This window comes from Bacillus sp. MMSF_3328, from assembly GCF_030733525.1.
Classification (GTDB): domain Bacteria; phylum Bacillota; class Bacilli; order Bacillales; family Cytobacillaceae; genus Bacillus_AB; species Bacillus_AB infantis.
Window position 1 is genome coordinate 1 of the sequence record NZ_JASHIV010000029.1, and the last position, 49,864, is coordinate 49,864.

Annotated in this window: 57 protein-coding genes; 35 read left to right on the forward strand and 22 right to left on the reverse strand. The window is 44.6% G+C overall.

The genetic code is table 11. The features are described from left to right. Nucleotides 1-282: 282 nt before the first annotated feature. From sucA to RBB45_RS24420, 3 genes are all read left to right on the forward strand, one after another. Nucleotides 283-3,123 (forward strand): 2-oxoglutarate dehydrogenase E1 component, encoded by a 2,841-nt coding sequence (gene sucA, locus RBB45_RS24410; RefSeq protein ID WP_009793777.1) that lies wholly within the window; start codon nt 283-285, stop codon nt 3,121-3,123. A gap of 1 nt (nt 3,124) precedes the next feature. Then, the gene (odhB, locus tag RBB45_RS24415) at nt 3,125-4,393 is read left to right on the forward strand and encodes a 2-oxoglutarate dehydrogenase complex dihydrolipoyllysine-residue succinyltransferase (protein ID WP_306010542.1); all 1,269 of its coding nucleotides are present in this window, start codon (nt 3,125-3,127) and stop codon (nt 4,391-4,393) included. A gap of 115 nt (nt 4,394-4,508) precedes the next feature. Next, the gene (locus tag RBB45_RS24420; RefSeq protein ID WP_022543869.1) at nt 4,509-4,634 is read left to right on the forward strand and encodes a hypothetical protein; all 126 of its coding nucleotides are present in this window, start codon (nt 4,509-4,511) and stop codon (nt 4,632-4,634) included. Nucleotides 4,635-4,721: 87 nt separating this feature from the next. Here RBB45_RS24420 and sda read toward each other — a convergent pair whose 3' ends face one another. Then, the gene (gene sda, locus RBB45_RS24425) at nt 4,722-4,853 is read right to left on the reverse strand and encodes a sporulation histidine kinase inhibitor Sda (RefSeq protein ID WP_022543868.1); all 132 of its coding nucleotides are present in this window, start codon (nt 4,851-4,853) and stop codon (nt 4,722-4,724) included. 267 nt (nt 4,854-5,120) lie between these two features. Between sda and RBB45_RS24430 the strand changes: the two genes are divergently transcribed. The 9 genes from RBB45_RS24430 (at nt 5,121) to RBB45_RS24470 (ending at nt 12,300) form a co-directional block, all read left to right on the forward strand. After that, nucleotides 5,121-5,951, forward strand: coding sequence for an AAC(3) family N-acetyltransferase (locus RBB45_RS24430; protein WP_129612181.1), 831 nt, complete (start codon nt 5,121-5,123; stop codon nt 5,949-5,951). Beyond that, nucleotides 5,935-6,714 (forward strand): VOC family protein, encoded by a 780-nt coding sequence (locus RBB45_RS24435; RefSeq protein ID WP_129612182.1) that lies wholly within the window; start codon nt 5,935-5,937, stop codon nt 6,712-6,714. Before RBB45_RS24430 ends, RBB45_RS24435 begins: the two co-directional genes overlap by 17 nt. Nucleotides 6,715-6,732: 18 nt before the next feature. After that, on the forward strand, nt 6,733-7,146 hold the full coding sequence (locus RBB45_RS24440; protein ID WP_165352533.1) for a secondary thiamine-phosphate synthase enzyme YjbQ: 414 nt from the start codon (nt 6,733-6,735) through the stop codon (nt 7,144-7,146). A gap of 83 nt (nt 7,147-7,229) precedes the next feature. Further along, entirely contained in the window at nt 7,230-7,964 is a 735-nt protein-coding gene (locus RBB45_RS24445) for a class I SAM-dependent methyltransferase (RefSeq protein WP_306010554.1), read from the forward strand. A 127-nt stretch (nt 7,965-8,091) separates the two neighbouring features. Further along, the gene (locus tag RBB45_RS24450; protein WP_035402570.1) at nt 8,092-9,747 is read left to right on the forward strand and encodes an AMP-binding protein; all 1,656 of its coding nucleotides are present in this window, start codon (nt 8,092-8,094) and stop codon (nt 9,745-9,747) included. 392 nt (nt 9,748-10,139) lie between these two features. Further along, nucleotides 10,140-11,018, forward strand: a complete 879-nt coding sequence (locus tag RBB45_RS24455) for a gamma-glutamylcyclotransferase (RefSeq protein ID WP_094768999.1) — start codon at nt 10,140-10,142, stop codon at nt 11,016-11,018. Between the two features lie 90 nt (nt 11,019-11,108). Further along, on the forward strand, nt 11,109-11,336 hold the full coding sequence (locus tag RBB45_RS24460; RefSeq protein WP_009793788.1) for a hypothetical protein: 228 nt from the start codon (nt 11,109-11,111) through the stop codon (nt 11,334-11,336). Nucleotides 11,337-11,387: 51 nt separating this feature from the next. After that, nucleotides 11,388-11,591, forward strand: coding sequence for a DUF6501 family protein (locus RBB45_RS24465; protein WP_009793789.1), 204 nt, complete (start codon nt 11,388-11,390; stop codon nt 11,589-11,591). A gap of 106 nt (nt 11,592-11,697) precedes the next feature. Next, on the forward strand, nt 11,698-12,300 hold the full coding sequence (locus RBB45_RS24470) for a GNAT family N-acetyltransferase (protein ID WP_306010543.1): 603 nt from the start codon (nt 11,698-11,700) through the stop codon (nt 12,298-12,300). On the opposite strand, the gene RBB45_RS24475 is transcribed toward RBB45_RS24470, so the two are convergent. The 3 genes from RBB45_RS24475 to RBB45_RS24485 all read right to left on the reverse strand — a co-directional run bounded on the left by RBB45_RS24475 (nt 12,293) and on the right by RBB45_RS24485 (nt 14,046). After that, on the reverse strand, nt 12,293-12,835 hold the full coding sequence (locus tag RBB45_RS24475) for a YhcN/YlaJ family sporulation lipoprotein (protein WP_306010544.1): 543 nt from the start codon (nt 12,833-12,835) through the stop codon (nt 12,293-12,295). The genes RBB45_RS24470 and RBB45_RS24475 overlap by 8 nt on opposite strands. A 94-nt stretch (nt 12,836-12,929) precedes the next feature. Then, nucleotides 12,930-13,718 carry a membrane protein insertase YidC gene (yidC, locus tag RBB45_RS24480; RefSeq protein ID WP_009793792.1) on the reverse strand — a complete coding sequence of 263 codons (789 nt, stop codon included), beginning with the start codon at nt 13,716-13,718 and terminating at the stop codon, nt 12,930-12,932. 25 nt (nt 13,719-13,743) lie between these two features. Further along, complete coding sequence (locus RBB45_RS24485) at nt 13,744-14,046, reverse strand: hypothetical protein (protein ID WP_148949459.1); 303 nt, start codon at nt 14,044-14,046, stop codon at nt 13,744-13,746. A gap of 168 nt (nt 14,047-14,214) precedes the next feature. On the opposite strand from RBB45_RS24485, the gene RBB45_RS24490 reads away from it, so the two are divergent. Further along, nucleotides 14,215-15,111, forward strand: a complete 897-nt coding sequence (locus tag RBB45_RS24490; RefSeq protein ID WP_022543862.1) for a lysylphosphatidylglycerol synthase domain-containing protein — start codon at nt 14,215-14,217, stop codon at nt 15,109-15,111. A 42-nt stretch (nt 15,112-15,153) separates the two neighbouring features. Here RBB45_RS24490 and RBB45_RS24495 read toward each other — a convergent pair whose 3' ends face one another. Further along, nucleotides 15,154-15,732: a biotin transporter BioY gene (locus tag RBB45_RS24495; RefSeq protein WP_306010545.1), complete on the reverse strand. Its 579-nt coding sequence runs from the start codon at nt 15,730-15,732 to the stop codon at nt 15,154-15,156. A gap of 141 nt (nt 15,733-15,873) precedes the next feature. Continuing rightward, complete coding sequence (locus RBB45_RS24500; RefSeq protein WP_009793796.1) at nt 15,874-16,650, reverse strand: glycoside hydrolase domain-containing protein; 777 nt, start codon at nt 16,648-16,650, stop codon at nt 15,874-15,876. 221 nt (nt 16,651-16,871) lie between these two features. Here RBB45_RS24500 and RBB45_RS24505 point away from each other — a divergent pair, with 221 nt between their 5' ends. Genes RBB45_RS24505 through nadE form a run of 3 tightly spaced genes read left to right on the forward strand, consistent with a single transcriptional unit; the run spans nt 16,872 to nt 19,737 of the window. Next, nucleotides 16,872-17,417 carry a cysteine hydrolase family protein gene (locus RBB45_RS24505; RefSeq protein WP_009793798.1) on the forward strand — a complete coding sequence of 182 codons (546 nt, stop codon included), beginning with the start codon at nt 16,872-16,874 and terminating at the stop codon, nt 17,415-17,417. Nucleotides 17,418-17,433: 16 nt separating this feature from the next. Beyond that, complete coding sequence (locus RBB45_RS24510) at nt 17,434-18,897, forward strand: nicotinate phosphoribosyltransferase (RefSeq protein ID WP_009793799.1); 1,464 nt, start codon at nt 17,434-17,436, stop codon at nt 18,895-18,897. Nucleotides 18,898-18,912: 15 nt separating this feature from the next. Next, nucleotides 18,913-19,737 carry an ammonia-dependent NAD(+) synthetase gene (nadE, locus tag RBB45_RS24515; protein WP_009793800.1) on the forward strand — a complete coding sequence of 275 codons (825 nt, stop codon included), beginning with the start codon at nt 18,913-18,915 and terminating at the stop codon, nt 19,735-19,737. A 78-nt stretch (nt 19,738-19,815) separates the two neighbouring features. On the opposite strand, the gene RBB45_RS24520 is transcribed toward nadE, so the two are convergent. After that, nucleotides 19,816-20,865, reverse strand: coding sequence for a hypothetical protein (locus tag RBB45_RS24520; protein WP_306010546.1), 1,050 nt, complete (start codon nt 20,863-20,865; stop codon nt 19,816-19,818). 184 nt (nt 20,866-21,049) lie between these two features. Here RBB45_RS24520 and safA point away from each other — a divergent pair, with 184 nt between their 5' ends. Continuing rightward, on the forward strand, nt 21,050-21,673 hold the full coding sequence (gene safA / locus RBB45_RS24525; protein WP_101547766.1) for a SafA/ExsA family spore coat assembly protein: 624 nt from the start codon (nt 21,050-21,052) through the stop codon (nt 21,671-21,673). A gap of 763 nt (nt 21,674-22,436) precedes the next feature. On the opposite strand, the gene RBB45_RS24530 is transcribed toward safA, so the two are convergent. Then, on the reverse strand, nt 22,437-22,892 hold the full coding sequence (locus RBB45_RS24530) for a cupredoxin domain-containing protein (RefSeq protein WP_094769005.1): 456 nt from the start codon (nt 22,890-22,892) through the stop codon (nt 22,437-22,439). A 167-nt stretch (nt 22,893-23,059) separates the two neighbouring features. Here RBB45_RS24530 and RBB45_RS24535 point away from each other — a divergent pair, with 167 nt between their 5' ends. The 3 genes from RBB45_RS24535 to RBB45_RS24545 all read left to right on the forward strand — a co-directional run bounded on the left by RBB45_RS24535 (nt 23,060) and on the right by RBB45_RS24545 (nt 26,757). Next, entirely contained in the window at nt 23,060-24,277 is a 1,218-nt protein-coding gene (locus RBB45_RS24535) for a DHH family phosphoesterase (protein ID WP_094769006.1), read from the forward strand. Between the two features lie 76 nt (nt 24,278-24,353). After that, complete coding sequence (locus tag RBB45_RS24540; protein ID WP_306010547.1) at nt 24,354-25,340, forward strand: glycine-rich domain-containing protein; 987 nt, start codon at nt 24,354-24,356, stop codon at nt 25,338-25,340. Between the two features lie 253 nt (nt 25,341-25,593). Beyond that, on the forward strand, nt 25,594-26,757 hold the full coding sequence (locus RBB45_RS24545) for a D-alanyl-D-alanine carboxypeptidase family protein (protein WP_148949465.1): 1,164 nt from the start codon (nt 25,594-25,596) through the stop codon (nt 26,755-26,757). 67 nt (nt 26,758-26,824) lie between these two features. Here the strand turns inward: RBB45_RS24545 and RBB45_RS24550 are convergent, their stop codons facing one another. Beyond that, a complete protein-coding gene (locus RBB45_RS24550) occupies nt 26,825-27,070 on the reverse strand; it encodes a YkuS family protein (RefSeq protein ID WP_009793808.1) in 246 nt (81 codons plus the stop codon). Between the two features lie 105 nt (nt 27,071-27,175). On the opposite strand from RBB45_RS24550, the gene RBB45_RS24555 reads away from it, so the two are divergent. Then, nucleotides 27,176-27,313, forward strand: a complete 138-nt coding sequence (locus tag RBB45_RS24555) for a YuzL family protein (RefSeq protein ID WP_009793809.1) — start codon at nt 27,176-27,178, stop codon at nt 27,311-27,313. A gap of 85 nt (nt 27,314-27,398) precedes the next feature. On the opposite strand, the gene RBB45_RS24560 is transcribed toward RBB45_RS24555, so the two are convergent. Then, entirely contained in the window at nt 27,399-29,018 is a 1,620-nt protein-coding gene (locus RBB45_RS24560) for an ABC-F family ATP-binding cassette domain-containing protein (RefSeq protein WP_094769009.1), read from the reverse strand. 309 nt (nt 29,019-29,327) lie between these two features. On the opposite strand from RBB45_RS24560, the gene RBB45_RS24565 reads away from it, so the two are divergent. Beyond that, on the forward strand, nt 29,328-29,462 hold the full coding sequence (locus tag RBB45_RS24565; RefSeq protein WP_009793811.1) for a hypothetical protein: 135 nt from the start codon (nt 29,328-29,330) through the stop codon (nt 29,460-29,462). 168 nt (nt 29,463-29,630) lie between these two features. Here RBB45_RS24565 and RBB45_RS24570 read toward each other — a convergent pair whose 3' ends face one another. Both RBB45_RS24570 and RBB45_RS24575 read right to left on the reverse strand, forming a co-directional pair. After that, nucleotides 29,631-30,230: an SCO family protein gene (locus RBB45_RS24570; protein WP_009793812.1), complete on the reverse strand. Its 600-nt coding sequence runs from the start codon at nt 30,228-30,230 to the stop codon at nt 29,631-29,633. A 200-nt stretch (nt 30,231-30,430) separates the two neighbouring features. After that, a complete protein-coding gene (locus RBB45_RS24575) occupies nt 30,431-31,915 on the reverse strand; it encodes an aldehyde dehydrogenase family protein (RefSeq protein WP_009793813.1) in 1,485 nt (494 codons plus the stop codon). Between the two features lie 534 nt (nt 31,916-32,449). Between RBB45_RS24575 and RBB45_RS24580 the strand changes: the two genes are divergently transcribed. Further along, nucleotides 32,450-34,378 carry an endonuclease MutS2 gene (locus tag RBB45_RS24580; protein ID WP_306010548.1) on the forward strand — a complete coding sequence of 643 codons (1,929 nt, stop codon included), beginning with the start codon at nt 32,450-32,452 and terminating at the stop codon, nt 34,376-34,378. A 50-nt stretch (nt 34,379-34,428) separates the two neighbouring features. On the opposite strand, the gene RBB45_RS24585 is transcribed toward RBB45_RS24580, so the two are convergent. Then, nucleotides 34,429-35,646, reverse strand: a complete 1,218-nt coding sequence (locus tag RBB45_RS24585) for a NupC/NupG family nucleoside CNT transporter (protein WP_009793816.1) — start codon at nt 35,644-35,646, stop codon at nt 34,429-34,431. 276 nt (nt 35,647-35,922) lie between these two features. Between RBB45_RS24585 and RBB45_RS24590 the strand changes: the two genes are divergently transcribed. The 4 genes from RBB45_RS24590 to RBB45_RS24605 all read left to right on the forward strand — a co-directional run bounded on the left by RBB45_RS24590 (nt 35,923) and on the right by RBB45_RS24605 (nt 37,521). Further along, nucleotides 35,923-36,576: a hypothetical protein gene (locus RBB45_RS24590; protein ID WP_094769012.1), complete on the forward strand. Its 654-nt coding sequence runs from the start codon at nt 35,923-35,925 to the stop codon at nt 36,574-36,576. A gap of 152 nt (nt 36,577-36,728) precedes the next feature. Further along, nucleotides 36,729-37,007 carry a hypothetical protein gene (locus tag RBB45_RS24595; protein ID WP_094769013.1) on the forward strand — a complete coding sequence of 93 codons (279 nt, stop codon included), beginning with the start codon at nt 36,729-36,731 and terminating at the stop codon, nt 37,005-37,007. Nucleotides 37,008-37,101: 94 nt separating this feature from the next. Next, a complete protein-coding gene (locus RBB45_RS24600) occupies nt 37,102-37,209 on the forward strand; it encodes a YjcZ family sporulation protein (protein WP_009793819.1) in 108 nt (35 codons plus the stop codon). Nucleotides 37,210-37,362: 153 nt separating this feature from the next. After that, a complete protein-coding gene (locus RBB45_RS24605; protein WP_009793820.1) occupies nt 37,363-37,521 on the forward strand; it encodes a hypothetical protein in 159 nt (52 codons plus the stop codon). A gap of 39 nt (nt 37,522-37,560) precedes the next feature. On the opposite strand, the gene RBB45_RS24610 is transcribed toward RBB45_RS24605, so the two are convergent. Together RBB45_RS24610 and RBB45_RS24615 are read right to left on the reverse strand one after the other, a co-directional pair. Next, nucleotides 37,561-38,592: a class I SAM-dependent methyltransferase gene (locus RBB45_RS24610; protein WP_306010549.1), complete on the reverse strand. Its 1,032-nt coding sequence runs from the start codon at nt 38,590-38,592 to the stop codon at nt 37,561-37,563. A 256-nt stretch (nt 38,593-38,848) separates the two neighbouring features. Further along, a complete protein-coding gene (locus tag RBB45_RS24615; protein ID WP_224950311.1) occupies nt 38,849-40,075 on the reverse strand; it encodes an MFS transporter in 1,227 nt (408 codons plus the stop codon). Nucleotides 40,076-40,370: 295 nt separating this feature from the next. Here RBB45_RS24615 and RBB45_RS24620 point away from each other — a divergent pair, with 295 nt between their 5' ends. Then, complete coding sequence (locus tag RBB45_RS24620; RefSeq protein ID WP_129612199.1) at nt 40,371-41,204, forward strand: manganese catalase; 834 nt, start codon at nt 40,371-40,373, stop codon at nt 41,202-41,204. Nucleotides 41,205-41,288: 84 nt separating this feature from the next. Further along, a complete protein-coding gene (locus RBB45_RS24625) occupies nt 41,289-42,017 on the forward strand; it encodes a YqjF family protein (protein ID WP_306010550.1) in 729 nt (242 codons plus the stop codon). A gap of 26 nt (nt 42,018-42,043) precedes the next feature. Here RBB45_RS24625 and RBB45_RS24630 read toward each other — a convergent pair whose 3' ends face one another. Continuing rightward, entirely contained in the window at nt 42,044-42,178 is a 135-nt protein-coding gene (locus RBB45_RS24630) for a hypothetical protein (RefSeq protein ID WP_306010551.1), read from the reverse strand. 81 nt (nt 42,179-42,259) lie between these two features. Between RBB45_RS24630 and RBB45_RS24635 the strand changes: the two genes are divergently transcribed. Continuing rightward, nucleotides 42,260-42,445 carry a cold-inducible protein YdjO-related protein gene (locus RBB45_RS24635; protein WP_083783107.1) on the forward strand — a complete coding sequence of 62 codons (186 nt, stop codon included), beginning with the start codon at nt 42,260-42,262 and terminating at the stop codon, nt 42,443-42,445. Between the two features lie 231 nt (nt 42,446-42,676). Here RBB45_RS24635 and RBB45_RS24640 read toward each other — a convergent pair whose 3' ends face one another. Then, complete coding sequence (locus tag RBB45_RS24640; protein WP_009793826.1) at nt 42,677-42,913, reverse strand: transcriptional regulator SplA domain-containing protein; 237 nt, start codon at nt 42,911-42,913, stop codon at nt 42,677-42,679. A 14-nt stretch (nt 42,914-42,927) separates the two neighbouring features. Next, nucleotides 42,928-43,119, reverse strand: a complete 192-nt coding sequence (locus RBB45_RS24645) for a hypothetical protein (protein WP_022543856.1) — start codon at nt 43,117-43,119, stop codon at nt 42,928-42,930. A 145-nt stretch (nt 43,120-43,264) separates the two neighbouring features. On the opposite strand from RBB45_RS24645, the gene RBB45_RS24650 reads away from it, so the two are divergent. Then, nucleotides 43,265-44,515, forward strand: coding sequence for an erythromycin esterase family protein (locus RBB45_RS24650; RefSeq protein ID WP_306010552.1), 1,251 nt, complete (start codon nt 43,265-43,267; stop codon nt 44,513-44,515). Between the two features lie 37 nt (nt 44,516-44,552). Here RBB45_RS24650 and pepF read toward each other — a convergent pair whose 3' ends face one another. Continuing rightward, nucleotides 44,553-46,370: an oligoendopeptidase F gene (gene pepF / locus RBB45_RS24655; protein WP_009793829.1), complete on the reverse strand. Its 1,818-nt coding sequence runs from the start codon at nt 46,368-46,370 to the stop codon at nt 44,553-44,555. Between the two features lie 146 nt (nt 46,371-46,516). Continuing rightward, the gene (yhfH, locus tag RBB45_RS24660; RefSeq protein WP_009793830.1) at nt 46,517-46,651 is read right to left on the reverse strand and encodes a protein YhfH; all 135 of its coding nucleotides are present in this window, start codon (nt 46,649-46,651) and stop codon (nt 46,517-46,519) included. A 272-nt stretch (nt 46,652-46,923) separates the two neighbouring features. Here yhfH and RBB45_RS24665 point away from each other — a divergent pair, with 272 nt between their 5' ends. Beyond that, nucleotides 46,924-47,769 (forward strand): LysM peptidoglycan-binding domain-containing protein, encoded by an 846-nt coding sequence (locus RBB45_RS24665; RefSeq protein WP_009793831.1) that lies wholly within the window; start codon nt 46,924-46,926, stop codon nt 47,767-47,769. 51 nt (nt 47,770-47,820) lie between these two features. Here RBB45_RS24665 and RBB45_RS24670 read toward each other — a convergent pair whose 3' ends face one another. Beyond that, nucleotides 47,821-48,441, reverse strand: coding sequence for a hypothetical protein (locus tag RBB45_RS24670; protein WP_306010553.1), 621 nt, complete (start codon nt 48,439-48,441; stop codon nt 47,821-47,823). 186 nt (nt 48,442-48,627) lie between these two features. On the opposite strand from RBB45_RS24670, the gene RBB45_RS24675 reads away from it, so the two are divergent. After that, nucleotides 48,628-49,047, forward strand: coding sequence for a hypothetical protein (locus tag RBB45_RS24675; RefSeq protein ID WP_009793834.1), 420 nt, complete (start codon nt 48,628-48,630; stop codon nt 49,045-49,047). Nucleotides 49,048-49,076: 29 nt separating this feature from the next. Here RBB45_RS24675 and RBB45_RS24680 read toward each other — a convergent pair whose 3' ends face one another. Next, entirely contained in the window at nt 49,077-49,280 is a 204-nt protein-coding gene (locus RBB45_RS24680) for a DUF2188 domain-containing protein (protein ID WP_022543855.1), read from the reverse strand. 113 nt (nt 49,281-49,393) lie between these two features. On the opposite strand from RBB45_RS24680, the gene RBB45_RS24685 reads away from it, so the two are divergent. Further along, nucleotides 49,394-49,540, forward strand: coding sequence for a hypothetical protein (locus RBB45_RS24685; RefSeq protein WP_022543854.1), 147 nt, complete (start codon nt 49,394-49,396; stop codon nt 49,538-49,540). A 70-nt stretch (nt 49,541-49,610) separates the two neighbouring features. Continuing rightward, nucleotides 49,611-49,757, forward strand: coding sequence for a lmo0937 family membrane protein (locus RBB45_RS24690; RefSeq protein WP_022543853.1), 147 nt, complete (start codon nt 49,611-49,613; stop codon nt 49,755-49,757). Nucleotides 49,758-49,864 lie beyond the last annotated feature (107 nt).

Here is a 49,864-nt window from a genome sequence, read left to right on the forward strand (position 1 = left end):
TACTATATTCATAATGGAGCGAAAAAAAATAGAAAAATCATTTTTTTAATATAGATTTTAAGGTGATGAAAAAAAATTACATTTTTCTTCTAATTTTCAGTTTAAATCCTTTGTACGATAGGGATTTGCGTGGTAAAATGTCATTGAAAACGTTTTATCCTCTGAATAAAATTATTATTCATACAATTTTGCGTTACTATTTCATATATTAGGGTAAAAATTTACGGGATAAAATGCCGGAAACTAAATGTTTTCTTAAAAAAACACTCGGAGGTAATTTTCATGAAAACGCCATCCAACGGCGAGGGACCTTTACAGGGGTTTCATGGACCAAACCTTGGCTATGTTATTGAATTATATGAAAGATTCCTGGAGGACCCTCAATCAGTAGACGCTGAAATGAGAGAGTACTTTGAAAAGTGGGGATCTCCTGAACAAACTCAGATTGACACCTTTGAAAATGATAAGCCTGTCCAGGCTGCTGCTCCCGGACAGCTGGAAAAAACGCTGGCAGCTATCCGCCTTGCGGATAATATCAGGGCGTACGGCCATATCTCGGCTGATATCTACCCATTAAAAAACAATAAGCCGGAGAAAGACATCCTTGCGCTGGAGCAATATGGATTGACCCGGAATGATCTGGAGCAGGTGCCTGCATCGATCATTTGTTCAGATGCCCCTTCACATGTACGCAATGGATTTGAAGCAATAGAGCATCTTAAGAATGTATATACCCAAACAATAGCTTATGAGTTTCATCATGTATACGATGTGAACGAAAAGAATTGGCTTCGGAACAAGGTGGAAACAGGCACACTGCTTGCAGAACCTTCAAATGAAAAGAAGGTGGGAGTCCTGAAAAGGCTGATGGAGGTTGAGGAGTTTGAAAAATTCCTTCATCGCACATTTGTTGGGCAAAAACGCTTTTCAATCGAAGGGCTTGATACGCTTGTGCCGCTATTGGACGAGCTGGTTGCAGAATCTGTTGTCGACGGAGCGAAGACGATCAATATCGGAATGGCTCACCGGGGCCGCCTGAACGTGCTTGCCCATGTGCTTGGTAAGCCGTATGAAATGATCTTCGCTGAATTCCAGCATGCGCCGAATAAAGAGCTTGTGCCTTCTGAAGGTTCTATCGGCATTAACTACGGCTGGACAGGCGACGTAAAATATCACCTGGGATTGGACAGGCAGATCAAGAAGGAAAACACGACTAAAGCAAGGCTGACGCTTGCTAATAACCCGAGCCACCTTGAATTCGTCGGCGCGGTAGTTGAAGGCTTCACACGGGCAGCCCAGGATGACAGAAGCGCTTCCGGCTATCCGAAGGAAGATCCAAGCTCGGCTATGGCAATCCTTATTCATGGTGACGCAGCTTTCCCGGGACAGGGAACTGTGGCAGAAACATTGAATCTCAGCCAGCTTACTGGTTACCGTACTGGCGGAACCATTCATATCATTGCAAATAATACGATCGGATTTACAACAGAATCCCAGGATTCCAGATCTACCCGGTATGCAAGCGATCTTGCCAAGGGCTATGAAATTCCGATCCTGCATGTAAATGCTGATGATCCTGAAGCTGTGGTAGCTGCCGCCCAGCTCGCCTGTGAATACAGGGCGAAATTCAATAAAGATTTTCTGATTGATCTGATCGGCTACCGACGTTTCGGACACAACGAAATGGATGAGCCGATGACGACAAATCCGCTTATGTACAATGTTATACATAAGCGCCCAACCATTAAATCACTATACAGTGAACAGCTGGTTGCAAACGGCACTCTTTCCAGGGAAAGCCTGGAAGGAATGGATGCTGAGGTTCTTGATAAGCTGAAAGAGGCCTATAATAAAGTTCCAGATAAGAAAAAGGAAGTTGAGGAAACCAATCCGCCTGAAACGGTTGAAAAAGGTATTCCTGAATTAGCCACAGCTGTTGAACTGAAGACATTAAAGCAAATCAATGAAGAGCTTCTGACATGGCCTGAAGATTTCAAGGTCTTCAATAAACTGGACAAAATCCTGAAGCGCAGGACTGAAGCGCTCGAAGGCAACGGAAAAATTGACTGGGGCCTTGCAGAAACATTGGCATTCGCCTCCATCCTGAAGGATGGTACGCCAATCCGCCTGTCCGGGCAGGATTCAGAACGCGGAACCTTTGCCCAGAGAAATGTTGTCCTTCATGACAGCAGTTCAGGAAAAGCTTATTCACCATTGCATATGCTTTCTTCTTCTAAAGCTTCATTTGCAGTCCATAACAGCCCGCTGTCAGAAATGGCTGTTGTCGGCTTTGAATACGGCTACAATGTATTCGCACCTGAAACTTTAGTGCTGTGGGAAGCACAATACGGTGACTTCTCCAATGCTGCACAAGTCATGTTCGACCAATTCATATCCGCTGGAAGAGCGAAATGGGGACAGAAATCCGGTCTTGTCATGCTTCTGCCTCATGGTTATGAAGGCCAGGGGCCAGAGCACTCGAGCGGCAGGGTTGAAAGATTCCTGACTTTAGCAGCTGAAAACAACTGGACAGTTGCCAACCTGACTTCATCTGCACAGTACTTCCATATTCTGAGGAGACAGGCTGCCATCCTGAACAGGGAAGAAGTAAGGCCTCTTGTCCTCATGTCGCCAAAGAGCCTGCTGCGCAACCCGAATGTTGCTTCCAACGGGCTGGAGCTCAGCGAAGGAGCCTTCCAGCCGATCATTGAACAGCCTGGATTGGGACAGGCAAAAGATCAGGTGAAAAGGATTGTATTTGGTACAGGAAAGATCATGATCGACCTTCATGAGAATATTGAGGATGCAGCTAACCTTGACTGGCTTCATATTTTAAGGGTCGAAGAAATTTACCCGTTCCCGATGAAGAAAATCAGAAGCATCCTTGAACAGTATCCAAACGTTGAGGAAATCGTATGGGTTCAGGAAGAGCCGAAGAATATGGGAGCATGGAATTTTGTAGAACCGCGCCTTTCCGAATTGGCTCCAGCCGGTGCAAAAGTTTCCTATACCGGAAGACGCCGCCGTTCAAGCCCGGCAGAGGGTGACCCGAACGTCCACAAAAAAGAACAAGCGCGCATCATTAATGAAGTCTTAACACGTACGGAAGAGGGAGGATTTTAAAGTGGCAGAAATTAAAGTTCCAGAATTGGCGGAATCAATTACAGAAGGTACGGTGGCTCAATGGCTGAAACAGCCGGGCGACTTTGTCAATAAAGGGGATTATGTCGTAGAGCTGGAAACCGACAAGGTCAATGTTGAAATCATCTCTGAATACAGCGGAGTCATCAAGGATCTCGGCGCACAAGAAGGTGACACTGTCCAGGTTGGCGAAACGATTGCGACAGTTGATACGGAAGCGACAGAAGGCAGTGCTCCTGCTGAAGAAGCACCAGCTGAGAAAGCGCCTCAGGCATCTGAGCAGCCGGCTGCTCCGAAAGAGCCTGTAACAAACGAAGCTAAGCCGCAGACAGAAGAAGAACAGGAAAAGAAGCAGCGTCCGATCGCATCTCCTGCAGCACGCAAGATGGCCCGGGAAAAAGGCATTGATCTCAGCCAGGTGCCGACAGCCGATCCTCTTGGCCGCGTAAGGGCACAGGATGTTTCCGGATACAATCCACAGGCAGCAAAGCAAGAATCAAAGCCAGCAGCTGCATCACCAGGACCTGTTGCACAGCCGGCACAGGACAGCAAGCCTGTCGAACGCGTCCGCATGTCCCGCCGCAGACAGACGATTGCCAATCGCCTTGTTGAGGTTCAGCAGAATGCTGCCATGCTGACAACGTTCAATGAAGTTGATATGACCAATGTAATGAACCTGCGCAAGCGCCGCAAAGACAAGTTCTTTGAAGAAAATGACGTTAAGCTGGGCTTTATGTCATTCTTCACAAAAGCAGTTGTTGCTGCCCTGAAGAAGAATCCTTTGTTGAATGCGGAAATACAGGGTGACGAGCTGGTACTCAAGAAATTCTATGATATCGGCATCGCTGTTTCTGCAAAAGAAGGCCTCGTCGTTCCTGTCGTACGGGACGCGGACCGGAAGAACTTTGCTGAAATAGAAGGCGACATCATGGATCTTGCTGACAAAGCAAGAAACAATAAACTTTCACTGAATGACCTCCAGGGAGGAACATTCACAATCACAAATGGCGGAGTATTCGGTTCACTGCTGTCAACACCGATCCTGAATGGCCCTCAGGTAGGCATCCTGGGAATGCACAGCATCCAGCTGCGCCCGGTTGCCATTGATGCCGAGAAGATGGAAAACCGCCCAATGATGTATATAGCATTATCATACGACCACCGCATCGTTGACGGAAAAGAAGCCGTTACCTTCCTGAAGCGCGTAAAAGAGCTGATCGAAGATCCGGAATCATTGCTTTTTGAAGCTTAATAGATAGGAAGCAGAGCCTTAACAGGCTCTGCTTTTTTGTGCGTCTAAAAAAGTTTCCTGAAGGAAACTTTTTGTCGTTTTTGAATAAGCTATATAAAAAGCAGGAGTGAGAAAAGTGGGACGAATTCAGAAGAAAATATACTGCTATTCAGCTTTAATGAAAAAAGCGGGGATCATCAGTGAAGAAGAATATCAAAAGATAATTGAGGGTTGCTGCGGCGGAAAAAGAAGCAGCAGCTGAACATGAGTCCTTGCACAGTTAAAAAAATTCATTAGGGTTAATACTAAAAAACCCGTTTAGATTATTCTAAACGGGTAAAATGCTTCATTAATTTTTAAATGGCCTTAGTCCTCTTCGCTGAATTTCACCTTTAAGTATGTTGATCCATTCTTTTTCCATACCAGTTTTCAATGCATCACGATACGAGACGACAAGTTGTTCATTACTCATAATTTTCATTTTGCATTCCTCCCAGAAAAAGAATTGAATATTCTTACTATTAATTTATTGTAAATGATTGTGCTCATTTTGAAAAGCAATAAGGTAAAAAAATTTACAATCGGTCCTAAAGTACCTATTTTACGCAACATTCCTCAAATCGATTATTTCTGTCGATTTAGGGTATGAATAGAAATTTACAGCTGGCGGAAGATAGACTCTGGTTATTAAAAAAAAGTAAAATAGACTGTGAGAGACATACAATTACAGGGAAGTAGTGAAATCATAATGAGTGAAGAAAAAGCAGTAAGCAGAAGCACAAGCCTGATAACAGCAGAGACGCTCAGGAAAGATCTTGAAAGTCTCGGTGTGCGTGAAGGAATGACTTTAATTGTACATTCAAGCCTCAGTTCAATCGGCTGGGTATGCGGTGCAGAACAGGCAGTCATTCAGGCATTACTTAGCGCCGTCGGCGAACAAGGCACAATTGTGATGCCGTCTCAGTCACTGGGAAACAGTGATCCAAAATATTGGCAGAATCCTGCTGTACCTGAAGAATGGTGGGATGGTATCAGGAAAGGCATGCCGGCTTATGATCCCACGACTACTCCTACAAGAGGAATGGGCAGGGTCGCTGAGCTGTTCAGGACTTTCCCGTACGCTAGAAGGAGCGGACATCCTACCGTTTCATTTTCAGCCATCGGCCGCCTGGCAGAGGAAATGACACAGACTCATTCCACCGATTTACCATTCGGGGAAGAATCTCCGCTGGCTAAGCTTTATGATTCCGGCAGCATGGTACTCCTGATCGGAGTGGGTTACGACAACAGCACAAGCATGCATTTGGGAGAGTACAGAGCAGGCGGCCTGAAAACCTATAAGCAAAGTTCTGCCATGATGGAGGGCGGGAAAAGGATCTGGAAGACTTATACAGAGGCAGAGGTTGATTCAGACCGCTTCCCTGAAATAGGACGGGCTTTTGAAAAAGAGCATTCTGTCATGAAAGGGAAGCTGGGGCAGGCAGACTGTCTGATGATGAGTCAAAGGGATATTGTTGACTTTACGGTAAAATGGCTGCAAAAAGAAAAAGGAGGCCAAATAAATGAATTTGAAGCTTGATCATATTGTGCACTTTATTGACAGGCACCCCGCTGAAGCGATTGATAAATTGAACCAAGAGGGACTGAAGGGATATATGGGCGGCCGGCATCCGCTCTGGGGAACCTATAACAGTGTCATTTACTTCAATTCTTCATACATAGAATTCCTGGCAGTGGAGGAGGCGGAGATTGCTGCTTCTTCTGATAATCCATTGATTCAGCAGCTCATAAAAGGGGTAAAAAGAGGAGAAAGAATCGGCCAGCTTTGCTTCAGGACCGAACATATCGGCAAGCTGCAGGAGCAAATGGCCAGTAATGGCATCAAAACAGTCATCCATAAAGGAAGAAGAACAAGGAAAGATGGTAAATTGATTAAATGGAAAATGCTTTTTGCTGAAGGGGGAGGCCGCCTTCCATATCCTTTTTTCATCGAGTGGGAACAGAAGGATGAAGAAAGGTTTAATGATTTAAGAAATACGGGCATCTTATTGCCCAGCCAGGAGTCACATGCGGTTAAGACCATTAAGATATTGACTGAGAATAAGAGCGAAACAGCAGAATCCTGGGCGAAGCTTTTGGGAGGCACCTCCCCAGTTAAGCAAAAGACTGCGGGTGAATCGTTAATTGTTCAGGCAGGAGGGTGCCGGATAGATTTTAGTGAACCATACAGCGAAGAAACCGAAATCATCTTCTCAGAGTTTGGGGAAACGATTTGGCAAGTCACTTACAGCCCGTCCCTGAAAGAGAACCGGATCCATATTTATGGCGGTATCTATCAATAAAAACAAAGGAGGATGCTTGTGCTTAAAAAATACTCGATAACTACCTCGATGCGGGATGAATTAGCAGAAATTACTGATACTGTAAGGGAATTTGCCTCAGATCAGGAACTCACTGAAGGAGCAATCCTTATATATTGCCCTCATACAACGGCAGGACTGACAATTAATGAAAATGCAGATCCAGATGTAAAAATTGATATGATCAACCGTCTCGATGAAACCTTTCCATGGAATCATTTAAAGGACCGGCATGAGGAAGGGAATACGGCCGCCCATCTGAAAGCTTCCTGCATGGGAGCTTCACAGCATGTCATCGTTACCGGCGGCAGTCTGCTGCTTGGTGTATGGCAGGGCATCTATTTCTGTGAATTCGATGGTCCCCGGGAAAGAACATTTTACCTTAAGGCCATTCATAATCGTGCAAAAGAGTAGGCAGGCGCTAAGGCGCCTTTTTTGTTTTGGTTTTTTGTGATAAAATTCAAAAGATTTGAATTTATGAAGAAAGAGGTGGAATGATGCCATTTAAGGGACCGGAAGCTTATGATGAGGAAGGGTTTTTCAGCAGCTATCTTTCCAGGAGATATCGGGCAGAGAGTCCGAATCATACAATGGAAGAGCCTGCCTTTTATTCTTTGGCCGGCAGCCCCTCAGGCAAGGAAATACTCGAAATTGGGTGCGGTGATGGCTCATATGCTGCCAGCCTGCTGGAAGCGGGATGTGCTTCTTATACTGGAATCGAAGGGTCGCAAAATATGGCCAGACTTGCACAAAAGCGGATGGGGAACTCCAATGGAACAGTGATTCATAGCAGGATAGAAGATTATGAGTGGGAGCAGGAAAAATATGATTTGGTCTTATCCAGGCTGGTCCTTCATTACATAGAAGACCTTGGCCCGGTTTTATCCCACATCCGCTCAGCCCTGAAGCCTGGGGGCAGGCTAGTCATCAGCCTGCAGCACCCCCTTTTGACTTCTTCTTTCAAAAGCACGGGCAGTGATGGAAAAAGAAAGGAATGGATCGTTGACGACTATTTTCTGACTGGAAAAAGGGAGGAGCCATGGATGGGGAGCTTAGTAGTAAAATACCACAGAACGGTTGAGAACTATTTTGGACTCCTCCAGCAGGCAGGACTGACTGTTGAAAGCTTGAAAGAAGCAGTTCCTCAGGAAGGATTATTTATGGATAAATCGGAGTATGAACGAAGAAGAAGGATACCATTATTCCTGCTGTTTTCCTGCAGCAAGCCATAATTATTGATAAGCCCTGCCGGGGATGCAGGGTTATTTCCCTCTCTAAATAATTGAATATTCTGTAAAATATGATAACATATTTGTAAGCCTTTTCAACACATTAGAAGGAGTGGGGAATATGCAGGGATTGCTTAATACAACAGTCGGAAAATTATTGGAAGAGAAATCACGGCTGCATCCGGGGCATGAAGCTGTCGTTTATCATACAGAAGGGCTGCGGATGACATACCATGAGTTTGACCAATATTGCCGGAAGGCTGCAAAAGGCTTAATGAAACTGGGCATTGAAAAAGGAGAAAACCTTGCTGTTTGGGCGGCAAATACACCAGAATGGCTTGCCTGCCAATTTGCCACAGGCAAGATGGGTGCTGTCCTTGTCACAGTGAACACGAATTACCAGGCTTCAGAGCTGGAGTATCTGCTTAAGCAGTCAGAGTCTTCCACTTTGATCCTTCAGGAGAATTACCGGGGTTCTTCTTACATAGACATGCTTTATGAAATTGTACCTGAGCTGAGGAAATCTGAGCCCGGCAAGCTGAAGAGCAAGAAGCTTCCCTTTTTGAAGAATATTATAGTCATGAGTAAAAACAGATATCCTGGAGCCTACTGCTGGGAAGATATCCTTCAATTATCAGAAGAAGTAAAAGACAGAGATCTCGACCGCCGGATGGAATTACTGGACCCAGATGATGTCATTAACATGCAATATACTTCAGGGACAACCGGTTTCCCTAAAGGCGTAATGCTGACACATGCTAACATCATCAATAACGCCTACCATATCGCAGGCTGCATGGAACTGGGAAAAGAGGACCGTCTATGCATTCCTGTCCCTTTTTTCCACTGCTTTGGATGTGTGCTTGGCACCCTCGCCTGTGTCTCTGTCGGAGCTACTATGCTCCCTGTCCGGGAATTCAGCCCGAAAGAGGTGCTGCTGACTGTCCAAAACGAAAAGTGCACCGGCCTTCATGGTGTACCGACGATGTTCATTGCCGAGCTTAACGACCCATCCTTTGGCGGATATGATCTTTCTTCACTGAGGACAGGGATCATGGCCGGCTCCAACTGCCCGATTGAGGTGATGAAAGCTGTCATTGAGAAAATGGGAGCGGCTGAAATTACGATTGCTTACGGACAGACAGAATCATCCCCAGTCATCACACAGACAAGGACAGACGACCCCATAGAGCTTCGTGTAGAGTCAGTTGGGAAGGCGCTGCCGCATGTCGAAGTCAAGATTGTAACTCCCGGGACTTCACATGAAGTTCCCCGGGGGACCCAAGGGGAACTATGTACAAGGGGCTATCATGTCATGAAAGGCTACTACAACAACCCTGATGCAACAAAAGAGGCCATTGACAGTGAAGGGTGGCTTCATACAGGGGACCTTGCTGTTATGGATGAGAACGGCTATTGCAGCATCACCGGCCGCCTGAAGGATATGGTGATCAGGGGAGGAGAAAATATATATCCCCGTGAAATTGAAGAATTCCTATATACCCATCCCAAGGTACTGGACGTGCAGGTCACCGGGGTTCCTGACCCGGTTTTCGGGGAAGAGCTGATGGCATGGATCATCCTGAAGGAAGGGGAAACCGCCGGGAAAGAGGAACTCAGGTCATTCTGCCGGGGAAAAATATCCAGGCACAAAATTCCCCGGTATTTTGAGTTTGTCAAAGAATATCCGATGACAGCCTCCGGGAAAATCCAAAAGTTTAAATTAAGGGAAAAAGCAAGAGAGATTGCAGAAAAAGAACAAGGAGCCCTGTTACGGCATAAATAAGATACTTCCTTTTTCAATCAAAAGTCTGAATACTGTTCCTCCTTCCCGCCAATGCTGCAGAATGCTCTGCAGATTATAATGAGAATATCAAAAAGCGGGAGGCGCAGCATGATGTATGAAGATACTTATGTAATTGAGAAGCTCAGTCAATACAGGGGAAAGGAATTGGCAAGTATAGTGTTTTTAGAAAAGGAAAAAAAGGAAAAATATCCTTTTTACTGCCACTTTTCACTATTTAAGAATAGGCCGGCATGCCATTGCAGCCAGCTTAATCTGTAGCCAGGTAAAGCAGGGTCTTCATTAGCCCCTGCTTTCTATATTCTGTATAATAGGCGTAAGGCAGGAATGACGGGAATCAACATTTCATTTTATATCAATATGGAGGTTTGACATTGTCTTACGTAAAGCTGTTTGTGTACGGTACATTGAGAAAGCATGAAGAGAATCACTATCTGCTGGAAACCGGCAGGTGCCTGGCAGAGCAGGCATGGGTTTACGGGGAACTGTATGACACAGGGCTGGGCTATCCTTCCATGAAGGCTTCAGCCAATCAGAAAGTATACGGGGAATTATATGAAGTGCACTTGGATCAATTCAAGGACCTTGATGAATTGGAGGATTATATTCCTGGCCGGAAGGATAATCTCTATGACAGGGTGGAGCAGGACATCCATACGGATGCCGGCTCCCTCAGCGGTTTTGTTTATATATCCAACAGAGATGATCTTTTGGCGAAACCTATCCTTCATGGCGATTGGAAACTTTACAGATTTATGGAAGAACGCCCTGCAGACGTATTATATTTTGCTTACGGCTCCTGTATGGACGATGAACGCTTCAGACTGGCAAAGGTGGATCATTTTTTTCAGCAGATTATTGGATCAGGCACCTTAGAAGGCTACTCAATGAAATATCTTCTGGAGAGGCCGGACGGGGGCAGGGGAGATATCATTGAGGATGGCGGATTGACTGAGGGGATCCTTTACCGATTGCCATATGATGCAGTCGAATACCTGTTCATCCGTGAAGGTTTTCATGGAGGACTGTATAGGCCCGTTTTCGTTGATATCAAATCAGAAGGCATTTTGCATAAAAATGTCCTTTCCTTTCATGTTTATAATAAACGGGATGAGCTTGCACCTCCTGACCATTATGCTGCAGAGATCCTTCGGGGTGCAAAGGGGAGGCTAAGCGGGGAATATTTCAAGAAGCTAGAAGGAAAGATCGCTGCGCTCCGTTCCCAAAGCCCTTTAGCTGGCCAAAAGGAATAAAAATTTCTGCTAAAGCCTATCCATAGGTTTAATACTGGCTCCCAAGGTGGTAAATAACCTTTGCCATCATCTCAGAAAGAGGGTCAGCATATGAATATGATTATGGATAATGGCTTGCTGATTGAAGTAATCTATAAGAAAAAGCTTTATCAATACTTAGAATTCATCCGGCTAGATAATATTTGCCAAAAAACATATGTAACATGCAAGAATATAGTGACAGGTGAAATGTACACTTTCGATGAAGAATATATTGATAACATCATTACTAATATCCAGCCAAAACCGGATGAAGAGGAAAATCCAGTTGCTATATAGGCTCCCGATTCTTTATACTAAAAGGTGAAAAAGCTGAAGGAGTGGCAAAAGATGATCCATTTAGACTGGCATGAACGGCCAACATTAAAAACAGTAAAATGCGTCCATACGAATGCAGCCAAGTATATTGTGAACAGGGCGCTTACTGAGGGCAAAGAGTATGAAGTAAAAAATGAGACAGAAGAGTTTTATTTTGTCGTAGACAATTCCGGAAAAGTGAGCGGTTTTTATAAAGATTACTTTCAGGAAGCTTAAGAAGAGAGCTCCGGGCATATGCCTGGGGCTTTTTATTTTTGAAAAAGGATTTTTCTCAACCATTGTCGAATATAGTTTTTCTTAGCAGAACAGGAGGAGAACTTTTATGGCATTATGGATAGAACCGCCCATCCTTGAAGGAAAGACCGTCAGGCTGAGCCCAATGCATGAAGAACAAAGCAGTTTGCTGTGGGAGGCTGCTGATTATAAGGAGATCTGGGAATATACGGCGTCAAAAATCTTTAGCCTTGATGAAATGGAGGCAGATATCCGGAAAGCGGCGGATTTGGAGAAGGAAGGGAAACACCTGGCTTTTTCGGTGGCCCTGAGGGAATCCGGCAGGCTTGTGGGCAGCACCAGGTTTCTGGACATCCTGCCGGAAAATAAAACGCTTGAAATCGGCTCAACATGGTATACGCCAGAGGTCTGGAGGACATCTGTGAATACGGAATGCAAGTTTCTCCTTCTTAGGCACGCTTTTGAACAATGGGATATGAACAGGGTCCAGCTAAAAACGGACAGCAGGAATGTCAGATCCCAGAAGGCAATTGAAAGGCTCGGTGCAGTTAAAGAGGGCATTCTTCGGAAAGACAGGATCATAGCAAATGGATACGCCAGGAATACTGTATTTTACAGCATCTTAAAAGAAGAATGGCCGGAAGTAAAAGAAAGGCTCATACAGAAAATGGAGCATATCTATCCTATTTAGGACTTGGAAATGTTTTTTCTGCAAGCATTATAAACTCCTGGTATAGCTGATCAACCGGTTTTCCGGCAATGATTGCATCCTGATAGGATTTTACGTGCTTATAAAACTCTGCATCCTCTGTTAAATAAACCGTTCTTGCAGAGTTTTCTCCCTGCATTGCCTGTTTGATTTCCTGTCTGGAGTTTTCGGCAAGCTGGTAATCATTACCTGGCTTTACCGCAACAAACGTGCGGTTATTCGTTTTAATCACGACAGCATCATTAACCATGTCCATACTGCTGATCCTATTAGAAGCATTTTCATCCAGGATCAGCCTGGGCGCTTCATTTTTCCCTTCATAAGATGTCCTTGTTGGATCTGTCAGCTTTGTGTTTGTTTCACTGTCTTCCTTCGGGCTGCTGATGAGATTTTCAGTCTGCTTGCTTCCCATATCCCTGATAGCAGTATCATCATATGTATCTTTTTCATTAATTCCGCAGCCGGGGAGAACAGAGAGGGCTGCAAATCCCGTTAGAAATAGTCTTTTGCTGATCAAAATCCCACATCCTTTCTATTCTTCATTATTTCAGAGTTCCATGCCATTTATACAAAAAAGAAGCATGAAGGTTTCCCTCATGCTTCTTTCAATATTACTTAGATATTTCCGCTTCTTTAGCTGCAGGAGCCGTCTGATAAAGCCTGCGTCCGATAAGGGTCTGCACGATAAGGAATGTTCCTCCTACAGTCCAGTATAATGGCAGGGCTGCTGGAGCGCTGAAGGAGAAGACCACAATCATGACCGGCGAGAGCAGTCCCATGAACTTCATCTGGTTTTGCTGCTGGACCGGCATATTGGCCTGAGTCACTTTAAACTGCAGATAGTAGACTATGCCTGCTGCAGCTGTTATGAGCAGATCAGGCTGTCCAAGGTTGAACCATAGAAAAGAATGGGTAGCAATTTCATGAGAACTTCTGATGGCATAGTAAAAGCCCATCAGAATAGGCATTTGAATCAGGATAGGAAGACAGCCCATATTGAGCGGGTTGACTCCATGCTTGCGGTAAAGGGCAAACATTTCCTGCTGCAGCTTTTGCTGTTCTTTTTGATCTTTCGTCTTTTTCAACTGGGCCTGGATCTTGTCCATTTCCGGCTTCAGCACATCCATTTTGCCTTTCATATCCTGCTGCCTTTTGTACTGCTTAAGCATAAGCGGCATAAGGGCCAGGCGGATGATCAGCGTAATAAGGATGATGGATAAACCGAAATTGCCATTAAATAATTCAGCGACCATATGGATGGCACTTGCAAAAGGCTGGACCAGATAGGTGTTGAAAAAGCCATCACTCTGCTGGCCGGGCTGTGATGCCTGGCATGCGGAAAGAAGGATAGCTGTTAAAGATAGAACAAGAAATGCAGCAGGATTTTTTTTCAATTTCAATTTAATTCCTCCATTAGTTTAAATTTTAGATAGCAAATTTAAGCAAAATGGAGGAGTCTGCATCCTCGGAGTCGCTGCCCGATCCTTCCTTGGCGCGTATATATTTGGCAATCCAGCGGAGAAGCGGGCTGAAGGGCCTGCCGCATGCTTCGTAAAGCTTAAGGCTTCCGGAACCGGCGCCCAGCTCGGCTGGCTTGCAGGTAGATTCCATGAAAGAGTATTCAATATTCCATGCCCATAAGAACTTTACTGTAAGGCCAAGCATGAAGCTCGCATACAAAGTATATTCAGCCGGAATATTTGTAAAATCCATTAAAAGATCAAACATTCATTCACCCCATACATTAGTAGGCCAATACGGTCATTATATGCTATTTCAGCACTAAAGGCAATGTTGCTCGGCGGCGGCCCAACTGATTCAGCAGGCTGCAGATTCTTTTTAAACGAAAGAATGAATAGGATAAGTTATAGCAGATTAACAGAGAGGAGGAAAAGGGTGGCAATAAAAAATAAATATATCTTTCTACTAAAACTTGCCCTGCCAGCATTATTTTTCATTGTCTTAGGATATGAGGCTAAAGGCATGCTCTCCAAATTGGACTGGGATGCTTCTGCCGGATTGGCCCGCAGTCTTTCATTCCTTGATTTGCTCTATATATTTGCTCTTGGAATCGCCGCCCTTTCTCCAATGTACTTTTACGATGTTGTACTGCTTCAGATGTTTTCTGTCCATATACCGAAAACAAAATTATTCTTTTATTCACTTTCAGCTAACGCGTATTCCAATATCGTGGGTCTGGGAGGCATAGCGGGTGCCACCCTCAGGACATATTTCTATAAGAAATATCTGCCGAAGGACAGTCCGCTGGTATTGACGGCTGCCAAGCTCTCGTTCTTCTTTTTAACCGGTCTTTCTCTTTTTGCAATTGCTGTCCTAACCAATTCTGCAGGGCCGCTGGATGGCTGGGAGAGTGTGCCCTTATGGGCGATTGCACTTTATAACCCGCTTTTTTTGGCACTTTACTGGCACCGGAAGCCTTTTTGGGATATTCCCGGAAACCGGAAAGGCTTTGTATCTGAGCTGGTTGCCATTTCAATCTTTGAATGGCTGTTCATCGTCCTATGCATATGGGGGATATCCCATACAATCGGGGTGAACATATCCTTTTTTCAGCTGTTCCCAATCGTCATCATCGCGCTGTGTACTGGAATTATCAGCATGATTCCGGGCGGAGCAGGATCTTTTGATCTGATCTTCCTCTTAATGATGCAGAGGGAGGGGGTTGCAGGTGAAGCTGCCATGCTCATCCTGTTTTTGTACAGGCTCAGCTATTATCTATTCCCAGTCCTTCTAGGAACACCGTTTATTGTAAAGAAAATACTGGGAAAATAAAATGGCTGCCCTCATAATGGACAGCCCTCAATTTTTATTATATTATGCAGACTCTTTTACTGCGGGTCCTGACGTGAAGATGAGCCTTGCACTCACAAGCCTTCGCCTTACAATGATCCCGGCCCAGGCTGCCAGGGCCGCTTTTATGACTCCTACAGCAAGGAAAGGCGTAAATCCTCCTGCTATTGCAGCACCCCATCCAAGCCCTGCTGCAATCTTAAGCCAGGCAGTTCCAAAAATGAGGGTAACGAACATCCCGATTATGTTGGCCACTAAAGCATGCTTGAAGGTAAAACCCGTTTTTTCAATATACAGCCCGGTGATAAAAGCGGCAGGAATAAAGCCGACAAGATACCCTCCCGTTGGACCGGCCAGCTTTGAAATGCCTCCTGAAAATTCAGCAAAAACAGGAACACCGGCAGCGCCGATAATCAGATAAAGAATAACCGATAAAGTTCCGTAACGGGAGCCAAGTATGGTAGCTGCCAGTCCGACTGCCAGCGTCTGGCCGGTAATTGGCACGAGAGGCAGCGGGACAGTAATCTGTGCCAGCACCCCGATGATCGCTGCAAATAATGCAGTCACAATCATTGACCTAAGTTTAAGTTGATCTTTCGTCATCATGATTCTCCTTTTCAGTAAACTATAATCTTATGTATGTTAACAATTAAAATGTAAACCTTTCAGAATTTAATGTCAACCAAAAAATATATAAGTTTACTTAAAAGTAAAGTCCGGCTTCATGAAGCCGGACTGACGGTTCTACTTCCATATATATTCAATCATACGCCCCTTAAATAGATTGGTATCAATATTGCAGGCTTCGGCATCTAGTCCATATTGCCAGCCCAACACAGCTGACCCTTCCGGTGCTTCCGGACTGTAGGCAGGTGCCTCGCTTTCAGTGGAAATCCCAGCTTGAGGATAAGCTGTCCAAATAATTACATTCTCCTTCAATCCGGCTGAGTCTGCGGCAGCATTATTATAAGCGGCATACAGAGTGCTGTTGCTGGAAAAAACACCATAAATCCCTGCCTCATATGGAGATTCACTCATAGCGCCGTAATAGCCTCTAATAAAGTCAGAGTCAACCGGATAGTCAGGTTCTATATCAGCAAAAATGGCTGTACCTTCCGGAACCCCCAGCTCACTGGCAAGCTGAATCCCCAGATTCCCTATTTCTGTTCCATTTTCCATGCCTGTAGCATCTGTGAATTGGTTATTGATCAGCAGGATTCCGGCATTATTGGATTGCAGAAAGGCCGCTTCCTCTTTTGTCAGTCCTTGTGAAACTCCTTCTTTAGTTCCCAGATATCGTCCCCAGATCTGAGGGTTCCCAAAGTTATCTCTAACACAGGAAAATAGTTCCTCTGTCGTCAGGCTGGCGGAATCGACTCCCCACACCACCGATTCGGGATCGGTCTCATTTCCGCCGCTGTCATCTCCCTTTGAAGGACCCCAGTGGAAAATAATAAAAGGAATGGCCGCTATCAGAAGGACCGGGATCAATACAGCAAAGAACTGCTTCCAATTAATCATCTGTCACACTCCTTTCATCGTTACATGATATTCTCAGGCCCGGGAGTGTGCTTGGGCTTTCAAAGATTCTGAGCCGGTTGCAGGGCTTTATAAGAGTAAATAGCTTGAAGTTGGGGTATCATCGTAAAAGATGAACCATTTTGGAGAAAGCTCCGGGATGATTCCTTCCATGAATTGGCTTATAATAGATTTATTCTTAAAGAGCAAGGGAGGAATTCTGTATGAAAAAAGCATTAATCAATATTGATTACACTTATGATTTTGTAATCGGAGCCCTGCCGTGCGGCAAGCCTGCCCAGGAAATCGAAGAATACATAACAAACCTTACTGAGACTTTCATAAAGGAAGGGCATTATACCGTTTTTGCCATTGATCTCCACAAAGAAAATGATCCTTTTCATCCTGAAACAGAGCTTTATCCGCCCCATAACATAGAAGGTACTAAAGGGCGGGATTTATATGGCAGCCTGAAAAATGTGTTTATGCAGCACCAGAGTAAGGAAAATGTCCACTGGATGGACAAAACGCGCTATAGTGCCTTTGCAGGAACTGATCTTGAACTTAAGCTGAGGGAGCGGGGGATTGAAGAGCTCCATCTGGCAGGGGTCTGTACCGATATCTGTGTTCTTCATACAGCTGTGGATGCTTATAATAAAGGGTATAAAATCATCGTGCATGAGAAGGCGGTCGCAAGCTTTAACCAGGCAGGACACAGCTGGGCACTGGAGCATTTCAAAGGCAGCCTGAATGCTTTGGTAATAGAGTAATCATTGGAGGTAGGACATGAAAGGAAAGTATCTGGACGACAGTTTGACTCTTCATACTGACTTATATCAAATCAATATGGCCGAAACATACTGGGAGGATGGCGTTCATAACCGTAAAGCGGTGTTTGAGCTATTTTTCCGGAAGCTACCGTTTGGAAACGGCTATGGTATTTTTGCCGGCCTTGAACGGGTAATAGGCTATCTCGAAAATTTCCGTTTTACTGAAACAGATATCGATTATTTAAGGGATGAGCTTCACTATAAAGAAGATTTCCTTGAGTATCTGGCAGAATTGCGATTCACCGGATCTGTCCGTTCAATGGCAGAAGGTGAACTTGTTTTCGGAAACGAGCCGATCATGAGGATTGAAGCTCCGCTTGCCCAGGCGCAATTGGTCGAAACGGCGCTTTTGAATATTATTAATTACCAGACCCTTATTGCAACCAAGGCTTCCCGCATCAAGCAGGTGGTCGGCGAGGAAACTGCGATGGAATTCGGAACGAGAAGAGCACAGGAAATGGATGCTGCCATCTGGGGAACAAGAGCGGCCTATATAGGAGGCTTCAACGCAACCTCCAATGTGCGGGCCGGGAAGCTGTTCGGCATTCCTGTTTCCGGTACACATGCACATGCGCTTGTACAGGCTTACCGGGATGAATATACTGCATTTCACAAATATGCACGCCGGCATAAAGACTGTGTATTCCTGGTAGATACTTATGACACCCTGAAATCCGGGGTTCCAAACGCCATTAAGGTAGCGAAGGAACTTGGCGATAAAATCAACTTTATAGGGATAAGGCTGGACAGCGGCGACCTTGCCTATCTTTCAAAAGAAGCCAGAAGGATGCTGGATGAAGCCGGGTTCCCGAATGCAAAGATAGTAGCATCAAATGACCTTGATGAATACACCATCATGAACCTGAAAGCCCAGGGTGCAAAAATAGACACATGGGGCATCGGGACAAAGCTTATCACGGCTTATGAGCAGCCAGCCCTGGGTGCCGTTTATAAGCTTGTGTCCATTGAGGATGAAGAAGGTAACATGAAAGACACCATCAAAATCAGCGGCAATCCTGAAAAGGTCACAACCCCTGGCCTGAAAAAGGTTTACAGGATCATCAATACGGCTAATCAAAAATCAGAGGGCGACTATATTGCTATGGAGAATGAACGGCCCGAAGAAGAAGAAAGGCTGAAAATGTTCCATCCGGTCCATACCTTTATCAGCAAATTCATCACCAGCTTTAAGGCACAGGAGCTGCATCATGATATTTTCCGTGATGGGAAGCTTGTATATGAAACCCCTGAGCTCAACAAGATACAAGCTTTTGCAAAGAGCAATCTGCATGTGCTCTGGGATGAATACAAGCGCTCCCTCAATCCTGAGGAATATCCGGTTGATTTGAGCACATTATGCTGGGAAAACAAAATGCGCAATATTGAGCAAGTTAGAGAAAAGGTGAAACGGAATCAATAGAGGAGGAGAAACAAAATGAATCTGCAAAAAAGAATTATGGAAGAGTTAAATATAAAGCCAGAAATTAATCCTTCTGAAGAAATCAGAAATAGAGTCCAATTTTTGAAAGATTACCTGGTGGCCTCCCAGGCAAAAGGCTATGTGCTCGGAATCAGCGGCGGACAGGATTCAACCCTTGCCGGCAGGCTGGCCCAGATGGCGGTGGAGGAATTGAGGAGTGAAGGGCATGAAGTGCGCTTCATAGCCGTCCGCCTTCCGTATGGAGTGCAGCAGGATGAGGATGACGCACAGCTTGCTCTTTCATTCATCAAAGCCGACACTGAATACTCTTTTAATGTAAAAAATGCTGTAGATGCCGTTAAAGAAGAATTTGACACCATCACAAAAGGCGAGCCTTTGTCTGATTATCATAAGGGTAATGTAAAAGCCAGGATGCGCATGATTGCCCAGTATGCTATTGGCGGCCAGGAAGGACTTCTTGTCATCGGCACAGACCATGCAGCAGAGGCAGTTACCGGCTTCTTTACGAAATATGGCGACGGCGGAGCAGACATACTTCCTCTAACAGGTCTCACGAAACGCCAGGGTAAGGCGCTCCTGAAGGAAATGGGTGCAGAAGAACGCCTCTATCTCAAGACCCCTACCGCCGACCTTCTAGATAATAAGCCGGGACAGGCGGATGAGACTGAGCTGGGGATCAGCTATGATGAGCTGGATGATTACCTGGAAGGAAAAGAGGTTTCACCTGAATCTGCCGAAAAGATCGAAAAGAGATACCTGATCACCGAACATAAAAGACAGCTGCCTGCTTCCATGTTTGACAGCTGGTGGAAAAAATAAAAAACGGACCTATGGCAGAAATGCCGGACAGAGCCAGTAAATACTAAGAAAAGCCGTCCAATCAGTGGACGGCTTTTCTTACTTTGGAAGTCTGGATTTAAGTTCTTTAGCGAATGCCTGCGGTTCATCAGCGTCCAGAACAATCCGGTCAGCCTGCTGGACTATTCCGAAAGGCATCAGTACTTTTCCCGGCTCTTTAAGCCTGATTTCAATCTGAGGCTTTTCCTGCATAAAGTCGATGGCCCTTGCATCATAGAGAGTTTGCAGTTCTTTTTTTGTAAACTTTTCGGGACCTTCGTAGAAAGATATGCTTTCAATATTGCTGAGCTTCACTTCCATGCTTTTGGAAAGCCCTGTTTGCAGCAAAAGGACTTCTTGTGTCAATAGATAAGGGGTCAGCCGCATTGCATGCAGCTCTCCGATGAAATATAAAACTGCATACACATTCAATATAAGAAGAATATTAGAAATAACCGCATTCCATTGATGCAGAAAGAAGTGCAGTCCAACCGATTCAAGAACTGTTGCATGAATCAGCATGATGTAAACGGCCGTTGAGCTTTTCTTTTTATGATAGGTAAATACAGTGCCAGTGTCTGTCAGAGGCTTTCTTTTCCAAGAAAATAAGGAATAGTGGAAAAGGGCGATTTCAGACATTAAAAGCCTGAGAGCCGCTGAATCAGAAAAATACTTTCCGGCTGCTTTGTCCAAATTGTATTTCAGAAAAGAATCATGGGTGTTCCGCCTATTAAGTTCTTTATAAAATTGCCATATTTTTTGTTTGTTTCCCAGTATTGCAGCCGAGAAGATAAAGATTTCCCCGAGAATAAGCATAAACTGCAGCATATTGGCTGATTGCAGGTGCCCGTCAGGGATAATCACTTGTGAGAGTACATAAGCGGCAAAAAGGACGGGGCTTAAATATAGAATAGAGTGTTTTCTCCTTAAAAGGAGAAAATAAACCAAAGCCGGCAGGACAATATACAAATCCGCCAAAGTGCCCCAATAAACTCCCTTAGGGACAGGAGCTAAATAAGATGTCCGATAAAGCAGGCAATTTGCTGCGATTACCATGCCTGCAAGTACTGCAAAAGTAGCTTTATCATACCTTTTAATGGACAACAACATAGTTCTCACCTCATTTCCATTATATAGGAATTGATGGAGTGCAAGAAGGCCTTTGAGTGCAGCTTTGTGAAACATTTATGAATATTTGACTCCATTTCCAGGTTTCATCAGAGAGGGAAAATCCCGCAAAAATGGCCAGGAATTACCGCTGGCTCTGAGACTATCTATCTGGTTAAATAGCAGTATGAAAACATTACTGAAATATTCTATCATTTTATTGCTTTCCGTCACCTTTGTCTTTGGAACGCGCTTAACAGCGGACGCTTCAACCGTACATACAGTACAAAAAGGGGATACGATGTGGAAAATAGCCCAGCAATATCAGGCGGGCATTACAGAAATCATCAATCTGAATTCCCATATCACAAACCCTCATTTCATTTATCCGGGCCAGAGGATCACCATTCCTTCAGCAGCAGCCGAACAATCTGCCGAAGAACAGGTAGTCCAGCTGGTAAACAAAGAAAGGGCGAAATACGGCCTGAAGCCACTTCAGTCCAACTGGGAGCTCTCAAGGACTGCAAGGTACAAATCCCAGGATATGATCAACAAAAACTATTTTGATCACAACTCTCCAACCTATGGTACACCATTTGATATGATGAAGAGCTTTGGAATTTCCTACAGGACAGCAGGGGAAAATATCGCTGCCGGACAATCCACACCACAGGCTGCAGTCACCGCCTGGATGAACAGTGAAGGCCACCGCAAAAACATCCTCAGCAGCAGCTTCACCGAAATCGGCGTCGGATATGCCAAAGGAGGCAGCTACGGGCATTACTGGACACAGATGTTTATTGGGCGATAGGAAGGCATTGGCTATACTGAACAGCAAATGTATCTTGGAAAAAGAGGGTTCCAGCCTGATGCGCTGGAATCCTCTTTTTATTTAATCGGGGAACAGAACTGAGGTTTATTCATTGAGTTGAAATTTTGCTCGGGCAAACTGGACTGTATAGGTCGAGTGTCTCAGTCGGCTGATCAAAAGCCCTCTGAATTGTGGAGTGTTTGCCAGGGGGTCTTAGTCGGCTGTACTAGTGCCCTCTGATTTGAAAATTGCTAGCCTGAGGGTCTTAGTCGGCTGTACTAGTGCCCTCTGATTTGAGAATTGCTAGCCTGAGGGTCTTAGTCGGCTGAACTAGTAACCTCTGATTTGAGAATTGCTAGCCAGGGGGTCTTAGTCGGGTGAACTAGTACTCTCTGATTTGAAAAATGCTAGCCAGAGGGTCTTAGTCAGCTGAACTAGTACCCTCTGATTTGAGAATTGCTAGCCAGAGGGTCTTAGTCGGCTGTACTGGATCTCGCTAATTTGTATAATACTTGCCAAAGTGTCTCATCTGGATGATATGAGGCACTCTGTTCCGTAAACTGCTTGCCAGAAGGTCTCAGAAAGAATCCGTGAAGCACTCCGGTCTTAGATTCTTAATTCCACACTAGTCTCCTCAAAAAACGCCGTTTGTTTAATCTAATAGGCACTCCGATATTCTTCCTTTCAAGCAGAAAAAACACAATGCCGGCGTATTCTATTCCCGAATCTGTCCACCCGCCATCAAAAGGTGCGGTGGTTCCTTTCAATCCACAACAATATACCCGATCATCGGCCCGTTGCTGTCTCTATCAGGATGGGTAAGGCAGACCAGGCGGTAAATGCCTTCTTTATCAATCTTGACCGGCACTGATGTTTCACCGCCTTTTTTCACGATCCCTTTTATATCAGTTCCTTCAATGATGAACGGATGTTCCATGCCGTTGATGCCGGAAATCTTTAAAACGACTTCTTCGCCTTCCTTGATGAAAATCGTTCCAGGATCCCAGCGGTATGCTTCAAGTTCCTTTCCATCAGGCAGCGTCGCCTTGAATTCGCCTGTGACCATGTGTATTTCTCTTGGAGCCGCCGCTGCTTTATCCTGGCTGAATACACTTATGCTGTCCTTGCCCAGCAAAAACCAGCCTGTTGCCGACACGACAGCTGCCAGCAGAACCAGTGCGAAAATAACGGTACTTCTTTTTAAAACTAAAAATGGCATATACAGATCCCCCTTTGAATTGATCTATATTAAAGATATGCCAGGGGGGCGGGGGAACTTGTCTTATTCCACAAAATATTTTTAATTTTTGTTCCAGCTGGGTAAAAGGCATAAAACAGGAAAGTTTCACCACACTATTCAGGACAACATTTTTGGCGAGGTGTAGTATGTACCGATTATTTACACATAATGATCTTGATGGGATAGGCTGCGGAATATTAGCAAAGCTTGCATATGGTGACAAGGCAGAGGTCCGCTATAATTCGGTCTCCGGATTGGATATACAGATAAGCCGTCATTTGGACCGGCTGAAAAACAAAGAAAAGAAACAGGATATACTGCTGATCACAGATTTATCTGTTAATGAAGAAAATGAACAGCGGCTAAGCCAGCTGCAGAAGGAGGGAGGCTCCGTGCAGCTGATCGATCACCATAAATCCGCTCTGCATCTGAACAGCAGCAGCTGGGCGAGTGTAACCGTGGAATATGATGACGGACGGCTTGCTTCTGCAACGTCCCTGTTTTTCGATTATCTGATCAAGAAAGACCACATAACCCCAACAGAAGCGCTTAAAGAATTTGTAGAGCTCGTCAGGCAATATGATACATGGGAATGGGACCAGAACGGGAACATGAAGGCAAAACAGCTGAATGATCTCTTTTTCCTTCTTTCCATTGAAGAATTTGAAGAGAAGATGCTCGACCGGCTGAGAGATAGCGCGTCATTCGAGTTTGATGAATTTGAGAAAAAACTTCTCGAAATGGAAGAAGACAAGATTGAACGTTATATGAGAAGAAAAAAGCGGGAAATCGTCCAGGCTTTTATAGGGGAGCATTGTGCGGGAATTGTCCACGCAGAGTCTTACCACTCCGAGCTTGGCAATGAGCTTGGAAAGGAATTCCCTCACCTGGACTATATTGCCCTGCTCAGCATAGGCGGAAAAAGGATAAGCTACAGGACCATCCATGATCATATCGATGTTTCAGAAATAGCAGGAAGGTTCGGAGGCGGCGGGCATGCCAAAGCATCAGGCAGCAGCATGACTGAAGAGGCATTTTCCCTTTTTGTGAAAGACGTTTTTTCAGAAGACCCCATTAAGGGTGACGCCTATAAAAATGAACATAATCACAAAGAATCCGGCTCAGGCTCTCTTTATGAGAACAGAAAGGGAGATCATTTCCTCATCTTCAAGGACAACGACTCATGGAAAATTGATGTGAATGGCCGAACAGCAGGGGAAGAATATGACAGCTTTACGGCTGCGGAACATGACCTCAAAAGGAACCATTCCGCCTGGCTGGCCAGAGACGAAAATTTCATCGATTATTTAAAAGATTTCTTCCTTGAAGCAAAACTGAATTCCAGCAAGGGAAACCGCCATTGATAATATGGCGGTTTTTTCCTGTAAAAAACATGCATGACAGAATATAATGGTAGTATCAGTCATAAGGAGGGGGAGAATGGCAGGTTTCATTGTATTTATCATCGTTTTCGTATTCATCTTTGGTATGGCGGTTTCTATCATCAGCGGCAATAAAGGAAAAAGGCGTCCGAGGCTGTATGCGGATAAATTGCCTGAAGGGCTTGGCATCGAAAAAGATGCGGCCAAACCGCTTGCACAGCATTTAGAAAAAGCAATGTCTGACGGATTTCAGTCCAATATAAAAAATAGAATGCTGAAAGAGCATCCTTCCTGGTCGGAAAAGCATTTTGACTGGGTATTCTTTGAGCTTAAAAGATTCTTTGTGCTAAGCAGCATCTTAAAATCGGTGCCGATGTTCAGTGGGAAAGTGGATGCAGTCTGGCATGAGATGCTTATGTTCACAAGAGATTATGAAGATTTCTCGAAAAAGTTCTACAACAGCTTTTTGCACCACACACCCAATATGGAGATAGTTCCCATCCCAGGGGAAAGAGCCTTTTTCGACTGGGTCTACCTTCAGGTCTTTTCTCCGGCAAGAAACAGCCGCTTGATTTGGGGAGAATTTTTGAGAACACCGATTGAGCAGGGCATTTTGCATGATTTCAGAACCAAATCTGAAGGAGAGCTTCTAGCAAAGTATTTCAGGGATGGAGAAGCTGCAAGAGAAATTCAGCTTTATCTGATCCGGCAGCTCAAAAATGATATCAGGGAAGCAGAAATGACTTTCAGCAAAAATGAAAAAAAGCCATTCACGCGGATTTCTTCTTCACATGATATGAGCATGCTTCTTCCGGCAGCCGTATTTTTCTCGATATATGAGCATGATGATTATTCATCACATATTGAAGAGGTGCTTCCTGTAGAAATGATGAAGAGCGGGTATGCGGGTGCGACCTCTTGTTCCGGTTTTGCCTGCAGCACTGATCATGATTCAGATTCCGGCAGCTGTTCAGGGGGGGCGAACTGTTCGGGCGGATCCAGCTGCTCAAGCTGCGGAGGAGGAGGCGGCTGCGGGGGAAGCTAGACCTTTGCAGCCCTGGATAAAAAGTGTTTTTAAACTAAATATGCAGCTTTTAAAAAAGCACACTGTTTGAAGCCATGGTTAATAGATGGCTTTTCAATTTGGCCGGCTATATACCCAGCCTCAACATTCACCAAACCTGTTATTTTTCATTTTTGTAACAATTCATAAACAAGCCCATTTGCCGCAAAATATTTTGGTACAATCAAAATTAGGGAATTTAGCACTATCAAAATCAGCAAATGGAGATTGACAGATGAAGAAATTTTTATCCGCTTTAATGGTTTTCATGCTTACTGTACACGCCGGACAGAGCGCTGTCGCAAAAGAAGAAAAAGAACCTGCCATAGTGAGTGAGGCTGCGGTTTTAATTGATTCGCAATCAAATGCTATTTTATACAGCAAAAATGGATCTGACCGGATGTATCCAGCCAGCCTGACAAAGATTGCCACCGCTATTTATGCTATAAAAAAAGGAAATCTGGATGACATGGTGACTGTCAGCAGGAGTGCTGTTGAAACAGAAGGGACTAAGGTTTATTTAGAAGAAGGCGAGAAGACAACGCTCAGGCATCTGATCGAGGGGATGCTGATAAACTCAGGGAATGATGCTGCTGCAGCTATTGCCGAGCATATTGACGGAAATATAGAAGAGTATGAGAGAAATTTGAACACATTCCTGGAAAAAGAAGTGCATGTCCATAATACCCATTTTACAAATCCGCACGGCTTGTTTGATGAAAGGCATTATACGACAGCTGAAGACATGGCTCTTATTACCAGCTATGCCTTGAAAAACAATACCTTCAGAACGATTTACGGGACAAAAGAGCTCGCATGGGATGGAGAAAGCTGGGATACAACGATATTTACCCACCATCGGATGCTAAAAGGGGAAGTGCCATATACCGGGATAACCGGCGGAAAGACAGGGTTTGTGAACGAAAGCAAGCAGACGCTGGCCACTTCCGCAGAAAACGGAAAAATCCAGCTGACTGCCATCGTCATGAAAGCAGATTTCAAGAGGGATATCTATAATGATACAAAAACCTTATTTGACTACGGCTTCAGCCGTTTCAAGTCTTCTGTGATCAGCAAAGAAACTTCCTTTCAAAAAGGGGACCAGATTTATTTTAGCGGAAAAGACCGCTTTGTCACATTACCGCTGAATCATTTTGAAAAAATCGTCACAGAAGAAGGCCTTTTGAAAATCGTTGATGGAAGCGGAAAACTGATTCAAATCTTCCCCCTCGAGCCGGAGGCCGTAAAAGCTGCAGGTCCTTCTGAAGCGGTCCAGGCACAGGAAATGGAGGAGACACCGGTTAAGTCAGGGGTCTTTTACATGGTATTTGTGCTTTTACTGGCTTCTCTTTACATTATGTCACGGAAACTATACCGCAGAATCAAACAAAGGCATTGAATCAGCTGATTCAATGCCTTTTTATAAAAGAAAAGACTAAAGAGTAACCTTTAGTCTTCTGCGCCATTTATTGAAGCCTTGATTCAACCTGCTGGCAAACTTCATCTGCCGATAACCCGTTTGCCTCGATGACTGAAGATTGTGTGAAAGTATCCTGCATCCCCATAACATTGGAGTCCAGTCCTGTCACTACACAGCAGGAGCAATTCTGGGCATCCTCCTGAGTTTTCATGTCAATTACATCATAACCTTTCGCACGGAGTGCCTCCTGGATATTGGTAAGAGATTGTTCTACCGCAATACGTTTCGCCATAACTTACACCTCCTCTGAATGTTATGATGCCTGAAAGAGCGTGGTCTTATTCCCATGAATGAGATGGGACTTGGGAGTTAAAAGTAATAAACGGAGGTGTTTAAGATGGCCAAACATAAAAAAGATCCTTCCAAAACCGGCTTAAGCTCGCCTGAAGTTGAGGGACAGGGCACGACCAATAATGAAACAGGCAGGTTCAAAGCTGATTCAGCAAGAAAAAAGACAAAAAAACAAGATGTCTGACCCCTGAAAATCTTAGCCTGATACTAAACCGGAACTTGATCAGGAATAAGAAAAACCAGGAAAGCAGTGCTTTCCTGGTTCACTTTTATTTATACATTTCAGCTACCTGTTTTTGCAGGTCTGTGTTTTCCAAGTATTCATCATAAGTCATTTGCTTATCAACAGTGCCGTTCGGAGTGATTTCAATGATCCGGTTTGCAATGGTCTGGATGAACTGATGGTCATGAGAAGCGAAGATCATGGAACCTTTGTAGCTGGTCAATCCGTTATTCAATGCTGTGATAGATTCAAGATCCAAATGGTTTGTCGGCTCATCAAGAAGAAGCACATTCGCACCGCTCAGCATCATCTTTGAAAGCATGCAGCGGACTTTTTCTCCACCAGAAAGCACGCTGGCTTTTTTCAGCACTTCTTCGCCTGAGAACAGCATTCTGCCAAGGAATCCGCGCAGGAAGCTTTCACTCTCATCCTGAGGGGAGAATTGGCGCAGCCAGTCAACAAGGTTAAGTTCGCTGTTTTCAAAATACTGCGAGTTGTCTTTAGGGAAATACGCCTGTGAAGTCGTGATGCCCCATTTAAATGAACCGCTGTCCGGTTCCATTTCTCCGGTAAGGATTTTGAACAATGCCGTTTTTGCAATTTCATCTGTACCGACAAGTGCAATTTTATCGTCTTTATTCATAATGAAGCTGACATTGTCGAGCACCTTGACACCGTCGATCGTCTTGCTGATACTGTCTACCCTTAAAAGATCATTTCCGATCTCGCGCTCCGGCGTGAATCCAACATAAGGATAACGGCGGGAAGAAGGCTTGATATCATCAAGGGAGATCTTATCGAGCAGCTTTTTCCGGGAAGTTGCCTGCTTGGATTTTGATGCATTTGCACTAAAACGGGCAATAAAGCTTTGCAGCTCTTTGATTTTTTCTTCTTTTTTCTTATTTGCATCAGATGCCATCCTGGAAGCCAGCTGGCTTGATTCATACCAGAAATCATAGTTCCCGACATAAACCTGGATTTTTCCGAAATCAAGATCGGCAATATGCGTACAAACTTTATTAAGGAAGTGCCTGTCATGGGAAACGACAATGACTGTGTTTTCGAAGTTGATCAGGAACTCCTCAAGCCAGCGGATTGCTTTGATATCCAAGTGGTTTGTAGGCTCATCTAGCAGAAGGACATCAGGCTTGCCAAATAGAGCCTGTGCAAGCAGGACTTTTACTTTATCTGATCCTGTAAGATCTTCCATCTTTTTATTATGGAGCTCTTCGCCAATTCCAAGGCCTTTAAGCAGGATGGCCGCTTCAGATTCAGCTTCCCAGCCGTTCAGTTCAGCAAATTCACCTTCCAGCTCAGCTGCCTTCATTCCATCTTCATCAGAGAAATCAGCTTTCATATAGATGGCGTCTTTTTCCTGCATAACCTGGTATAGGCGGGCATGGCCCATGATGACCGTCGTAAGTACCTCATGCTCCTCATACTCATAGTGGTTCTGCTTTAATACTGCAAGACGTTCTCCTGGGCCAAGTGATACATTACCCGTCTGGGACTCGATTTCTCCAGAGAGGATTTTCAGGAATGTCGACTTCCCGGCACCATTGGCGCCGATAAGGCCATAGCAGTTACCGGGATTGAATTTAATATTAACATCTTCGAACAGCTTCCTGTCGCCATAACGAAGACCTACGTTGCTGACAGTTATCATATAGGTTTGATTCCTCCAAAAAAAACAATATCGTAAGAATTATAACACTTTCAGCGTCCAAGAGCGAATCTTTCCAACAGGTGCCTATGAAAAGAAAAAGGTAGAATAAGAAGAAAGGCAAGAGAAAAAGTTTCAGCTGAGAAGAAATGGGAAATAGATAGAGTAAATCAGCTGACTCAGAATGCGTGCCAATTTTTTATAAATAAAATTATCAAAAATTATTCACATTTAATTTGCCGAATGTCATAGTTTTTTCATATTTTTCATGTAAAATGAAAACATACAGGCAAAACAAAGGAGTTTTTTGACATGGCTAAAAAGCAGCTCGTCGATTTAGTTAACCGTTTGAAAAAATCCGGCATAAAGATAAGCTTCACTAAGCCAAAATCTGACTACCTGCTGCACATTAACCAGGCCGGAAAGATATCTTCCTCCACGAACTGAGACTAGAGAGGTACAGGAGACAGGCACATATACAGCTGTCTCCTGTTGTGCAGCCTGAAGAACATAAGAAACATACGAATGAATATACATACAAAAGGCTGACCTGCCTCTCCGGCAGTCAGCCTTTTTCGTGCTTAAGAAAAAATCCAGGCCGTGGGAACCCTGGATTTACAGCTCCTTCAAAATCTTCTTATATACTTCTTTTCTATCAAAACTTTCACCCATTGGGAACTTTTTAATATATTTATTGTCTTTATCCAGGAGATAAACATAGGTGCTGTGCACATAGAAGCCATCCCCGGGATCACGGTACTGAAACTGGAAGGCATTGGCGAGCTCCTGTATTTCCTGCTGGTCTTCTTTCATGCTGTCTCGATCTCCAGTCAGGAACACCCAGTTCCCGTCTTTATTAATTTCAAAAGTGTCCATATACTTACTCAGCACTTCAGGTGTGTCGCGATAAGGGTCAATGGTTACTGTCATGAATTTTACTTTATTGCCAAAAACATGATCTTTCTCCAGATCGCTTCTGAGCATATTCATTTTTTGTGTTGTTGTGGGACAGATATCAGGACAATGGGTATAGATAAATTCAACTAATGTTAAGGTCTGTCCACGCTCGCTGAAATCATAGGTTTCACCATTTTCATTAATCAATGATAGATCTTCAGGAATTTCTGCTGAATGATCCCTGATGACAAAAAAAGCAATCCCTGCAGAAATCCCGGCAATAATAAGGATAGAGCTGATCCAATAAAGTTTCTTCATTTCGTTCCCTCCCACTTAAGAATAGGGAAGAGAAGGAAAAAATGACATGGATATTATGTGAAATTTTAAAAGCAGGAGCAAAAAAATATTCATCCGGCTCCGTGGCATATGGACAGCACTATCTGGGTGATTCGATAATTTCTCAAGTAGAGTTATAAAAGAAAAAAAGGAGCCCGCGGGCCCCTCTTTTAATGATTGGATCAGTTCATTCCGATCCAGACGCTCTTCACTTCTGTATAATTATTCAAAGCGTAGGATCCCATTTCCCGGCCCATGCCAGACTGTTTATAGCCGCCGAATGGGGAGGCTGCGTCAAAGGCATTATAGCAGTTGACCCAAACAGTTCCTGCCCTGAGCTGACTGGCGATATAATGGGCTTTGGAGACGTCCTTCGTCCAGACGCCCGCCGCCAGGCCGTATTCGCTGTTATTTGCCCTGGCAATCAGTTCATCAAGATCTTCATACGGCATCGCCGAGATGACAGGACCAAAGATTTCTTCTTTGGCAATCGTCATCTCATCACGTACATCGGCAAAGATAGTAGGGGAGACAAAATAACCTTCTTCATATGGCTTATTTCCGCCGACAAGCAGTTCCGCTCCTTCGCTGACGCCTTTTTCAATATATCCAAGGACCCTGTTCTGCTGTTCTGTTGAAACGAGAGGGCCGATCTGCGTATCAGCATGCAGGCCGGCACCCTGCTTGATCTTCTTGGCATGATCTACCATATCGGACACTACATTATCAAACTGCTTTTTCTGGATGAACACACGCGATCCTGCACAGCATACCTGGCCCTGGTTGAACATGACTCCGTTCAATGCGCCTGGGATGGCCTTTGTCATGTCGGCATCAGGAAGGATGATATTCGGCGACTTCCCGCCAAGTTCCAGCGTGACACGTTTCAGTGTCTTGGAAGCCCTTTGCATGATCATTTTTCCGACCTCTGTAGAACCGGTGAACGCGATCTTATCGACCAGAGGATGATCCACAAGCGGCTGGCCTGCTGTTTCACCAAAGCCGGGGACGATATTCACGACTCCTTCAGGGAAGCCCGCTTCCTGGATTAATTCTGCCAGATACAGAGCGGAGAGAGGTGTCTGCTCTGCCGGCTTGAGAACAACCGTACATCCTGTGGCGAGTGCCGCCCCAAGCTTCCACATTGCCATGAGGAGAGGGAAGTTCCAAGGGATGATCTGGCCGACCACTCCAACAGCCTCGTGGCGTGTATAGTTAAAGAATGGGCCGTTTACCGGAATTGTCTGTCCGACGATTTTTGTCGTCCAGCCCGCATAGTAGCGCATATGCTCAACAGCAAGCGGGATATCAGCTGCAGAGGTTTCCCTGATTGGCTTACCGTTGTCCAGGGTTTCAAGCTGTGCCAGCTCTTCTTTGTGTTCTTCCATTAAATCTGCGAGTTTATACATTAATCTGCTTCTTTTAGCGCTGCCCATCTTGGACCATTTTCCTTCATCAAATGCCTTCCTTGCAGCGAGCACGGCTCTATCAATGTCTTCAGGACCTGCTTCATACAGGGTCGCCAGAACTTCACCGGTAGCAGGGTTATAGCTTTCAAATGTTTTCTGAGAGGCGCTTTCCACGAATTCTCCATTAATGAAAAGCTTTTTCTTTCCGGCCAGGAACTTTTCTACTTTTTCCTTCAAATTAATTGTTAATTGGGTCATTGCAATTCCTCCCTGAAATTAATTTATGTAGCCAAAAGCCTATTTTGATAGCGCTTCCATAAACTATGTTAGCATTTACAGATTCTATTATTCAAATAAAAAGAGAACAAATTTTCAGATAGTTTTCGACAATATTCTTCTGCGCTTTTTGTCTATCCCTTCAAATTTCTGATAAAAAGAAAAATTCTATTTACTTCTGTGGCCTCCCTTGTATATGATTATATTGTATTAAATAATTTGTTCAGCAAAAGGGGTATGTTGTATGTTAGGTGCCGTTCTTAACTAAACCGTTAATCAAATACGGTCATTCCGGGGCTCTTTCTTAAAAGATTAAGGAAGGGAACTTTTATTTAAGTGTGCCCATGGAATAGAGTTAAGAACTCGGTCATAGCCTGCAGCATTTTCTATCAGTGGAAAGCTGTGTTCTTTGAGCACAGCTTTTTTGAATACTGATATATGCTGAATCCTATTTTTGGGAGCCGCAATGATATAGTTCATTGCGGCTTTTTGTATTGATAAAAAGGAGGAAAAAAATTGAATTCACACACTTATGAGTCTTTAGATTTCCATGTGGTAAAAGAAAATGCGGCTCAATTCGCTTTGACGGAAGGAGGAAGAAAAAAGATACTCAGCATGGAGCCATCCTTTCTAAAAGGCCAGATCGATGCACTGGCAGACGAAACTGCTGAGGCAGCTGCAATTCTTAAAACCGGAAGCAGTGTTCCCATCGGCAGTATGAAAGGGGTTGAAGCCCTGCTGTCATCATTCCACAAAGGAATTGTGCTGCGGGTAGAACAGCTTAGCAGGCTATATGAATTTCTGCAATCCTGCAAGAAGCTTAAGAAGTATATGAAAGACAAGTCTAACCTTGCTCCAAGAATATCTTCCTATATACTCTCTGTTGACGAGCTGCCTTTCCTTGCAGAAGAACTAATGCGCTGCATCCGGAATGGGGGGATAGATGACCATGCCAGCAAGGACCTCCTGAAGATCCGCAAACAGATTGCTATCCAGGAAGAAAGGCTTAAGGAAAAATTGAACCAGATCCTGAAATCAGCTAAATATAAAGAGGTTTTGCAGGAGGGGGTAGTCAGCCAGAGGAATGGCCGGTATGTGGTGCCGGTAAAGAAGGAATACAGGTATAAGATCAAAGGGTCAGTACTGGACAGAAGTGCTTCAGGTTCAACCCTTTTTATTGAACATGAAGAAATCGGAGCACACCAGGACCAGCTGAATTGGCTGCATTCAGATGAAGAGTCGGAAATCCTGAACATTCTCTTGTACTTGACAGGGCTGGCGGAGGATAAGCATGAAGAAATCAAGCTGGCGGCCGAGACAATGATCCATTATGATATCGTTTTTGCAAAGGGAAAATACGGGCTGGCGATTGAGGGCATCCCAGTTTGTTTTCAGGATGATCAGTCTTTCCGCCTCCTTGATGCCAGACATCCTTCGCTGGGGAGCTCAGCAGTCCCTCTAACTATAGAGCTTGGACAGAGCGGAACTACAGCCCTTGTGATAACGGGACCGAATACAGGAGGCAAAACAGTTGCCATCAAAACGGTCGGCCTGCTCGTCCTGATGGCTCAATGCGGTCTGCTTCTCCCGGTTTCCCAGGGAAGCTCAATGGGCATATTCCAGAAGATCCTGGTTGATATAGGGGACGGCCAAAGCATTGAAGAAAACTTAAGCACCTTCAGCTCCCGGATAAAAAATATAGGCGAAATCTTAGAAGAATCCACTGCTGACTCCCTGGTGCTTCTGGATGAACTTGGCTCAGGCACTGACCCGGGGGAGGGAATGGGGCTGGCAGCAGCTATTCTGGAGCAGCTGCACAGGAAAGGAGCTGCTATCCTGGCAACAACGCACTATAAAGAGATCAAATCTTTTGCAGAGCATCATGAAGGCTTTATAAATGGAAGCATGGAATTTGATCTTGCCACCTTAAAGCCAACATACAGGCTGAAAATAGGAGAGTCAGGAGAAAGCCAGGCATTTGCCATCGCTTTAAAGCTTGGAATCCATCCGAAGCTGATTGAAAGGGCCCATTACTATTCATACGGGATAGAGAAGAGCTATCCACAGGAACTTTCAGATGATACAGCAAAGAAAAAGATGGAGAGGCAAATATTTGTTCAGAAGCACGAAAAGAAAAGAGAGAAGACAGCAAAAATAGAAAAGCCTGCCGCCTTTAAAACAGGTGACAATGTACTCTATACAAGTACAGGTGAACTGGGGATTATTTATAAAGGACCAGACAGCCGGGATCAATATATTGTGCAAATTAAAGGAGAGAAAAAGGAGATCAACTCTAAAAGACTCAAGCTGTATATTAAGGCAGAGGAGCTATATCCGGAAGAATATGATTTTTCCATCATATTTGATACAAAAGAGAATCGGAAAGTTCTGAAGCAGATGGGTAAGAAGCATGTAAAAGGTTTAAGTGCAGATGCTGATGATTAACATATAAAAAGAAAGGAAAGAAGCGAAGTGCTTCTTTCCTTTTTGCATACTTACAAAAGCATTCCTGCAATTGCTGCGCTCAGCAATGAAGCCAGCGCACCTGCTACGACTGCTTTGAATCCGAGTTTAGCGATATCGCCTCTCCGGTCGGGAGCCAGGTTTCCAAGACCGCCAAGAAGGATGGCCATGGATGAAATATTGGCAAATCCGCATAGAGCGAAGCTGATGATGGCTGAAGTTTTTTCAGACAGATTCCCGATTTCAGGGGCAAAGGAAGAATAGGCCACAAATTCATTCAGAACAAGCTTTTGACCGATATATCCCCCAGCCTGAACCGCTTCTGACCACGGAACACCCACCGCAAATGCAATTGGCGAGAATACATAGCCGAGAATCATTTCAAGAGACAGATTGTCTGCACCGAATAGCCCGCCGGCAAAGCCGATCAATCCGTTAATCATAGCAACAAGCGCTATGAACGCCAAAAGCATGGCACCGATATTCAATGCAAGCTGAAGGCCGACACTGGCGCCTTTTGCGGCTGCATCTACTACATTGACAGATTCTGTATCTTTCTCAATAGTAATCTCTTTATCTGTCTGTGATTGTTCTGTTTCCGGAATCATGATCTTTGCTAATACCAGGCCTGCAGGAGCAGCCATGAAGCTGGCAGCAAGGAGATATTCCAGCGGCACCCCCAGCAGGGAGTAACCGATAAGGACTGAACCTGCAACTGAAGCAAGTCCGCCCGTCATGACAGCGAATAATTCCGACCGGGTCATCTTACTGATGAATGGACGGACGATGAGAGGAGCTTCTGTCTGGCCCACAAAAATATTTGCTGCTGCAGAAATGGATTCTGCCTTGCTTGTCCCCAGCAGTTTTGAAAGTCCTCCGCCGATAATCTTGATAACCCACTGCATGACACCAATGTAATAAAGAACAGAGATTAAAGATGAGAAGAATATGACAGTCGGCAGAACCTGAAAGGCAAATACCATCCCGATATTCGTTCCATCGGCAAACAGGCCGCCAAACAGGAAGTTGATTCCTTCGTTCGCATAGCCTACGATATTGTTCACCGTTTCAGTGAGCATCTCTAGTGCTTTTTTCCCCGCATTCCATTTTAAAACAGCAAAAGCAAAGATAAGCTGTATGGCAAGTCCGCCAGCTATCGTCCTTAGATTGATCGCTTTTCTGTTTGAAGAGAAGAGAAGTGCGATTCCAAGAACGACTGCAATCCCAAATAGTCCCCAAAGTAAATTCATCAGTTCCACCCCTTAACAACTAATAGTAATCTCTAGCTTATAAAAATCTTCATAAACGTCTTCCAAATGTTGTATGAGAACAGACGTCAGACATCCAACTAATTTACCTGTTTCATTTTAACATGAATCCGTTTACAGTCCAGTATTTTGTTTAATAAAATTGTTTAGAAAATTAATACATGGATTCTATTTTCCATATTCGCTTTTGCGGAAAATTAAATATGGTTAGTCTGAGCAGGTTCAGGGAAACAGAAGAAAAAACAAAGGGGGGATTGGATGGATCCTTATTTTTTCGGTATTTATGCTATCATTTACACTCTGCTGCTGGTTTGGGGAATTTTTCTTTTATTTAAAAAGGGAAGGTCCACATACGGAGATGTGCTGCTAGTTGTGATTGCCGGCCTGATCTATGATAATAGCATCCTTGCAGCAGGACGGATAGCCGGAGAATCTGACATGCTTCTGTCTCTCAATAGAATGCGATTTATTTTACATGCCGCCGCAACACCTCTCCTCGTTCTCTTTGCCTGGTATGCTGCAAAAGAATCGGGTGCAAGGGTGCTTGATCAAAAGAAAAGCCTGGGGATTGCCTGGATCATAACCATTGTATTAATGTCTATAGAATTCTTTGCCATCAGGAATCTTCAGCTTGAGGCAGTAACTGAATACGGGGTGCTGAAATATGCACCATTGCATGCTCACGGTCCTCCAATAATGGTGATCGGTGTATCGGTCTTTCTCTTGATATCCGGAGTTATTGTCTGGAAAAAAACAGGCTGGTTCTGGATGTTTGCCGGAATTGCTATTATGGCTGCAGGAAGTGCTGTACCATTTGATCCAGGCAGTGCTGCAGTTACGAATCTGTTTGAGCTAATCTTAATTGCCAGCCTGCTTTTGACAAAAAAATATTTGGATAGGAATGCCGTATAAAAATGCGGGGCAGAAATTGCTCCGCACTTTTTTTCGCAACATATACTGGTCCAGCTTTAGGAATATCCGCACTTGTCCCCGGACGTTTGTCCATTAGCTGACAGGCCCTCCTGCATATGATGTTAGCGGACAACATATCGGAGGTGATTGAAATGTCAAGAAGCTATTACAATCAGTGCAGAGGCGGCATGGGCCGAATGGTGCGGATCCGGACTGTGCATGGAAGAGAGCATGTGGGAGTTATTGAACGTGTTACACCTTCAAAGGTTTTTATCAGACCTGCAGGCGGCAGGAATTACGGCGGCCACGGCTATGGAGAGTTTGATGGATTTGCGTATCCTTACGGCTGGGGCTGGGGCTGGGGAGGCTTTGGCATCGGCATTGCGTTCGGAGCAATTGCTGCTTTAGCTTTTGTCCCATTTCTATGGTAAGAGCTCAATTAAGCACAAAGATACTATTAGCCCATTCAAAACAGTCATCCTTCTCATACAATACCCTAGGTCGTGCATAAAGGGGGTGCAATGAATGAGCGGTGGAGCTGGATACGGCTACGGCGGCGGGTTTGCCCTTATCGTCGTGCTTTTCATCCTTTTGATTATTGTTGGCGCTGCTTATGTTGGGGGAGGCTTCTAATCCTTTCTGCATTTGAGCAAAAGGAATCTGTTTTCAGGCAGATTCCTTTTTGCGTTTTCCCCCTAAACCATTCTTGCTCGCATGGATGATCTCCCTGAATTAAAATCCTGAAAAAGAAAACAATATAATGACAGCCTCAAGGAGGGATTCATCATGCCAAAAGAAGCACAGGATGACATGTCACAATACAAAATGCCGGATGCGTTAAAGAAACAGCGCAATTCATCCTACCAAGTCGGCTATACCGCTACAACAGGCAATCAAACCGGCGGAGAACCTGAAGTGGGCAAAAGGGCAGACTATAAGAATTGACTTGAATCAAGCTGCGCTATGCAGCTTGATTCTGTCACTTTATCTTGCTCTTGCTACAATGCCATTGTGCACTTTTATAAATCCGTGCTGAAGAATTTCCAGTCCGTTTTCATACATATAAAGCCCCATCTGTTCGACTGTCATAAGCTCCCGGTACGTGTGGTTCATAACATCGGCCATTATTTCATAATAAAGCTTGGACCTGAGCTGTGCTCTTGGAGTCGTCATAATGATATACCCTGATGGTTTCACAAAACTTCTGTGCCAATCGACCACCTCGGGCTTTAATTTGTCAGGGAAATGCTCCAGCAGCCCCACGCTCAAGACAATATCAAATTCCTTCCCATAAGGCAGATTCCTGATATCCTCCACTACATAGTCAATTTGGAAATCATTTTTGTAAAAAGGTTTTCTGCCCCCTGTTTGTTTATTTTGGCCAAGGAAGGGATATGATTCCGGAAATTCATCAAAGCGTGCATCCCTGCAAAACGGATCATAATCCACCAGTACTGCTTCTCCGCCTGGATACATGGCAGACAGCTGCATTGCTTCATATCCTTCTGCAGCACCTAAAAAAAGGATACGGGGTTTTTCAAGGTTCAAGTTGGCAAATAGGCCTCTTTTTCCGCGCGGATCCCAAATCCCATCCTGAATCCTGTGAACATAATTCCATAGTGACAGCCTTACCAGCTCGCCCAAAGCTGATTTCGCTGCACGGGGCTTCATCATAGCTGCATTTTTCAAGAATTCCTTCTTAGACCTGTCCATTTCGGCTGGGACATCCTTAACAAACCACTGATGAAAGGAACGGTTGAACATTTCCCAGGATGTATGGACGGGAAGTTCCTTTTCATGCTCCCTTTCCCAGTCATGCTTTTCTTTTGCAAATGATGTCACTTCGTACGGCTTCCCGATGTCTTTCCACGAGAGCAAGGACCAATCCCTTACAGTGTTCATCTTAATGAATCTGCCGGCCTGCTTTTCCGTATACTCTCGCATATCCTTCCTGTAAGAGGGAAGGAGAGAGGTTTCCTCCTGAATCTCATCTGCTTTTATTTCGGTTTCAAGCAACAATACCACCCCGTTTGTAAGCGTTATCAATATTTATTCAACACAGGAAATGTCAATCCCTTTAAAAGGCGGAAATAAAACGACTTTCCTATGGCTTTACTGATTCATATTGTGATGGGACCATTTAGCTGGATAATCCTCGTGACTAATAGTGTGTTTACAGGTCTGTAAAACTTGATTTCACAAAAATGATCTAATCATTAGCAGCAATGACACAAAAACCGTCTAAAGATAAAAAGAGCAGGATATCCTGCTCTTAAATCGCCGCAGCCATCTTTTTTCTTTCTAATGTTAGAGCCGCAAACAGGAAGGAAAGCGCTGCTGCAAAACGAACAGCTGAAGTTATGCTCATAGCCGATAACATACCGAAATGATCAAGCAGGAACACTCCGAATTGCGGGGCGATAAAACCGACAAGGGATAACAAAAAGTTATAGTTGGCTATATAGCTGGTCCGGTTTTTTTCCGGCGAAGCATTAAGAAGCTGATTGAACAGCAGCAGATTAGTCCCCGAAACAAAAAGGCCGATCCATAGATTGATTAGCGTCAGGTAAACAAGATTGGATGAAGCGACTGTAAGGAGCGGGGCCGTTGCCATGCCAGCTGCTGCGATGAATAGGATAAAGCTGTTGCCTTTCCTGTCCGCCGCTTTAGCCCACCATTTAATGCTGACAATCTGGGCCAGCTGGTTGGTTACAGAAAACAGGGAAAGCCACAGGGCAGTAGCTCCTGCTTCCTTTATTTGATATATGCTGAAAATGGACCATGCCATCTGGGCACCAAAATTAAATAAAAGTCCGCAGACAACAAATGTAAGGAATGGCTTGTGCCTGAAAACAGCTAATGATAGTTTCTTTGTCTTGATGCCCTCTTCCGGCTTTTCTTTTATCACCGGGCTTTCTTTATGCTTAAAAAGGTAATAAACTTCCAGCAGCGCAAAGAGGAAGCCGAGCACAAAGAGAAATTGATACGGAAAAGGGGAACCTTGGTCATACTGCTGCAGGAAAAATCCTGTCCCGAAAGTTATAAACATGGCAGCAATTGTATTAAGGCGGTTGCGTGTGCTAAAGAATTCACCGCGTCTTTTTTCAGGGACCAGATCTCCGATCATGGACTGCCAGGACAGTCCGGAAACAGCTCCCGGGAAATTGAGCAGACCAATAAGCCCAACAAGAAACCATGGCGCATATTCCTTTGGCAGGAAAGGTACAAATAAAATCAGCATAAAAAGAAATCTTGTCGCAAATGTAGAAGCAACAGCCACCCTTTTTTTGCTCCGTGAACGATTGATCCAAACTGCTCCAGGAATGATGGCCAGAAGGCCGATGATAGAAGGAAGGGAACTTATCAGTCCCATCTGCTGATTTGTTGCCTCAAGAACACTGATGGCCAGTAGGGGGATGTAGCCGTTGACCGCATTCGTAGAAATAGTAGAAGCCAGGCCATTATAGATGCTCAGCTTTTCATTTTGTGTATATTTCAATTCTTAATCTCCTTTTTCCTTTTTCGTTGCCGCAATGGATTGTATGCTTTCGCTTCTCAAAAAACAATACATTTGGCATAAAAAGGGTAAAAGGTGGGACCTTCTCGATTAAGAACATAGACCTATTGAAGGACTTATGTCACATGACAAAATCATTATTAACACTGGAATAATTTAACTTTACCGGTAAAATCTTTCCCTGTTTCCTCTATAGTTTACGTTTTTCCACCAGGGGTACTTATTCTAGGAAGGCTTATCCAGCCAGACTAAAATACACCTGTCGAGGAGGAATTTTATGTTTTATCATGTAAAAGAACTGCAATTCGAAGCAAGGCCGGAACGTCCGGATCCCTTGTTTGCCAAGAAGCTGCAAGAGCTGATCGGCGGGCAGTATGGAGAAATGACCGTTGCCATGCAATATATGTTTCAGGGATGGGCTACACGCGGCAACGAAAAGTACCGGGACCTGCTTTTGGATATAGGTACAGAAGAAATCGGACATGTTGAAATGCTTGCTACCATGGTTGCCCGCCTGCTAGATAACGCACCTGTCAAGGACCAGGAAGATGCAGCAAAAGATCCTGTCATTGGTGCAGTCCTCGGCGGGATGAATCCGCAGCACGCGATTGTAAGCGGACTTGGTGCCCGCCCGAGCGACAGTGTCGGCAACCCTTGGATGGGCAGCTATACCATTGCAAGCGGCAACCTTCTGGCTGACTTCAGGGCTAACCTGAATGCAGAATCCCAGGGGCGCCTGCAGGCCGTACGCCTGTATGAAATGTCTGATGATGCTGGAGTTAAAGATTTGCTTTCTACCCTCATTGCCCGCGATTCTTACCATCAGAATCAATGGATGGCAGCAATCGCTGAACTTGAGGAAAAAGAAGGCATCATTACACCAAGCACATTCCCTCGCGAACTTGAGAAAAAGGATATTGCTTATAAACTATATAATCTTTCTGAAGGCCAGGAAAGCGGCGCAGGACGGTGGGCAAGCGGACCTGCACTTGATGGCCAGGGAGAATATGAATATGTTGCTGATCCTAAACCGAATGCCGAGAAGCCATTTCTGAACCCGGCTCCTAAAAGCCTTCATAATACGCTGCCGGAAGACTTAAAAAATCAATAAAGAAAGAGTCATGGCCCGGGGTATCCAGCTCCGGGTTTTTTCCTGCAGCCGGGAAAAATATGAAAAAGCAGCAGGAGGATCAAAATGAGCGTATTCAATGTAATCAGCCATAGACCCTACCCTCTTCCAAAGTTACCCTGGCTAATGACGCAGACTTGGACTGATGTGGTGTTTGTACATTGGCCAGTGGAGGCTTCTTCCATCAGAAGCTCCGTGCCTGATGGTATGGAAATAGATATTTACAGAGGCCAGGCATGGATCAGTATAGTTTTCTTTTCTCTGAAGGAAGCAGGCTTGATAATCACCCCGAGATTTTCGCTAAAAGAAAAAGTCCATGAAATGAACGTCCGGACCTATGTGAAGAGAAATGGAAAACAGGGAGTCTATTTTTTCAGCCTTGATACGAATTCCCTGCTCAATACAGTTGGTCCGAGACTTGCTTATTTCCTCCCATATTTTTGGGCTGATTTGAAAAAAGAAAGAAATAATGAAAGCTTAACCATAAAAGCTGCCAGGAAAAGCAGCCATCGTAAATACAAATGCAGCTTAAGCACCTGCGGACAAACATACACAGCTGAAAAAGGGTCACTTGATGAGTGGCTGACTGAGAGATATTGTTTATTCAATAGAAAAGGGGGGCGATATTTAAGGACGGATATCCATCATAAAAAGTGGAGATTGATGCAGGCGGAGGGCAGGGCAGCAGAGAATTCCTTTTTACCGCCGGAGCTTGAAGGTGCAGCCGCAGAAACACCTATCTTCCATTATTCCAAAAGCCAGACCAGCTTCATATGGCCATGGATGCTGGATTAAAAAATAACAGCCGTCAAATGCGGCTGTTATTTTTTCCTGTTCTGATGCTTTTCTGCCAGCTGCCTTTTGACTTCGTTGTAAGAAAGTCCCGAAGCTGCATTTTTTTTCTTTACTTCTTCAATATCAGTTCCTGCAGCAGTATACCTTTTATTAGACTCCAAGCATATTCCCTCCAGTTCTTTTTATTTAACAGGTTAAAAAGGCAGAACCTGCACATACTAGAAAAAAAGGAGGCGGTTCCTATTTTTTTCAACAAGAGAGCACAAGAAGAAAAGCCAGAAGATATCTTAATGGATACTGAAGTATACTCCTGCGCCGGTGAATCCTGCAATGGGTGGATGAGGAAAGATTTCGCATCCGATGACTTATTATGCCCCCTTTGCGGAACAGGTATGACTGCTGAAATAAGAGAGCTTCCAAAGATTTGATGCTGCACGATTAATGGGAAGAAGCCTGAACCTTTGTCAGGCTTCTTTTTGTTGGCATAACGCAGAGTATTTATGCCGCGTTCCTGGAACAAGGCTTTTCCGCTTTTCTATTGTCCAGCTCCGCCGGCTAGAGCCTCGAGTCATAAGCCACGCAAGGATTAAAGGCAAAGAACGCCTTTTATCCTTGCGCGTCTTATGCTTGTCGGCTCTGGGCAAGCCGCTTCCGCTTTTCTATTCATAATGTTCTTCAAATGCTTTTTCTGCGGCGGCTTGTGAGGTGAACAGGGCGTCGTCGTCCTCAATTACGTGAAAGGTTTCGTTTAGGAACAGGGCATACGCGTTGGGATCTTTGGGATGCTGGACGATTTCTGCTGCCCGGATATTTGAGACCGTAGGGGTATGGGGGTTGTTATATATAACAAATACTTCGTCCCCGGCTTTTACTTCTTTAGGATTGATCATATCCATATTGGCATTCTCCTTTATAAGTTCTCGTTTTGCTGTCCAATTTCGCCTGCAGCTATGATGCTATTGGCTGTTTCCAGTGATTCATGCTCATTGACAGAGTCTCCGGGCGTATTTCTTTCGTTTATCCCGCGAGCATCAGTGTCTATTGTCATTTCAGGCTCAGAAGGTGCAAAATTCTTAGGGTCTTCTGTTTCTTTCTCCTGCAAGTATATCCCCTCCTTTTTTCGAACCATCTATTTAAAAGTTTTTCCTGATGTATCTCCACTATGCATTACGACCAAATTAAAGCAGAGGCTTTAGGATCTGAGCAGCGGGAATACGCATAACAGATAGAAAAAAAGGAGGCAGGGAATGTTTAAAAATAATGCAGAAAGAATAATCTCAGATATCCAGAACCACAGCATTAGGATTGATAATTTTAATGACTTGGATGCAGCAGCAGAAGCTGCCGGCAGCTCCCAGTTCGTCCTACTTGGTGAAGCGTCCCATGGAACATCTGAATTTTATACCTGGAGGGCAGAGCTGACGAAGAAGCTTATCGGACAATATGGCTTCAAGGCCGTCTGTGTTGAAGGGGACTGGCCATCATGTTTTGAGGTTAACAGCTATATCAAATCGTATAATCAGCGCCTGCCACAGGATGTACTGAAAGCAGCATTTAACAGATGGCCGGAGTGGATGTGGGCCAATCGTGAGATCCAGGACTTTATCGTATGGCTCAGGGATTATAATGAGCAGGCAAAAAAAGATATGATTGGCTTTTACGGTTTGGATGTCTACAGTTTATGGGAGTCCATGGAGGAAATCATCCAGCATCTTGAAAAAGACAGCTCCAATGATGCAGAAGCTGCCAAAAAAGCTTTTTCGTGCTTTGAGCCTTATTACAGGAATCCTGAGGACTATGCGGTGTCATCGGGCTTTTATGGAGAATCGTGCGAGGAAGAAGTAATGGAGCTGCTGTTAAATATCCGGAGAGACTTGGCAAAATACCCTCCCCAAAATGAAACGGCGCTTAACCTTTCAGTCAACAGCCTTGTTGCCCTTCATGCAGAAAGTTATTACCGGTCAATGGTAAAAGGAGGCGCTGAGGACTGGAACATTAGGGACAGACATATGGTCAGCGCAATTGAGGAAATCATTAAATACTATGGTGAAGCTACAAAGATCGTCATCTGGGAGCATAATACGCATATCGGTGATGCAAGAGCAACTGATATGGAAATGCATGGGATGACGAATGTCGGCCAGATTCTCAGGGAGAGGTATGCCGGCAAAGTATTTGCGCTCGGTCTGGGAACATACGACGGGACTGTGATTGCCGGACGCAGCTGGGGAGAGAGAAGGGAAGTGGTGCTTCTGCCTCCTGCAGCAGAAGGTAGCTGGGAGGATTTGCTGCACCGGGCTGGTGCACATAATAAGCTGATTCTCTTCAGCAGCGAAAATCGCAGCCTTTTTCAAGAAACGATTGGACACAGAGCGGTGGGAGTCGTATATAATCCGGAATTTGAACTCAATGGAAATTACGTTCCTTCACAGATTTCCGACCGGTACGATGGTTTTCTTTTCATTGACCGCACTTCTGCTTTAAGACCTCTTGACTAAAGAGGGTGAGCCTGAATCAGGCTCACCCTTTGTTTCATTATTGATAGCTGTCCGCCAGTTCATCAACAAGAGAACCGACAAAAGAAACAGCTTTCCTGATCGAATCCGGCTTGCTCATATCAACGCCCGCGTCCTTGATAAGCTCCAGCGGCTTTTTCGTTCCTCCGGCTTTCAGTACATCGATCCACTGTTCAACGGCAGGCTGTCCTTCTTCCTTGATCCTTTGTGCAACAGCAGTTGATACAGTCAATCCCGCAGAGTAAGTATACGGGTACAGACCCATGTAGTAATGAGGCTGCCTCATCCATGTCAGGCTTGCCCCTTCATCGATTTCAACTGAACTGCCCCAGAAGTCTTCAAGCACCTGTTTCTTCTCCCTGGATAATAAAGCAGCCGTCAGGGGAACCCCTTGCTCCGCCAAAGCATAGACTCTTCTCTGGTATCTGCCTTCCAGGAGATGTGTAACAAAGTTATGATAATAGGTTCCAAGTAGCTGAAGGATGACCCAGCGCTTCATCCGCGGATCTTCGGTGCCTTCCAGTAGATGCTGCCCCAGCAGAAGCTCATTGATCGTCGATGGCGCTTCTACAAAATAAGTGGAAGGACGGGTATTCATAATACGCTGATTTTTATTTGCCAGGTAGAAATGGCCGGCATGGCCCAATTCATGGGCAAGCACGAATGCACCGCGCATTGTATCTGTCCATGTGATCAGAATATACGGGTGCGAGCCGTACGGGCTTGAACAGAACGCACCTGTCGATTTGCCGATATTATCTGCAAGGTCCACCCATCTGTCTTCAAGGCCTTTTTTCATGATTTCTGTATATTCTGGCCCCATCACCTGAAGAGCTTCCAGGATGACTTCACTGGCAGACTCATAGGTGGTGGCCGGGTTGAATTCCGGGTCAAGCGGCGCCTTAAGGTCAGCAAATGTCATCCTATCAAGTCCGAGTACCGTCTTCTTCAGTTCAGCATACTTGCGCATAATAGGGGCCAATTCTTCTCCGATGATATCAAGCTGATTGTGGTACATTTCCTCTGTAACCTGCTGAGGCTCCAGCAGCATTTCTGTTGCAGATTCATACTTTCTCGCCCGGGACAGAACGACCTGCCGTTTCACTTCTGCTGAATAAGCGGCAGCAAACGTGTTTTTATACTGCTTCAGTGTATCAGTGAAAGATTCATAGGCAGCTCTTCTTGTATGTGTATCAGGCGAAAATTCATAACGGTCTTCAAACAGGGCAAAAGAGTTTGGCAGTACATTGCCCTCCTTGTCCTTAAATGAAGCGAACTGCATATCTGCCAGCTTGCTGTTTTGATAAACCTGATATGGAGAGGCATGTACCTCGCCAAGTGAGGCAAGGACTTCTTCAGTCTCTGGGCTGAGCTTATGTTTTTTTGTTTCAAGAAGCTCTTCAAGATTTTTTCTGAAGGCTTCCAGCTCTGGCTGTTCTTTTATGTATCTCTCAAGCAGCCCATCTTCAAAAGCCAGGATCTCGGACTCAATGAAAGAAAGGGCGGAGTTCACTTTTGCCCGGAGTGACGCTGCCAGCGATGCGTTGGACTGATTGTCAGGATCTGATCCATCTTCAGATTGGCGCAGGGAAGCATAGGTTCCGGCCTGGACCATCCTGATGGAGTAAGCTTCCTGTGCCAGCAGGCATTCCTTCAGGACAGCAGAGCCGCTGGCAAGCCTGCCTTTATATGAATCAAACCGGGACAGGTCAGCCTCCAGGCTTTCAAGCTCACTCTTCCAGTTTTCTTCCGAAGAGAACAAATCATTTAAATTCCATGTAATAGCCTCAGGGACCTCTGAGCGTGCTAGTCTTTTGACAAGTGTTTTTTCAGTCATTTATAAAAAGCCTCCTTTATATAAAACGGGAAGATGTTTCGAAACCCTAAAGAAATTATACTTCATCGGAAGGCATTTTCCTATCCTTTATCTAAATATTTTTAATCTTTGTACATGAAAAAACGGGCTAAGCCCGTTTCCAATTGCTACTCATGTTTTTTAGCCAGGCATCTGTCGCATTCCAGCAAATAGGCTTCTGCCTGTTCTTCCATATGTTCGCCGCATTCCGGGCATTCCTTCTTCGGAAGGTTCCTGAAAAATTCAACTGGGTTCTTAATCATGATAATTCCTCCTTTTATAATACAACTAATTTAAATTGTTTCTGTTATAGTACAGTATACCTTCAGTTGATTTATTTGTGAAGGATAAACTGCAAATTTTTTAGATTTTTCCACCCGATACAAAATTTAGGTAAAAATTCGAGAAGCGAAATATGGCTGTTAAATGCTTGTCATGAACGTAAAGGATTTATTATCTGCCTGTTCTTTTTCTCAGAATATTTCATGCTATGATAGATTCCGTTAGCGAGAAATAGCTATCAGGAGGTAATCAGATGAAAAAACAAATTTTATCATTAGTGGCTGCAGCAGCCGTGGCCGGAGCAGCCGGAGCCAATGTACAAGCAGATGAAATTTCCGTAGAAAAGGGAGATACCCTTTGGGGGCTTTCCCAAAAATATGAAGTAACAGTAAATGATATTAAGCAGTGGAATGATTTGTCTTCAGACATGATCAGAGCAGAAACCACTCTTTCTATTTTTCCAGAAAAAAAATACATAATTAAATCCGGGGATACGCTATGGGCTATAAGCAGGAATCATGGCGTTTCCGTCAGTGATTTAATGCACTGGAACAATCTGTCGTCAGACTTGATCTACCCTGAACAGGCCCTTGTCATCCATCCGAAAGGAAGCATAAAGGAAAAACCGGCAGCACCAGCGCCTAAAGGGCAGGAACAGACTGAAAAACAGCAGGCCGTACAAGCTGCTGAAAAGTCTCCTGCTCCTGAAAAAACAGCCCCTGCTGAGTCTAAGCCTGCTGAAAGCGAAGGTACTGTAAGCACCCAGCCTGCTCCTGAAGCCAGTGCACCAGTAGCGCAGGAAGAGGTCGGCAAGGAAATCACCGTTACTGCAACCGCCTATACTGCCAGCTGTGAAGGCTGTTCCGGCGTAACATCTACTGGAATTGATTTAAATGCAAATCCAGATCAGAAAGTCATATCGGTAGATCCCAATGTCATTCCTTTAGGTTCCAAGGTATATGTCGAAGGATATGGCAATGCGATTGCAGGAGATACAGGGGGCAGCATTAAAGGCAATAAAATTGATGTATTTATCCCGACTAAAGAAGAAGCAATCAAGTTTGGCAGACAGACATTGACGGTCAGGATACTTGATTGATATATGTAATGTAAGAAAGAGGCCGGATACACCATTTGGCCTCTTTCTTTTTTATACTATTGTCCTTTCATCTTCCTCTTTTTGCGTTTGTTTATCTTTAATCACGAAACGCTGCACAGGCTGTGTCAGCTGATAAAAGCGGTCTTCAAGAAAATTGCTGACAGCAGCAAATCGATCATGCATGCCAGAACGCAGATCTTCGTAATGCCTGCCCAGTTTCTGAAGCAGATCCTCCTGTTTATCCAGACGTTCCATAATGGTCAGATGGGTCATTTCATGCAGATCTACGAGAGAATCCACTTTATTCTTCAATTCTTCGTGTTCTTCTAAAAGGCCGTCAGGCGGAAGCAGATTATCCATCTTTCGGGAGAGTTCCAGCATCATCGCTTCCTGGATAATTTGCTGGTCATTCCATTTCTCCTGCCGGGCACTTTTCTGCTCCACGCTTTCTGTAAGCTGCAGGTGGTGACTTTCCATCATTTCGAGCCGCTGAAGGATTCTCAAGCCAGCTTCTTCCTGCTTTAGCATACATTCTTTCAGCTGTTTTAAATAAACTTCCTCCAGCCCGGCCAGGTCCTCAGAATGCCGCTCTGCTGCAGCAAGCAAATCGGCCTTAAAAGATTCGATTGACCGTGAGACAGCCTCTCTGAATAGACTGTTTTTGTAGATCACCTGATTCCCGCGGGCAGACACTTCCAAATTCTCAGTAAATATGATGGGCGAAATTCCTGAATTAGCATGGTTGCTGATAGGGCACAGCTCCTTTCTGATTTTAGGTTATCCTATGTAATGATTGCAGAAAAGCTGCAAATAATAGGCAGGTGACCCATTCAGGGAAGAACAGATCGGGAGGCGGATATGGAAATATTTTCTTTTGATGAAGGCAGTCAGGCTGACATTGCAGGAACCATCATGATTTCGCCTGAAGAAAGATCTTTTTGGCTGGCATTTTGCACCTTCAATATCCACTGGAGGGGGGAAGTGATTCAAACCAGGGATGATATTCTAATAGGTGAGAGGGAGCAGCTGAAAAGGGAGTACAGCATTTTTCATGATCTTTATCAGCAGCTTTTGATGCAGCTGCCGTGGAAAGATGCATCTGGTCTGAAAATGAATCTAAAGCTTGACGAAGGGCTGCTATACTTGATCTTTACGGAGATGGACACTTTCAGGGAATACTGCTGGGAAGCTGGGGACACAGAAGGGGAAGAACTTTGCAGCTCTTACAGGATACTTCTAAAGTCGCTGATTGAAGAGGATTTAAACAGCAAAAGATAAGCCCCGCCATATTAGGCCGGGCTTTTACTTTATTGAAATAATTTTTCGTCGATGACCTCATGATTATCGTCCATTACGGTCACCTTGCTCGGCTTATTTTCTTTAGCCATCTTTTCAGCTTCTTCCACTGCTGCCGTTCGGCTGCCGAATTGTGCTGCAGGTGCTGCATCTTCCAGCTTGACCAGCCAGAGGTTTTCATCCTTATTTGGTACAACTGCATATTCTTTAATCATATAAAAAACTCCTTTCACTTTCTTAATGGTTTTTTTCCCTTTCCGCACCCTGCTAAACCGGGAATATGATTTCTCTGAAAGGAGATAGTAACATTAAAAAGGGAGTGATTAACTTGCCTGAGGATAAAAAAGAACCGACTATGGCGCCGGGCATTGATGACAGTGACGAACTGAACCAGGATGCTTCCGCACAGGAAAGGCAGAAAGGCGAATATACCAATGTGACTGCATTAGTTCTGGATGAAGCGGATCCAAGCTGATAACACGTGTGTTTATGCTAAAGTATCAAAGGGTATTTGAATGCTACCATGAATAGAAAGGAAGATAATGATGCTGAAATTTATCATAGGGGCACTTTTGGTGCTGTGGCTGCTTGGCTTCATTTTTAAGATTGCAGGAGGGATCATCCACATTCTCCTCGTAATTGCTGCTGTTCTGCTCGTCATCAATCTTATCAAAGGAAGAAGAACCAGCTAGATAAGGCCTCCAGGCGGAGGTCTTTTTTGTTAAACATTCTTGTTGATTTTGGGCTCATTTCATCACAGCTGAAATGAGCCCAAAATCAACAAGGTACACTAACACAG

Bases quoted from the DNA above. Each gene is read 5' to 3' on its own strand.
- sucA (WP_009793777.1), top strand. From the start codon at position 283: ATGAAAACGCCATCCAACGGCGAGGGACCTTTACAGGGGTTTCATGGA.
- sda (WP_022543868.1), bottom strand. From the start codon at position 4,853: ATGAAAATTATGAGTAATGAACAACTTGTCGTCTCGTATCGTGATGCA.
- RBB45_RS24430 (WP_129612181.1), top strand. From the start codon at position 5,121: ATGAGTGAAGAAAAAGCAGTAAGCAGAAGCACAAGCCTGATAACAGCA.
- RBB45_RS24435 (WP_129612182.1), top strand. From the start codon at position 5,935: ATGAATTTGAAGCTTGATCATATTGTGCACTTTATTGACAGGCACCCC.
- RBB45_RS24445 (WP_306010554.1), top strand. From the start codon at position 7,230: ATGCCATTTAAGGGACCGGAAGCTTATGATGAGGAAGGGTTTTTCAGC.
- RBB45_RS24460 (WP_009793788.1), top strand. From the start codon at position 11,109: ATGAATATGATTATGGATAATGGCTTGCTGATTGAAGTAATCTATAAG.
- RBB45_RS24465 (WP_009793789.1), top strand. From the start codon at position 11,388: ATGATCCATTTAGACTGGCATGAACGGCCAACATTAAAAACAGTAAAA.
- RBB45_RS24470 (WP_306010543.1), top strand. From the start codon at position 11,698: ATGGCATTATGGATAGAACCGCCCATCCTTGAAGGAAAGACCGTCAGG.
- RBB45_RS24485 (WP_148949459.1), bottom strand. From the start codon at position 14,046: ATGTTTGATCTTTTAATGGATTTTACAAATATTCCGGCTGAATATACT.
- RBB45_RS24495 (WP_306010545.1), bottom strand. From the start codon at position 15,732: ATGACGAAAGATCAACTTAAACTTAGGTCAATGATTGTGACTGCATTA.
- RBB45_RS24500 (WP_009793796.1), bottom strand. From the start codon at position 16,650: ATGATTAATTGGAAGCAGTTCTTTGCTGTATTGATCCCGGTCCTTCTG.
- RBB45_RS24505 (WP_009793798.1), top strand. From the start codon at position 16,872: ATGAAAAAAGCATTAATCAATATTGATTACACTTATGATTTTGTAATC.
- RBB45_RS24510 (WP_009793799.1), top strand. From the start codon at position 17,434: ATGAAAGGAAAGTATCTGGACGACAGTTTGACTCTTCATACTGACTTA.
- nadE (WP_009793800.1), top strand. From the start codon at position 18,913: ATGAATCTGCAAAAAAGAATTATGGAAGAGTTAAATATAAAGCCAGAA.
- RBB45_RS24520 (WP_306010546.1), bottom strand. From the start codon at position 20,865: ATGTTGTTGTCCATTAAAAGGTATGATAAAGCTACTTTTGCAGTACTT.
- safA (WP_101547766.1), top strand. From the start codon at position 21,050: ATGAAAACATTACTGAAATATTCTATCATTTTATTGCTTTCCGTCACC.
- RBB45_RS24530 (WP_094769005.1), bottom strand. From the start codon at position 22,892: ATGCCATTTTTAGTTTTAAAAAGAAGTACCGTTATTTTCGCACTGGTT.
- RBB45_RS24535 (WP_094769006.1), top strand. From the start codon at position 23,060: ATGTACCGATTATTTACACATAATGATCTTGATGGGATAGGCTGCGGA.
- RBB45_RS24540 (WP_306010547.1), top strand. From the start codon at position 24,354: ATGGCAGGTTTCATTGTATTTATCATCGTTTTCGTATTCATCTTTGGT.
- RBB45_RS24545 (WP_148949465.1), top strand. From the start codon at position 25,594: ATGAAGAAATTTTTATCCGCTTTAATGGTTTTCATGCTTACTGTACAC.
- RBB45_RS24550 (WP_009793808.1), bottom strand. From the start codon at position 27,070: ATGGCGAAACGTATTGCGGTAGAACAATCTCTTACCAATATCCAGGAG.
- RBB45_RS24555 (WP_009793809.1), top strand. From the start codon at position 27,176: ATGGCCAAACATAAAAAAGATCCTTCCAAAACCGGCTTAAGCTCGCCT.
- RBB45_RS24560 (WP_094769009.1), bottom strand. From the start codon at position 29,018: ATGATAACTGTCAGCAACGTAGGTCTTCGTTATGGCGACAGGAAGCTG.
- RBB45_RS24565 (WP_009793811.1), top strand. From the start codon at position 29,328: ATGGCTAAAAAGCAGCTCGTCGATTTAGTTAACCGTTTGAAAAAATCC.
- RBB45_RS24570 (WP_009793812.1), bottom strand. From the start codon at position 30,230: ATGAAGAAACTTTATTGGATCAGCTCTATCCTTATTATTGCCGGGATT.
- RBB45_RS24575 (WP_009793813.1), bottom strand. From the start codon at position 31,915: ATGACCCAATTAACAATTAATTTGAAGGAAAAAGTAGAAAAGTTCCTG.
- RBB45_RS24585 (WP_009793816.1), bottom strand. From the start codon at position 35,646: ATGAATTTACTTTGGGGACTATTTGGGATTGCAGTCGTTCTTGGAATC.
- RBB45_RS24590 (WP_094769012.1), top strand. From the start codon at position 35,923: ATGGATCCTTATTTTTTCGGTATTTATGCTATCATTTACACTCTGCTG.
- RBB45_RS24595 (WP_094769013.1), top strand. From the start codon at position 36,729: ATGTCAAGAAGCTATTACAATCAGTGCAGAGGCGGCATGGGCCGAATG.
- RBB45_RS24600 (WP_009793819.1), top strand. From the start codon at position 37,102: ATGAGCGGTGGAGCTGGATACGGCTACGGCGGCGGGTTTGCCCTTATC.
- RBB45_RS24605 (WP_009793820.1), top strand. From the start codon at position 37,363: ATGCCAAAAGAAGCACAGGATGACATGTCACAATACAAAATGCCGGAT.
- RBB45_RS24620 (WP_129612199.1), top strand. From the start codon at position 40,371: ATGTTTTATCATGTAAAAGAACTGCAATTCGAAGCAAGGCCGGAACGT.
- RBB45_RS24625 (WP_306010550.1), top strand. From the start codon at position 41,289: ATGAGCGTATTCAATGTAATCAGCCATAGACCCTACCCTCTTCCAAAG.
- RBB45_RS24640 (WP_009793826.1), bottom strand. From the start codon at position 42,913: ATGGATATGATCAATCCTAAAGAAGTAAAAGCCGGGGACGAAGTATTT.
- RBB45_RS24650 (WP_306010552.1), top strand. From the start codon at position 43,265: ATGTTTAAAAATAATGCAGAAAGAATAATCTCAGATATCCAGAACCAC.
- pepF (WP_009793829.1), bottom strand. From the start codon at position 46,370: ATGACTGAAAAAACACTTGTCAAAAGACTAGCACGCTCAGAGGTCCCT.
- yhfH (WP_009793830.1), bottom strand. From the start codon at position 46,651: ATGATTAAGAACCCAGTTGAATTTTTCAGGAACCTTCCGAAGAAGGAA.
- RBB45_RS24665 (WP_009793831.1), top strand. From the start codon at position 46,924: ATGAAAAAACAAATTTTATCATTAGTGGCTGCAGCAGCCGTGGCCGGA.
- RBB45_RS24675 (WP_009793834.1), top strand. From the start codon at position 48,628: ATGGAAATATTTTCTTTTGATGAAGGCAGTCAGGCTGACATTGCAGGA.
- RBB45_RS24680 (WP_022543855.1), bottom strand. From the start codon at position 49,280: ATGATTAAAGAATATGCAGTTGTACCAAATAAGGATGAAAACCTCTGG.
- RBB45_RS24690 (WP_022543853.1), top strand. From the start codon at position 49,611: ATGCTGAAATTTATCATAGGGGCACTTTTGGTGCTGTGGCTGCTTGGC.